Source organism: Aeromonas sp. FDAARGOS 1415, from assembly GCF_019048365.1.
GTDB lineage: Bacteria > Pseudomonadota > Gammaproteobacteria > Enterobacterales > Aeromonadaceae > Aeromonas > Aeromonas taiwanensis.
Genome location: NZ_CP077363.1, coordinates 57,672 through 113,441, shown reverse-complemented (window position 1 = coordinate 113,441; position 55,770 = coordinate 57,672). Strand labels below are relative to the sequence as shown.

Annotated in this window: 48 protein-coding genes, 4 tRNA genes and 1 other annotated feature (2 of these 53 running past the window's edge); of the genes, 24 read left to right on the top strand and 28 right to left on the bottom strand. The window is 63.4% G+C overall.

Going from position 1 to position 55,770, the window contains the following annotated elements:
• Positions 1-1,417: the 5' portion of a response regulator gene (locus I6L45_RS00530; protein WP_216983145.1), read on the bottom strand. 2,021 nt of this gene lie to the left of the window's left edge; the window shows 1,417 of its 3,438 coding nt (coding positions 1-1,417); it begins with the start codon at positions 1,415-1,417; the stop codon falls past the left edge of the window.
• 249 nt (positions 1,418-1,666) lie between these two features.
• Here I6L45_RS00530 and I6L45_RS00525 point away from each other — a divergent pair.
• Both I6L45_RS00525 and I6L45_RS00520 read left to right on the top strand, forming a co-directional pair.
• Positions 1,667-1,742 (top strand) — tRNA-Gly (locus tag I6L45_RS00525).
• Positions 1,743-1,798: 56 nt separating this feature from the next.
• A tRNA-Cys gene (locus I6L45_RS00520) sits at positions 1,799-1,872 on the top strand.
• Between the two features lie 66 nt (positions 1,873-1,938).
• On the opposite strand, the gene I6L45_RS00515 is transcribed toward I6L45_RS00520, so the two are convergent.
• Positions 1,939-2,226, bottom strand: a complete 288-nt coding sequence (locus I6L45_RS00515; protein ID WP_216983144.1) for a hypothetical protein — start codon at positions 2,224-2,226, stop codon at positions 1,939-1,941.
• A 211-nt stretch (positions 2,227-2,437) separates the two neighbouring features.
• On the opposite strand from I6L45_RS00515, the gene I6L45_RS00510 reads away from it, so the two are divergent.
• Positions 2,438-2,638 carry a YbfA family protein gene (locus I6L45_RS00510; RefSeq protein ID WP_043758971.1) on the top strand — a complete coding sequence of 67 codons (201 nt, stop codon included), beginning with the start codon at positions 2,438-2,440 and terminating at the stop codon, positions 2,636-2,638.
• A 107-nt stretch (positions 2,639-2,745) separates the two neighbouring features.
• Here I6L45_RS00510 and I6L45_RS00505 read toward each other — a convergent pair whose 3' ends face one another.
• The 4 genes from I6L45_RS00505 to I6L45_RS00490 form a co-directional block, all read right to left on the bottom strand.
• A complete protein-coding gene (locus I6L45_RS00505; protein ID WP_216983143.1) occupies positions 2,746-5,958 on the bottom strand; it encodes a transporter substrate-binding domain-containing protein in 3,213 nt (1,070 codons plus the stop codon).
• A 162-nt stretch (positions 5,959-6,120) separates the two neighbouring features.
• A complete protein-coding gene (locus tag I6L45_RS00500; protein ID WP_216983142.1) occupies positions 6,121-6,888 on the bottom strand; it encodes a class III extradiol ring-cleavage dioxygenase in 768 nt (255 codons plus the stop codon).
• 225 nt (positions 6,889-7,113) lie between these two features.
• Positions 7,114-7,584, bottom strand: coding sequence for an FKBP-type peptidyl-prolyl cis-trans isomerase (locus tag I6L45_RS00495; protein WP_216983141.1), 471 nt, complete (start codon positions 7,582-7,584; stop codon positions 7,114-7,116).
• A 138-nt stretch (positions 7,585-7,722) separates the two neighbouring features.
• On the bottom strand, positions 7,723-8,877 hold the full coding sequence (locus I6L45_RS00490; RefSeq protein ID WP_216983140.1) for a Na/Pi symporter: 1,155 nt from the start codon (positions 8,875-8,877) through the stop codon (positions 7,723-7,725).
• A gap of 282 nt (positions 8,878-9,159) precedes the next feature.
• Here I6L45_RS00490 and I6L45_RS00485 point away from each other — a divergent pair, with 282 nt between their 5' ends.
• Together I6L45_RS00485 and I6L45_RS00480 are read left to right on the top strand one after the other, a co-directional pair.
• On the top strand, positions 9,160-9,471 hold the full coding sequence (locus I6L45_RS00485; RefSeq protein WP_216983139.1) for a hypothetical protein: 312 nt from the start codon (positions 9,160-9,162) through the stop codon (positions 9,469-9,471).
• A gap of 231 nt (positions 9,472-9,702) precedes the next feature.
• Positions 9,703-10,167 (top strand): hypothetical protein, encoded by a 465-nt coding sequence (locus tag I6L45_RS00480; RefSeq protein WP_134695846.1) that lies wholly within the window; start codon positions 9,703-9,705, stop codon positions 10,165-10,167.
• Positions 10,168-10,258: 91 nt separating this feature from the next.
• On the opposite strand, the gene I6L45_RS00475 is transcribed toward I6L45_RS00480, so the two are convergent.
• From I6L45_RS00475 to I6L45_RS00455, 5 genes are all read right to left on the bottom strand, one after another.
• Entirely contained in the window at positions 10,259-11,602 is a 1,344-nt protein-coding gene (locus I6L45_RS00475; protein ID WP_216983138.1) for an APC family permease, read from the bottom strand.
• Entirely contained in the window at positions 11,602-11,754 is a 153-nt protein-coding gene (locus tag I6L45_RS00470) for a hypothetical protein (protein WP_167332219.1), read from the bottom strand. The genes I6L45_RS00475 and I6L45_RS00470 overlap by 1 nt, the downstream gene beginning before the upstream one ends.
• A gap of 329 nt (positions 11,755-12,083) precedes the next feature.
• Positions 12,084-13,427, bottom strand: a complete 1,344-nt coding sequence (locus I6L45_RS00465; protein WP_043758983.1) for an APC family permease — start codon at positions 13,425-13,427, stop codon at positions 12,084-12,086.
• A gap of 372 nt (positions 13,428-13,799) precedes the next feature.
• Positions 13,800-15,089, bottom strand: coding sequence for a 4-aminobutyrate--2-oxoglutarate transaminase (gabT, locus tag I6L45_RS00460; protein WP_043758985.1), 1,290 nt, complete (start codon positions 15,087-15,089; stop codon positions 13,800-13,802).
• Positions 15,090-15,300: 211 nt separating this feature from the next.
• Complete coding sequence (locus I6L45_RS00455) at positions 15,301-16,764, bottom strand: NAD-dependent succinate-semialdehyde dehydrogenase (RefSeq protein ID WP_216983137.1); 1,464 nt, start codon at positions 16,762-16,764, stop codon at positions 15,301-15,303.
• Positions 16,765-17,069: 305 nt separating this feature from the next.
• Here I6L45_RS00455 and puuR point away from each other — a divergent pair, with 305 nt between their 5' ends.
• Both puuR and I6L45_RS00445 read left to right on the top strand, forming a co-directional pair.
• Positions 17,070-17,678: an HTH-type transcriptional regulator PuuR gene (gene puuR, locus I6L45_RS00450; RefSeq protein ID WP_216983136.1), complete on the top strand. Its 609-nt coding sequence runs from the start codon at positions 17,070-17,072 to the stop codon at positions 17,676-17,678.
• Between the two features lie 55 nt (positions 17,679-17,733).
• Entirely contained in the window at positions 17,734-19,011 is a 1,278-nt protein-coding gene (locus tag I6L45_RS00445) for an FAD-binding oxidoreductase (protein WP_043758989.1), read from the top strand.
• Positions 19,012-19,158: 147 nt separating this feature from the next.
• Here I6L45_RS00445 and I6L45_RS00440 read toward each other — a convergent pair whose 3' ends face one another.
• Entirely contained in the window at positions 19,159-20,940 is a 1,782-nt protein-coding gene (locus I6L45_RS00440) for a gamma-glutamyltransferase family protein (protein WP_216983135.1), read from the bottom strand.
• A gap of 113 nt (positions 20,941-21,053) precedes the next feature.
• Between I6L45_RS00440 and I6L45_RS00435 the strand changes: the two genes are divergently transcribed.
• A complete protein-coding gene (locus I6L45_RS00435) occupies positions 21,054-21,671 on the top strand; it encodes a GDSL-type esterase/lipase family protein (protein WP_216983134.1) in 618 nt (205 codons plus the stop codon).
• Between the two features lie 67 nt (positions 21,672-21,738).
• Here I6L45_RS00435 and rdgC read toward each other — a convergent pair whose 3' ends face one another.
• Positions 21,739-22,650: a recombination-associated protein RdgC gene (rdgC, locus tag I6L45_RS00430; RefSeq protein ID WP_216983133.1), complete on the bottom strand. Its 912-nt coding sequence runs from the start codon at positions 22,648-22,650 to the stop codon at positions 21,739-21,741.
• Between the two features lie 179 nt (positions 22,651-22,829).
• Here rdgC and I6L45_RS00425 point away from each other — a divergent pair, with 179 nt between their 5' ends.
• From I6L45_RS00425 to I6L45_RS00415, 3 genes are all read left to right on the top strand, one after another.
• Positions 22,830-23,258, top strand: coding sequence for a GNAT family N-acetyltransferase (locus I6L45_RS00425; RefSeq protein ID WP_134695839.1), 429 nt, complete (start codon positions 22,830-22,832; stop codon positions 23,256-23,258).
• A gap of 107 nt (positions 23,259-23,365) precedes the next feature.
• On the top strand, positions 23,366-24,592 hold the full coding sequence (locus tag I6L45_RS00420) for an exonuclease SbcCD subunit D C-terminal domain-containing protein (RefSeq protein ID WP_216983132.1): 1,227 nt from the start codon (positions 23,366-23,368) through the stop codon (positions 24,590-24,592).
• Between the two features lie 82 nt (positions 24,593-24,674).
• Entirely contained in the window at positions 24,675-28,427 is a 3,753-nt protein-coding gene (locus I6L45_RS00415) for an AAA family ATPase (protein WP_216983131.1), read from the top strand.
• 219 nt (positions 28,428-28,646) lie between these two features.
• Here the strand turns inward: I6L45_RS00415 and crr are convergent, their stop codons facing one another.
• From crr to cysK, 4 genes are all read right to left on the bottom strand, one after another.
• Positions 28,647-29,156: a PTS glucose transporter subunit IIA gene (gene crr / locus I6L45_RS00410; RefSeq protein WP_010673569.1), complete on the bottom strand. Its 510-nt coding sequence runs from the start codon at positions 29,154-29,156 to the stop codon at positions 28,647-28,649.
• A gap of 43 nt (positions 29,157-29,199) precedes the next feature.
• On the bottom strand, positions 29,200-30,927 hold the full coding sequence (gene ptsI, locus I6L45_RS00405; protein WP_043758998.1) for a phosphoenolpyruvate-protein phosphotransferase PtsI: 1,728 nt from the start codon (positions 30,925-30,927) through the stop codon (positions 29,200-29,202).
• Between the two features lie 44 nt (positions 30,928-30,971).
• Entirely contained in the window at positions 30,972-31,229 is a 258-nt protein-coding gene (locus I6L45_RS00400; RefSeq protein WP_005303128.1) for an HPr family phosphocarrier protein, read from the bottom strand.
• A gap of 443 nt (positions 31,230-31,672) precedes the next feature.
• Positions 31,673-32,641, bottom strand: coding sequence for a cysteine synthase A (gene cysK, locus I6L45_RS00395; protein ID WP_043759000.1), 969 nt, complete (start codon positions 32,639-32,641; stop codon positions 31,673-31,675).
• Positions 32,642-32,804: 163 nt separating this feature from the next.
• Between cysK and I6L45_RS00390 the strand changes: the two genes are divergently transcribed.
• The 3 genes from I6L45_RS00390 to I6L45_RS00380 are packed head-to-tail and all read left to right on the top strand — an operon-like array spanning position 32,805 to position 35,988.
• Positions 32,805-33,647 carry a MoxR family ATPase gene (locus I6L45_RS00390; protein ID WP_216983130.1) on the top strand — a complete coding sequence of 281 codons (843 nt, stop codon included), beginning with the start codon at positions 32,805-32,807 and terminating at the stop codon, positions 33,645-33,647.
• On the top strand, positions 33,648-34,811 hold the full coding sequence (locus I6L45_RS00385; RefSeq protein WP_216983129.1) for a VWA domain-containing protein: 1,164 nt from the start codon (positions 33,648-33,650) through the stop codon (positions 34,809-34,811).
• A gap of 55 nt (positions 34,812-34,866) precedes the next feature.
• Positions 34,867-35,988, top strand: a complete 1,122-nt coding sequence (locus I6L45_RS00380; RefSeq protein WP_216983128.1) for a beta-ketoacyl-ACP synthase III — start codon at positions 34,867-34,869, stop codon at positions 35,986-35,988.
• A 62-nt stretch (positions 35,989-36,050) separates the two neighbouring features.
• Here the strand turns inward: I6L45_RS00380 and tsaA are convergent, their stop codons facing one another.
• Positions 36,051-36,758 carry a tRNA (N6-threonylcarbamoyladenosine(37)-N6)-methyltransferase TrmO gene (gene tsaA, locus I6L45_RS00375; RefSeq protein WP_216983127.1) on the bottom strand — a complete coding sequence of 236 codons (708 nt, stop codon included), beginning with the start codon at positions 36,756-36,758 and terminating at the stop codon, positions 36,051-36,053.
• A 208-nt stretch (positions 36,759-36,966) separates the two neighbouring features.
• Between tsaA and I6L45_RS00370 the strand changes: the two genes are divergently transcribed.
• Complete coding sequence (locus I6L45_RS00370) at positions 36,967-37,947, top strand: NAD-dependent epimerase/dehydratase family protein (RefSeq protein WP_043759005.1); 981 nt, start codon at positions 36,967-36,969, stop codon at positions 37,945-37,947.
• Between the two features lie 72 nt (positions 37,948-38,019).
• On the opposite strand, the gene I6L45_RS00365 is transcribed toward I6L45_RS00370, so the two are convergent.
• The 5 genes from I6L45_RS00365 to cydD form a co-directional block, all read right to left on the bottom strand.
• Positions 38,020-38,406: a DUF488 domain-containing protein gene (locus tag I6L45_RS00365; protein WP_043759007.1), complete on the bottom strand. Its 387-nt coding sequence runs from the start codon at positions 38,404-38,406 to the stop codon at positions 38,020-38,022.
• Positions 38,407-38,416: 10 nt separating this feature from the next.
• A complete protein-coding gene (gene rcsF / locus I6L45_RS00360; RefSeq protein WP_043759008.1) occupies positions 38,417-38,788 on the bottom strand; it encodes an Rcs stress response system protein RcsF in 372 nt (123 codons plus the stop codon).
• 201 nt (positions 38,789-38,989) lie between these two features.
• Positions 38,990-39,142, bottom strand: coding sequence for a hypothetical protein (locus I6L45_RS00355; protein WP_216983126.1), 153 nt, complete (start codon positions 39,140-39,142; stop codon positions 38,990-38,992).
• A 53-nt stretch (positions 39,143-39,195) separates the two neighbouring features.
• A complete protein-coding gene (cydC, locus tag I6L45_RS00350) occupies positions 39,196-40,941 on the bottom strand; it encodes a cysteine/glutathione ABC transporter ATP-binding protein/permease CydC (RefSeq protein WP_216983125.1) in 1,746 nt (581 codons plus the stop codon).
• A complete protein-coding gene (gene cydD, locus I6L45_RS00345) occupies positions 40,934-42,715 on the bottom strand; it encodes a cysteine/glutathione ABC transporter permease/ATP-binding protein CydD (protein ID WP_216983124.1) in 1,782 nt (593 codons plus the stop codon). The genes cydC and cydD overlap by 8 nt, the downstream gene beginning before the upstream one ends.
• Positions 42,716-42,916: 201 nt before the next feature.
• Here cydD and I6L45_RS00340 point away from each other — a divergent pair.
• Positions 42,917-42,990: transfer RNA gene (locus I6L45_RS00340), tRNA-Gly, on the top strand.
• A 91-nt stretch (positions 42,991-43,081) separates the two neighbouring features.
• A tRNA-Gly gene (locus I6L45_RS00335) sits at positions 43,082-43,156 on the top strand.
• Between the two features lie 126 nt (positions 43,157-43,282).
• Here I6L45_RS00335 and arcA read toward each other — a convergent pair.
• Positions 43,283-44,002, bottom strand: a complete 720-nt coding sequence (gene arcA / locus I6L45_RS00330) for a two-component system response regulator ArcA (protein ID WP_010673581.1) — start codon at positions 44,000-44,002, stop codon at positions 43,283-43,285.
• Positions 44,003-44,387: 385 nt separating this feature from the next.
• Between arcA and I6L45_RS00325 the strand changes: the two genes are divergently transcribed.
• Positions 44,388-44,783, top strand: a complete 396-nt coding sequence (locus tag I6L45_RS00325) for a DUF3293 domain-containing protein (protein ID WP_216983123.1) — start codon at positions 44,388-44,390, stop codon at positions 44,781-44,783.
• 118 nt (positions 44,784-44,901) lie between these two features.
• On the top strand, positions 44,902-45,381 hold the full coding sequence (locus I6L45_RS00320) for a putative 4-hydroxy-4-methyl-2-oxoglutarate aldolase (protein WP_216983122.1): 480 nt from the start codon (positions 44,902-44,904) through the stop codon (positions 45,379-45,381).
• Positions 45,382-45,385: 4 nt separating this feature from the next.
• Here I6L45_RS00320 and I6L45_RS00315 read toward each other — a convergent pair whose 3' ends face one another.
• Positions 45,386-45,862, bottom strand: coding sequence for a hypothetical protein (locus I6L45_RS00315; protein ID WP_043759016.1), 477 nt, complete (start codon positions 45,860-45,862; stop codon positions 45,386-45,388).
• Positions 45,863-46,028: 166 nt separating this feature from the next.
• Here I6L45_RS00315 and I6L45_RS00310 point away from each other — a divergent pair, with 166 nt between their 5' ends.
• The gene (locus tag I6L45_RS00310; RefSeq protein WP_216983121.1) at positions 46,029-46,418 is read left to right on the top strand and encodes an META domain-containing protein; all 390 of its coding nucleotides are present in this window, start codon (positions 46,029-46,031) and stop codon (positions 46,416-46,418) included.
• A 105-nt stretch (positions 46,419-46,523) separates the two neighbouring features.
• On the opposite strand, the gene aceK is transcribed toward I6L45_RS00310, so the two are convergent.
• Entirely contained in the window at positions 46,524-48,251 is a 1,728-nt protein-coding gene (aceK, locus tag I6L45_RS00305; protein WP_216983120.1) for a bifunctional isocitrate dehydrogenase kinase/phosphatase, read from the bottom strand.
• A gap of 195 nt (positions 48,252-48,446) precedes the next feature.
• Here aceK and I6L45_RS00300 point away from each other — a divergent pair, with 195 nt between their 5' ends.
• From I6L45_RS00300 to thrC, 4 genes are all read left to right on the top strand, one after another.
• Positions 48,447-49,154: a tRNA/rRNA methyltransferase gene (locus tag I6L45_RS00300; RefSeq protein WP_216983119.1), complete on the top strand. Its 708-nt coding sequence runs from the start codon at positions 48,447-48,449 to the stop codon at positions 49,152-49,154.
• A gap of 68 nt (positions 49,155-49,222) precedes the next feature.
• Positions 49,223-49,357 (top strand) — a sequence feature (Thr leader region).
• A gap of 48 nt (positions 49,358-49,405) precedes the next feature.
• Positions 49,406-51,865 carry a bifunctional aspartate kinase/homoserine dehydrogenase I gene (gene thrA, locus I6L45_RS00295; protein ID WP_043759023.1) on the top strand — a complete coding sequence of 820 codons (2,460 nt, stop codon included), beginning with the start codon at positions 49,406-49,408 and terminating at the stop codon, positions 51,863-51,865.
• 2 nt (positions 51,866-51,867) lie between these two features.
• On the top strand, positions 51,868-52,860 hold the full coding sequence (gene thrB, locus I6L45_RS00290; protein WP_254204356.1) for a homoserine kinase: 993 nt from the start codon (positions 51,868-51,870) through the stop codon (positions 52,858-52,860).
• A complete protein-coding gene (thrC, locus tag I6L45_RS00285; protein ID WP_216983118.1) occupies positions 52,857-54,131 on the top strand; it encodes a threonine synthase in 1,275 nt (424 codons plus the stop codon). Before thrB ends, thrC begins: the two co-directional genes overlap by 4 nt.
• 201 nt (positions 54,132-54,332) lie before the next feature.
• Here thrC and I6L45_RS20155 read toward each other — a convergent pair whose 3' ends face one another.
• Together I6L45_RS20155 and I6L45_RS00275 are read right to left on the bottom strand one after the other, a co-directional pair.
• Positions 54,333-54,599, bottom strand: coding sequence for a YkgJ family cysteine cluster protein (locus I6L45_RS20155; RefSeq protein WP_216983117.1), 267 nt, complete (start codon positions 54,597-54,599; stop codon positions 54,333-54,335).
• Positions 54,596-55,770 carry the 3' portion of a hypothetical protein gene (locus tag I6L45_RS00275; RefSeq protein ID WP_216983116.1) on the bottom strand. It continues 397 nt past the right edge of the window, so 1,175 of the gene's 1,572 nt are visible here — the last part of the coding sequence; its start codon lies beyond the right edge, outside the window; its stop codon occupies positions 54,596-54,598. The genes I6L45_RS20155 and I6L45_RS00275 overlap by 4 nt, the downstream gene beginning before the upstream one ends.

The window sequence follows — 55,770 nt, the reverse complement described above, 5'->3', positions numbered from 1 at the left end:
GCTTGTCCGCCTGCTGCAGGCTGAGGTTCTGCTTGTGGGTCAGCTTGACCTGCTGCTGCAGCTCCTGGGTCTGGCGCTCGATGAGCTCGATCTTCTCCTTCACCGAGCGCTGCATGTGGCGAAATGCCTGGGCCAGCCGATCGATGTCGTCGTCCGTGCGATCGATGGCGATGGGGTGATCCAGGGCGCCGTCGGCCACCTGCTCCGCGGCGGCGGTGAGGGATCGCAGCGGCGCCGTGATGGAGTGGGAGAGCCAGCGGGAGAAGAGGGTCAGCAGCAGTAGGGAGGCCGCACCCAGCAGGACCACCAGGGCTTCGAGCTGGCGAATGGGGGCATAGGCTTCCCGGGTGGAGATCTCGGCGATGAAGGCCCATTCGGTATCGAACACCTTCACCTGGGTGTAGGCGGCCAGTACCTCGTCCTCGTGGTAGGAGAGAAACTGCCCGACCCCCTGCTCGCCGGAGAGGGCCTTGATGATGAGCGGCGTCTGCAGCGGCCGGAAGTCCGGGGTGAAGCTGTTCTCCACGCTGAAGCCGGGGGCGAGGGAGGCGTTGGCGCGCATCCGCTTGTCCGGGCCGATGAGGATGGTCTCGCCGGTCTCCCCGAGCCCCTCCCGCTCCGCCATGATCTGGTTGAGCTTGTCCGGCAGCAGCTCGAAGATGACCACGCCGCGCACGTAGTCGTATTGCATCACGGGGGCGGCCAGGTAGGCGACGACCTGGCCGGTCAGCTCGTTGCGGCCAAAATCGGTGAACTCGAAGATCTGCTGCGGCTTCTGGCCACCGTCGAGGCGGCGCTTGATCTTGGCGAAGGTGTTGCCAAGCCCGCTGGACTGGTAGGGGCCGGAGAGCAGGTTGGTGGCGAAGTTGGCGTGTTTGGTGACCGAATAGACCACGTCGCCGTTGAGGTCGACCAGGAAGATGTCGCTGTAGTTGGACTTGCGCACCATGTCGGCGTAGCCGCGGTGAAAACGCTGGTGGACACGGCCATACATCTCGTCCGCGAGGATGAGAGCACTGATGGAGGGCTCGATGTTGACCTGGCTGTCCGGTTGCTGCAGCTTGTCCCAGGAGCCGGGTACATAGCGGGCCTGGGCGCGGGCACGTGCCTCCTGCGGCGTGGTGCCGAGCTTCTCGAAGGCACCGGTGAAGCCGTAGAAACGGCCGATACTGTTGCCGGCAAAATCCTGCTGGGAGAAGTTGATGATCTGCTCTTTGAGGTTGCCGAAGTAATCTTCTAGCTGGCTCTTCTTGATATTGCGCACGGAGACCAGGTGGTTGGATGTCTGGGTGGTGAGATCCTTGCCGTGGCTATAGAGGAAAAACAGGGTGACGACCAGGAAGGGCACCAGGCCCAACATGAAGAAAGCCAGCATCAGCTGCGGTCGGAGCCCACGAGGCCTGAAGATCCATTTCATCGCGTGATTTTCAATTGAGAATCCGGTTACTAAGCGCGATGAGTTTCTGACTAAAGGCTAACTATTTCAATGGCTTTATCTGAAATTCGCTCGTCGGGTCACAGGGAATGGGGGGATTTTCGACCAAGACGTCTAAAGCCTGAGCAAACAGTTTTGAAAAGCGAACAAAGTCATAAAAAAGGGTTGTGCCCGGGCTCGGGGTACGTATAATGCGCCTCGTTGTCAGGCAACTGGCACGCAAGCAGTAATGCGGGAATAGCTCAGTTGGTAGAGCACGACCTTGCCAAGGTCGGGGTCGCGAGTTCGAGTCTCGTTTCCCGCTCCAATTCTCCATGGCACCAACCATGGACATCACTCTCAAGGCTCAGGCCTTGTCAGCATGGCGCGTTAGCAAAGCGGTTATGCAGCGGATTGCAAATCCGTTTAGTCCGGTTCGACTCCGGAACGTGCCTCCATCTTCTCCCTGTTTTGTCATTCGTCATCGACGATAACTCAATCGGTTTTTCCCTGTATCGCCACTGTCATTGCGACCCGGTGAGCTGTCCGCATCCCTGTCGTTGCCACTCCTTGCGCAGATAGTGCTCCATGTCGGTCAGCGCCTCCCCCCGGAACTGAAACGCCAGCTCACCGCCGTGTTCGGCCAGGGCGGTCATCCGCTGGGTCAGCAGTGCGCACTGCCACAGGCTGGGGGAAGGCGTGCCATGATAGGCGATGTCGATGGCGTCCTCGCGATTGAGCTGCCACTCCTGCCATTGTGACCAGGCGAGCAGCCCCAGTACGCTCAGGATCGCCACATCCGCGAGTTTCATCCTGTTCCCCCTGTCTGTGCTTCCTCCGTTAACTCTGGTCCAGCCGCCGCATTTTGCTACGCTTGTTGTTTTTTGGTTAAAAAATGTAACCCATTTTCATTTTCTGGCTTTAAGACCGTTTTTTTCCAAAAAAATGGCCTCATGGGTGTAGTAATCCTACAATTTGTGGCGTAATCTTTGCTCGGTGGTCTTACCAGTGAGGCGTCATATCATGTTTCATCCCTTCTCCCTGACTCAGATAATCCTTCGCCGCATCTTCGTGCTGATGGCGGGTCTGCTCGCCTTCCCGGTGATGCTGTTTCGCAGCGATCGCGCCCGTTTCTACAGCTACCTGCACCGTATCTGGAACAAGACCAGCACCAAGCCGGTGTGGCTCAAGATGAGCGAGCGAGGGGAGCGGATCTTCTACTGAGGACGCGCCAGCCAATAAAAAAGACAGCCACGGGCTGTCTTTTTTATTGGGCGCTTGCCGGGCTGATAGCCAGCGCCAATGCGCCCTGGCTATCAGCCGGTGGCCAGTCAGGGCCGATGAGCCAGGGTGGCTAGTGCCGCCCGCAGGCGGGCGAGGCCGATGGGCTTGAACAGGCAGTCGTTCATGCCGGCGGCCAGGCAGAGCTCCCGCTCACGGGGCTGGGCGTGAGCGGTGAACCCCCAGACGGGCAGCTCATGGCCACGGGCACGCAGGTTGCGCGTCAGCTCGAAGCCATCCATGACCGGCATCTGGCAGTCGGTGATGACGAGATCGAAGGGATGACTGGTGAGGGCGCGCAGGGCCTCCAGCCCGTTGGCGCGCACGCTGACGTCGTGCCCCAGGTGCTTGAGCTGCTGGCGCAGCAGGGTCTGGTTGGCGTGGTTGTCATCCACCACCAGGATGCGCAGCCGGGCCGGTGGCGTCAGGGAAGTCGGAATCGCTGCCCTGGCAGGCAGCGGGGCGTGCTCCGCCAGTGTCAGGGGCAGGCTGATCGCGAGCCGGGTGCCTTCGCCGACCCGGCTGTGGACGTTTATCTCTCCCCCCATCAGCTGGCACAGGATGCGGGCGATGTTGAGGCCCAGGCCACTACCCGGGATGTGGCCCTGGGTGTGTGCGCGGTAGAAGGGGGTGAACAGCCGGGGCAGCTTGTCTGGCGCAATGCCGGCCCCGGTGTCGGCGATGATGAGGTGCAGCACGGGCTCGGCCGGTGCACCGGCCAGGGTGGCCGCGATGCTCACCTGGCCCTGCTCGGTGAACTTGATGGCGTTGCCGATCAGGTTGAAGAGGATCTGGCGCAGGCGAAGGGGGTCGATCATCACCCTCGGCAGGGGCGGTTCGGGCAACCTCACGTCATAGGCCAGCCCCTTCTGCCCGGCCATGCCCGCGAATACCCGGGTCACCGACTGCAGCAGCGGCGTGAGCTCGCATGGCACCGGCGTCAGGGTCATCTGGCCCGCCTCTATGCTGGCGATGTCGAGGCTGTCTCCGAGCAGATCCAGCAGGCCGTTGGCGGAGTCTGCGGCGATGCGCAGCCACTCGCCGCTGCGGCGGCTGAGGGCGGGATCCTCGGTGGCGAGCTCCAGCATGCCGAGAATGGCGTTCATGGGGGTGCGGATCTCGTGGCTCAGGGTGGCGAGGAAGTCGCTCTTGGCGCGGCTGGCGCTGTCGGCCTGGAGCTTGGCCTGGCGCAGCGCCTCCTCCAGTCGCTTGCGGTCCGTGATGTCTATCCAGCCATCGATCACCCCGCTGATGACCCCGTCGCCATCGAAGTAGGGCACCATCCAGTGATAGATGTCGGTCTGCTCCCCCTGCCGGTTGAAGAGGCGATCGGCAAAGACGGGCTGCCCCTCCCGCAACACCTCGGCAAAGTCTTGTTCGAGTCTGGCGATGCTGCGGGCATCGAGCACCCCCTCCAGCCCCCGGGCGAAGGGCTGGCCCATGACGGCGTCCGGCTCTGCGCCGAGCTGGGTCAGGTACTTGCTGTTGCACAGCAGCACCTTGCCGCTCTTGTCCCGCACGACGATGGGGTGGGGCAGGCTCTCCCCAAGCGCCCGGATAAAGCGGACATGGGCCTCCAGCTGCTGGCGGGAGGCCTGCTCGGTGTGGGCGAGGCGGTTGAGCATGCGGTTGCGGTAGAGCAGCGCCAGCGCCAGGGAGAGCAGCACGACAAACACCAGGTAGAAAACGTGGGCGTGGCGCTCCATGAAGCCGGGCACCGGCAGTTTGCGGTTGCGCCACTCGTAGCGCAGCATGGCCAGCTCGTTGGGGGGAATGGCGAGCAGAGTCTTGTCGAGGATCCCCATCAGCATGTCGTGCTCCGGCAGGCTGGCAAATCCCATCCGGATCGGCTCGTCATCGGCGGGGCCGGCGATGCGCAGCCGGGCCCGGGGATCGTTCTCCAGCGCGTGACGGGCGAAGTAGAGCGGCACGATGGCGGCGTCCAGTCGCCCCCAATCGAGCGCATCCATCGCCTGGGCGGCACTCTCCACCAGAGTGATCTTGCTGCCAGTGAGCCTCTCTGCGAGCGGGGTGTGGCGCGTCATCGCCACCGTCCTGCCCGCCAGGGTCTGGAGGGAGTCGATGGCGTGCTCCTCCTGGCGAGTGAGGATCACATAGATGTTGTCGGTGGCGTAGGGAATGGAGGTGAGCAGTCCGTAGCGCTCGGCCACCTGCTGGGAGATGGCACCAATGAGATCGATGGTGCCTGACCGCAGGGCTTCTGCCAGTTGGCGTTCGGAGTCTGCGCTCACGAACTCGAAGGTGAGGCCGGTGCGTGTGCTCACCTTGGCCAGCATGTCGACCGTCATGCCGACCAGCTGGCCGTCGTGATCCAGGGCACCATAGGGGTAGAGATTGTCCATCAGCCACACCTTGACGGGGGGGGCCTGGCGCATCCAGGCCCGCTCGGCGGCGTCATAGATCTCGCCATTCCTGTCGTTCATGTCGCGAATGGGCCCGTTCCACTGGGTGAAGATGGCATTGCGGATCCCGATGTCGATCCCCTCCAGACTCTTGTCGACCAGGGCTGACAGCACAGGCTCGCCGGCCTGCATCGCGAAGCGAAAATCTGCCGGCGCGAGCTCGGGCGGGGCCTCCCCACGCTGGCGCAGGTAGTCGAAGCGCTCGCTGTTGAGGAAGTGCATGGCATGGGCGTCCCCCAGCAAGATGTCCTGACGGCCGAAGAAGACGGCGTCGAAGGCTTCCATGTTGGAGGGGTAGGTCTCCAGGGTGAGGGTGGGGTAGTAGCGCTTGAAGCGTGCCGTGTCGATCTGCCCCTGGACTGCCGCGACGCGCTGACCCGGCGCGAACAGGGGCCCCTGACGGGCTTTGGGAGCCGAGAAGACGAGAGGCGAGCTGAAATAGGGGACGCTCAGCCGGATACCGGCAGCATCGGTGTCCGCCAGCGTGAGGTTGCCAACGCTGGCAAGGTGGATCTCCCCGCGGCGCAGGGCATCGAGCAGGCTTTCCTTGTCGGGGAAGGCGCGCAGCGCCAGGGGTTTTTGCAGGGTTCTGGCCAGCACGTCGAGATAGTCGGCGGTGAGCCCCTCCACACGCTGCCGGGCGAGGATCATGCTGAACGGGCGATAGTCGTGGCGCAGGATGCCGACCCGCAGTTGGGGGGTCTGTCGCAGCCACGCCTGCTCGGCCTGGGTCCAGCGGGGCGGGAGGCTCTCGGGGGCGTGACGGCTATGGAGGGTCAGGGCCAGGGCCGGTTGCAGGCACAGCAGGCAGAGCAGGATCAGTGTTCGAAAGAGGTTCATCATGCCATCCGACGTGACAGCCATCCTTGCCAGGTCTTGTTCAAAGGCGGCCATTCTACCGGAAAACGACTATAACGAGTCCCTTATTTGGCGTGTATTCCCATAAAAGAGGCCCGGAGGGCGGATTGACCGCCGTCCGGGCGCCGTGGCCGTGCCACCCGCTCAACCGAACCGGTAGGCCCCCATGTAGAGGCTGCCGTAGTCCCAGCTGTCGTGCAGTTTTTCCGGCCTGTCCTGCCCTGCCGCTCCCAGCGCCACGAACAGCGGTCGCAGGTGATCGTCGTGGGGGTGGGATTCCACTGCCCCGGGGGCCCGGGCGCGGTAATCTTCCAGCGCCCCCTTGTCCCCCTCGCTCATGGCCTGTTCCATCCAGCGGGCGAACTGGCTCGCCCACTGGGGAACCGGGGCGCCGTCCGGTCCGAGCGCGCGCAGGTTGTGGGTCATGGCGCCGGAGGCGAGGATGCCGATCCCCTGTTCGCGCAGGCCCCGCAGGGCCTCCCCCAGCCGCCACAGCTGATCCGGGCTGAAGCTGGCCGGCAGGGAGAGCTGCACCAGGGGGATCTCGCTGTGAGGATCCATCAGGGAAAGGGGGGACCAGACGCCGTGGTCCAGCTCACGGCGCACCGGGGTGGCCGGCATGCCGGTCAGCAGCAGCTGATCGCTCACCGCTTCCTGCAGCCACTGGGGGCTGCTGGCAGGCCAGCGGATATGGTAGAGCGGCTCGGGGAAGCCATAGAAGTCGTACATCAGGGCCGGGCTGGGTTCGACGTTGATCTGCAGCTCGCTGCGGCTGAACCAGTGGGCGGAGAACACCACCAGCCCCTTGATGCCCTCGAGGCGCAGGCGCTTGAGAAACTGGGTGGCTGGCTGGTCGCGCAAGACCAGATCCGGGGCGCCGTGAGAGATGAACCAGACGGGGGCGATAGCCATGACGAGACTCCCTATGCAGTGTGCAGGTACGCGCGGCGTACCAAAGACCGGGGTCAGGGCGAGGTGCCGCTGACGATGAGGTCATTATCTGCTCACGCCATGAGGTTAACAATCCATGCTGATGTGTAATCACTGTTCACTATAGGTAGATAGTGATGGGGAGGAGGGCGGCAACGAGAGGGCCGGCGCAGTGGCCGGCCCTGGGGAAAAGGAGAGGGCGGGGTCTTACTGAATGCCCAGCAGCTCCACGTCGAAGATAAGGACGGAGCCCGGCGGGATCTTGCCGGCGGCGCGATCGCCATAGGCCAGGTTGGCGGGGATGTAGAAGCGGGTCTTCTCTCCTTCCACCATCAGCTGTACCCCTTCGGTCCAGCCCGGGATCACCTGGTTGAGGCCAAACTCGATGGGCTCGCCACGGGCGATGGAGCTGTCGAACACGGTGCCGTCCAGCAGCTTGCCTTCATAGTGCACCTTTACCTTGCTGGTGGCGGTGGGGTGAACCGTGCCGTTGCCCTTGGTGAGCACCTCGTACTGCAGGCCGGAGGCGGTGGTGGTCACCAGCGGATTGTCTTTATTGCCGGCGAGGAACTGGGCGCCGATGCGCACGTTTTCCGCGGCCAGCTTCTTGTTGTTGCTGCTGGTGAAGAAGTAGTAGGCGACACCGGCGACCAGCAGCGCGATCAGAATGAATTTCATCGAATTTCCCTTGTGAGAGCGAGAACGGCATCTTATCCCAGCCGGGGCGTCAGGGCGAGCCGGGGCGGGCAGGATGTGACCGGACTGGCAAATGAACAGGGGGAGGACAGATCCTCCCCCTCATGGTGGCAGTGGGCGTTACTTGGCGGCCACCATCATCAGGGCGGGCAGGGCGAAGAAGAGCCCGGCCACGTACCCCAGGGCAAGCAGCTTGTTCTCGCTGCCGACCCGGGCCAGGGTCTCGGCGGCCTTGATGGGCAGCTCGCGCAGGAAGGGCAGGCCATAGATGAGCGTCACGGCGAACAGGTTGAACAGCACGTGGACGAAGGCGATGGTCAGCGCCAGCTGGGCACCGGCGCCGCTGATGGCGGTGGCGGCCAGCAGAGCGGTGATGGTGGTGCCGATGTTGGCCCCCAGGGTGAAGGGGTAGAGCTGACGGGTGCTGAACAGGCCGCTCCCCGCCAGCGGGATCATCAGGCTGGTGGTGGTGGAGGAGGACTGCACCATGACGGTGACCAGAGTGCCGGAGGCGATGCCGGTCAGGGGGCCGTGGCCCAGAGCCTTGTGCAGCAGCTCCTTGGCGCGGCCTACCATGACCCGCTGCAGCACCTTGCCGAGGGTGGTGACACAGCCGAGGATCAGCAGGATGCCGATGACGATGGTGGCAATGGCGGGCCCCTTGCCCGGCAGGAAGGCGACGGCGCTGTCGATGATGTTCATGGCCGGCTCGATGAGGGGTTTCATGAAGTCCATCCCCTTCATCGACATGTCGGCGGAGCCCAGCAGCAAGCCGGACAGCCACTCGGCGCTCTTTTGCAGCAGGCCGAACATCAGCTCCAGAGGGAGGAAGATGAAGACTGCCAGCAGGTTGAAGAAGTCGTGTACCGTGGCCGCGGCGAAGGCGCGGCGAAACTCGCCCCGATCCCGGATATGGCCGAGGGAGACGATGGTGTTGGTGATGGTGGTGCCGAGGTTGGCGCCCATCACCATGGGGATGGCCATGCCCATGGGCAGGCCGCCAGCCACCAGGCCGACGATCACCGAGGTGACGGTGCTGGAGGATTGCACCAGGGCGGTGGCGAGGATCCCGAGCAGCAAGGCCACGAAGGGGTTGTTTGCGAAGGCGAAGATCTGGGCCGCACCCTCGGCGCCGCCGGAGAAGCCCTTGAAGCCGTGGGAGACGGCGCCAACGGCGACCAGGATCAGGTAGATCAGCGTGATCACCGCCAGCCAGTTGAACAGTGGGCCGGTACGGCGGGGCTGCAGTGGTGCGGAAGATGCGGTGCTGTGCATGTGGCCTCTTGGGACGTGCTGCGTTGAATTGGACGGGCGCATTACAGCAGCGCTCTATGACAGAAATATGACAAAGTGACACTTTTATGATGGTTTGATGACGGCAGGGGGATGGGCGGATCGATCGCCACCGCCTCCTTGCTGCCACCAAATGGGTCAGGAACTGTCGGATTCGCCCCCTGTGTGGAGGGTACAAGGGCGTCGTTCGAAATCGTGCTTGTACTTGGCCGTCAGGGTTATATGCTGACGATTGTCCTTTCAACCAAAGAGAGTGGTGCTGTCATGCGAGCATGGATACTGTGTCTTTCCCTCGGATTGTTGTCTGCCGGCGTCCAGGCCGAGTGCAATCTCGAGAAGGCGGCCAAGAACGAGGCCCTCAATGCAACCCTGGGGGTCAAGGGACGCTGTGATACCGACAAGCTGGTGGATCAGAAGACCAAGGATGCCAAGAAAGAAGTGAAAGAGGTGAAGAAGAACACCACCAAAGCGATCGATGACAAGACCGATGGCCTCAAGGACGCCGGCAAGGATGTGAAGAAGGTGATGAAGGATCCGGTCAAGTCGGCGGCCACCGCCGTGGTCACCAAGGGCTGAGCCGGGTGTCGGCCATTCCGGGCCGAGGCGGCACGCCGTGCGACGCAAGAAAGGGAGCCAATGGCTCCCTTTCTGTTGGGCAGCCGGCGGCTGGGCCAGAGGTCGCGCTAGAAATTGACGGAGCAAACGGGAAAAGAGGAGCCAAAAGGACATAAAGGTGCTATCCGGTGCCAGGGTTCGACCCGGGAGAGTAGACTGCGGCGCCATGTCATTAGCAATGGTGAGTCTGTCATGAAGCATGTCGTCATGAAACCCTGGTCCCTTCTCCTCCTCCCCCTGGCCTTCTGCGCCCTCCCGGCCCAGGCCAACCTCCTCTCTTCCGGTTGCAGCGCCAAGGACGTAGCCATCGGCTCGGCCGTCAACAGCGCGACCGGGGTCAACAGCCGCTGTTCGGCGGCCAGCACCAAGCAGCGGGTCGAGCATGCCGTCGACAACCCGGGGGACTACGCCAAGCGCAAGGCCGCCCAGGCCACCGGGGTGGACGACGCCTATCGCAAGGCGAAGAACACCAGGCAGCGGGTGGAGGATGCGGTCGACAACCCGGGGGACTACGCCAAGCGCAAGGCGGCCCAGGCCACCGGGGTGGACGATGCCTATCGCAAGGCGAAGAACACCAGGCAGCGGGTGGAAAACGTCGTGGACGATCCGGCCCAGGCGGCGGGCAGAGCCGTGCTGCGCCACAGCGGCGCATACTGAGCCGCCGGACCGACGAATGCGCCGCAAGAGGGCGTGGATGTAAAAAGGGGAGCCCATGGGCTCCCCTTTTGCTTGGCGTATCGTTGGCCGCTTACTGGCCGTCGGTCGCTTCCTCGTACTGACGGAAGGGAATGCGCAGCACCGCGATGCGCAGGAAGAGGTAGGCCACCCCGATCCCCGCCCAGATGAGGCCGAGCTCCAGGGAGCTTTGCTCCAGGTTGATCCACAAGGCGCCTATGGTGGCGGCCCCCAGCAGCGGCAGCACCAGATAGAGCAGGTGATCTTTCAGGCTCTTGTTGCGCTTCTCGCGGACCCAGAACTGGCCGATGACCGACAGGTTGACGAAGGTGAAGGCCACCAGGGCGCCGAAGTTCACCAGAGCCAGGGCCATGTCCAGATCGAACGACACCGCGGAGAGCGCCAGGGCGCCCACCAGCAGCACGTTGATGGCCGGGGTGCGCCAGGTCGGGTGGATGTAGCCGAACACCCGCTCGGGGATCATGCGATCGCGCCCCATCACGTAGAGGATGCGGGAAACGCCGGCGTGGGCGGCCATGCCGGAGGCGAGCACCGCCACCGTGGTGCACACCAGCACGATGCTCTGGAACAGGGTGCCGCCCACGTAGAGGGCGATCTCCGGCAGCACGGCGTCAGGCTCCTTGAAGCGGGCCAGATCCGGGAAGTAGAGCTGCAGGCTGTAGGAGACGGTCACGAAGATGATGCCGCCGATGAGGGCAGTCAGCACGATCGCCTTGGGGATCACCTTGCCGGCGTTCGGGGTCTCTTCCGAGAGGGAGCTCAGCCCGTCGAAGCCCAGGAAGGAGAAGCAGAGGATGGTGGCGCCAGTAAACAGCGGCAGCATGCTGGCGGACTCCACGTGGAACGGACGGCTGCTTATCAGGGTGCCGGCACCCTCACCCTGGCTCAGACCCCAGGCGATGAGGCCGAGGAAGGTGATGATGATGGCGATCTGGATGAAGACGATGGCGCCGTTGAAGTTTGCCACCAGCTTGATGCCGCGCAGGTTCAGGAAGGTCATCACGGTGACCAGGCCGAAGATGAAGATCCAGGGATCGACGTTCGGGAACATGGCGGTCAGGTAGATCTTGGCCAGCAGGATGTTGATCATCGGCATGAACATGTAGTCGAGCAGGGAAGACCAGCCGACCATGAAACCGACGTAGGGGTTGAACACCTTCTGGGCGTAGGTATAGGCAGAACCCGCGGAGGGGAAGCGGCGCACCAGGTGGCCGTAGCTGAAGGCGGTCAGCAGGATGCCGCCCAGCGCCAGCAGATAGGCAGTGGCCACGCGGCCGTCAGTGATGTCGCCGACGATGGCAAAGGTATCGAACACCGCCATGGGGGTGAGGTACGCCAGACCCATCACCACCACCTGGAACAGGGTGAGCGTCTTGAGCAGCTTGGCACCGGCCATCACGCTTTCTCCTCTGCACAGGCCACGGGGGCGAGATCGGACGGGATCAGGGAAGCGCGCAGGCCTCGCTGGACACAGGGGGCGCCGGTCTGGGTGACAGACGGATGGCGCACGCCGGCGGGGACCGGCAGGAAAGCAGTGAAATGCCCCATGTTTTTCCTCACAACGTCGGGAGATTGTTTGGCAATCTCGGTATCAATTCCGGCACAAGGTCCGGCCTCTTGGTGGATGGTGGTGTGCCCCTTAAAAAGCAAAGAACCGATGTCGCAACAACATCGGCTCTCAAAGGGCGCCGTATTGTGCCCTCAGGGGGGGGAGGAGACAAGCGAAAAAGGCCGTCAGAAGGGATTTTGTTTCCAGTGCAAGCAGTCACTTCGCAGCCAGATCCTGGGAAAAATGACAAGATACTCACCAGAGGGGCGGATGGACTGGCGGGCGGAAAAAGGCTGGAGCCCGCATGGGGCGGGCTCCAGGGGAGGGATCAGGAGGCGTCGCTCTCGGGGCGGCCGAGCCGGACCCGGAAGACGGTCAGGCGCAGCAGCAGGTAGAGGGCGCCGAGCGCCGCCCAGACCAGCCCCAGCTCGAAGGAGGCGGGTTCCAGATTGAGCCATAGCACGCCGATGCAGGCGGCTCCGCACAGGGGCAGCAGCAGGAACAGCAGGTGATCCTTGAGGGTCTTGTTGTGGCCGAGCTTCACGTAGAAGTGGGCAATCACCGCCAGGTTGACGAAGGTGAAGGCCACCAGGGCGCCGAAGTTGATCAGGGCCAGGGCGATCTCCAGGTCAAACGACACGGCGGAGAGGGCCAGGGTACCCACCAGCAGCACGTTGAGCGCCGGAGTCTGCCACTTGGGATGGACGTAGGAGAAGAAGCGGGCAGGCAGGGCGCGATCCCGCCCCATCACGTAGAGCAGACGCGACACGCCGGCGTGGGAGGCCAGGCCGGAGGCCAGCACCGCCACCGTGGTGCACACCAGTACCACCGCCTGGAACAGGGTGCCTCCCACATAGAGGGCGATTTCGGGCAGGACCGCATCCGGCTGCTGGAAGCGGGAGATGTCCGGGAAGAACAGCTGCAGGAAGTAGGAGGTAGTGACGAACAGCACGCCGCCGATCAGCGCGGTCAGCACGATGGCGCGGGGGATCACGCGATCCGCGTCCGGGGTCTCTTCCGACAGGGTGCTGATGGCATCAAAACCCAGGAACGACAGGCACAGGATGGAGGCGCCGGTCAGCAGGGGGTTGATGTGCATCTGCTCGGAGAAGAAGGGACGGCTGCTGGCCACGGTTCCCATGCCCTCACCGTTGTAGACGCCCCAGGCGATAAGCCCGATGAAGACGGCGATGATGCTGAACTGCATCATGACGATCAGGCTGTTGAAGTTCGCCACCAGCTTGATGCCGCGCAGGTTCAGTGCCGTCATCACGGCGGCCAGGGCGAAGATGTAGGTCCAGGGCTCCACGTTCGGGAACAGGGCCTCCATGTAGATCTTGGCCAGCAGCATGTTGATCATCGGCATGAACATGTAGTCGAGCAGGGAGACCCAGCCCACCATGAAGCCGACATAGGGGTGGAACACCTTCTGGGCATAGGTGTAGGCGGAACCCGCCGAGGGGAACTTGCGTACCAGATGGCCGTAGCTCATGGCGGTGAACAGCATGCCGATGAGGGCGAACAGGTAGGCGGTGGGCACATGGCCTTCGGTGATCTCGGTGACGATGCCGAAGGTGTCGAACACCGCCATGGGGGTGAGGTAGGCCAGCCCCATGATGACCACGTGCCAGAGTTTCAGGCTTTTCTTCAGAGCGGTGGGTTGCGCAGTCATTATGGGTTCCCCTCGAAACGGACCGACGGGATCAGGCTGACGGAGATGTCATGCTGTGCAGAGGGGGCGCCATGCCCTTGTTCGGCTGGATGGCGCTGACCGGCGAGGGCCGGCAGTAAAGCGGTGATATGCCCCATGGTGTTCCTCACTAAGAAGCGGGTGTCGTGAGATGGCTGTCCATCTCGCTATCATTTCCGGTCGGTTCCGGCCTCGTTATGGATTTGTTTGGCGCAAAAAAAGAACCGGGCTCCGATGAGCGGGCGGTCCTTGAATACGGCGGCGCATTGTGCATTCGTGTTGCCCCCTTGACAAGCATATCAAGGGAGCAAAAACGCATTTTTTTGCACAAATAAGCGAACGCTTTCTTCCGTATCAGGCCAGGGATGCCAACAGGGATTGCTCGAGCAGATCGAGCCCCTCGTCGACGATGGCCGCCGGTGCGGTCAGGGGGGCGAGGAAACGGATGACGTTCCCGCGCACACCGCAGGCCAGCAGGACCAGGCCCCGCTTGCCCGCCTCGGCTACCAGCCGCTTGGTGAGGTCCGGATCCGGCCTGGTGGCATCCCGCTCCTTGACCAGCTCCATGGCCACCATGGCACCCGGGCCACGGATGTTGCCGATGCAGTCAAACCGCTCGGCCAGCTGGAGCAGACGGGTCTTGATCTGCTCGCCCTGGGCCTGGGCTTTCTGGTTCAGACGCTCCTCCTCGATCACCTCCAGCACTGCCAGGGCAGCGGCGCAGGCGATGGGGGACCCGGCATAGGTGCCACCGAGGCCACCCGGCTTGGCCGAGTTCATGATGTCGGCCTTGCCGACCACGGCGGAGAGGGGGAAGCCGCCGGCCAGGCTCTTGGCGAGGGTCATGATGTCCGGTTCGACACCGCTGTATTCGGTGGCGAAGGTCTTGCCGGTGCGACAGAAACCGGTCTGGATCTCGTCACAGATGAGCAGGATGCCGTGCTGATCGCAGATCTGGCGCAGGCGCTGCAGGAAGCTCGGGGAAGCGGCATAGAAGCCACCCTCGCCCTGCACCGGCTCGATGATGATGGCGGCGACCCGGGCGGGTTCGATGTCGGCGCTGAAGCAGAGATCCAGCGCGGCCAGGGCGTCCGCCTCGCTCACTCCCAGGTAATCGGCGGGGAAGGGAAGGTGATAGACCTCGCCCGGGAAGGGGCCGAAGCCGGTCTTGTAGGGAACCACCTTGCCGGTGAGCGCCATGCCCATCATGGTGCGGCCGTGGAAGCCTCCCTTGAAGGCGATGGTGCCGCTACGGCCGGTGTGGGCACGGGCGATCTTGATGGCGTTTTCCACCGCCTCGGCGCCGGTAGAAAGGAACAGGGTGCGCTTCGGCGTGGGGCCGGGCACCAGGTCGTTCAGTTTCTCCGCCAGCTCGATGTAGCCGGAGTAGGGGGTGACCTGGAAGCAGGTGTGGCTGAACTTCTCCAGCTGGGCGCGCACCGCCGCCACCACTTTCGGATGGTTGTGGCCGGTGTTGAGCACGGCGATGCCGGAGGCGAAATCGATGTAGCGGTTGCCCTCCACGTCCCACAGCTCGGCGTTCTGCGCCCGATCGATGAAGACCGGCAACAGGGTGCCGACGCCCTGGACTACGGCCGCTTCACGGCGGGCCTGCCAGCTCTGGTTGTTGCTTGAATGACTCATTTTTCCTCCCTGAAGGGCATGTGCCCCGATATTCCTGTGCCATCTGGCTATCAATTGCATCCGCTGCCTGCCATGGGCAGGGCGGCATGTCCGGTGGGGGGCGCAGTCGGCGTGCTGTCGGGTCTGATGACCTCTGACGGTGGCCGGTGCGCCCCCCTTGCTGTCGATAAAACGAAGGGGTGGTCAGGTGCTCCTGACTGCCCCGCGTGCCTTAGCGAATGCCGCCAAAGCAGAGGTATTTGGTCTCCAGATACTCCTCCAGCCCTTCAGCCGCCCCTTCGCGGCCCAGGCCCGACTCCTTGATGCCGCCAAAGGGCGCCAGCTCGGTTGAGATGATCCCCTCGTTGATACCCACCATGCCGTACTCGAGCTGCTCCGCCACGCGCCACACCCTGGCCACGTCGCGGCCATAGAAGTAGGCGGCCAGGCCATAGGGGGTGTCGTTGGCCAGCGCGATGGCCTCGGCCTCGGTCTCGAAGCGCACCAGGGGGGCGACGGGTCCGAAGATCTCCTCGTCCAGGATGGGGTTGCCCTGCTCGACCCCGGTCAGGATGGTGGGGTGATAGAAGAGGGGGCCGGCGGGGTGGGGGCTGCCGCCCACCAGCACCCGGGCACCGGCTGCCTCGGCCTGCTTGACCAGGCTGGCCACCTTGTCGGCGGCGGCCGGGTTGATGAGGGGGCCTATCTGGGTGCCTTCCCCCATGCCATCCCCGACCTTGAAACCACGCACCGCGGCCGCCAGCTTGTCGGCGAAGGCGTCATAGACACTCGATTGCACCAGGATGCGGTTGGCGCAGACACAGGTCTGGCCGGCATTGCGGTACTTGGAGGCGAGTGCCCCGGCCACGGCTGCGTCCAGATCCGCATCGTCAAAGACGATGAAGGGGGCGTTGCCGCCGAGCTCCAGGGAGAGGCGCTTCATGGTGTCGGCGCACTGGCGCATCAGGAGCTTGCCGATGCGGGTCGAACCGGTGAAGGAGAGCTTGCGCACCGTCTTGTTGTTGCACAGCTCGTCGCCCACCGCGCTCGCCTGGTGAGAGGTGATGATGTTGATGACCCCGGCAGGGATGCCCGCCTGCTCCGCGAGGGCCGCCAGTGCCAGGGCGCTGAGGGGCGTCTCGGCGGCTGGCTTGATGACGATGGTGCAACCGGCGGCCAGCGCCGGGCCCGCCTTGCGGGTGATCATGGCGATGGGGAAGTTCCAGGGGGTGATGGCGGCCACGACCCCCACCGGCTGCTTGATGGTGGCCAGGCGCCGATCACCGGAGAAGCCGGGAATGGTGCGGCCATAGGCACGCTTGCCCTCCTCACTGAACCACTGGATGAAGCTGGCGCCATAGGCCACCTCTCCCTTGGCTTCGGCCAGCGGCTTGCCCTGCTCGCAGGTCATGATGCGGGCCAGCTCCTCCTGATTGGCCATGATGAGCTCGAACCAGGCGTAGAGCTTGCTGCTGCGCCCCTTGGCGGTGAGGGCCGCCCAGGCGGGCTGCGCCTGGTGGGCCGCCGCGATGGCGGCGCGGGTGTCTTCCCCGTCCATGTCCGGTACCTGGGTGATGACCTGGCCGGTCGCCGGGTTCAGAACCTCGAACCGGTGTCCGCCACGGGCCTCGCACCAGCGGCCATCGACATAGGCAAGGGATTTGATCAAGGAGAGAGCAGGTTGTGATGCTGACATGGGAAGCCTCGATTGTGGGTCAGGGCGGTTCACTCGTCCGGTGGACACGCCGTATAGAATAATAAGCACATGACGACCATAAATTGAGCCGAAATGTTTTTCAAGTGTTAAATATATTTGAGTGTACGGGGGCTGGCATGCTAGAAATGAGGCTAATTGAGCGATTGTTGCGTTTTATGTCGTCTCGGGTGTGCAAAATAATGAACGGATGGGGTTGTGCAGGATAGTGAACAGGGCATCGGCGTTGATGCACTATTTTAACCAACCGTCACCAGGTATTCGAATGGCAATTAAGGAGATGGACGATGCAGCAACCCCATGGAGAGGTCCAGTGGCGGACCATGACGGATAACCCCTTGGCTGACAAAGAGATGGACAAGAGCATGGGGGAGCGTCTCGCCCAGATCCGCCGGGGCCTCGGGCTCTCCCAGCGCCGGGCGGCCGAGCTGAGCGGCCTGACCCACGGCGCCATCTGCATGATAGAGCAGAACAAGGTGAGCCCCTCGGTGGCTTCCCTGCAGAAGCTGCTGAGTGTCTACGCGCTGCCGCTGTCGCGCTTCTTCGCCGAGGAGCAGCAGACGCCGAGCGTGGTGATCAAGGCGGATCAGCTCATCGAGCTGGGCAGTCAGGGGGTCTCCATGAAGCTGGTGCACAACGGCAACAACCGTCGCCAGCTCGGCTTCATGCTGGAGACCTATGCCCCGGGCACGGACACCGGGGGCCAGGTCAAACACCTGGGGGAGGAGGTCGGCACCGTGCTGGAAGGGTCGGTGCTGCTGACCCTGGCCGGCCAGACCTACGCGCTCAGCGCCGGGGACAGCTATGTGATAGACACAGGCGAACCCCACAGTTTCAGCAATCCGTCGGGGGAGGTCTGTCGCATCGTCAGCGCCCACACCCCGGCCAACTTCTAGTGTCGTTCTGGAAAAAGTGTCGTTTTGGAAAAGAACCGGTAAGGAAACAGGGATCATGACCGAACATGTAAAGAGTTACTACGCAGCCAGTGCCAACCAGCACGCCCCCTATCCCATGCTCACCGAGCAGCTTGAGTGCGACGTCTGCGTCATCGGGGCGGGTTACACCGGCCTCTCCAGCGCCCTTCACCTGGTGGAGAAGGGCTACAAGGTGGTGGTACTGGAGGCGGCTCGCATCGGCTTTGGCGCCAGCGGCCGCAACGGCGGCCAGATCGTCAACTCCTACAGCCGCGACATCGACACCATAGAAGCGAACTGCCCGCCGGAACAGGCCAGGCTGCTCGGTTCCATGTTGTTTGAAGGGGGCCAGATCATTCGCGATCGCATCAAGCGCTACAACATCCAGTGCGATCTGCAGGAGGGGGGCGTGTTTGCCGCCGAGACCGAGAAGCAGCTGCACGAGCTCAAGGCGCAGCAGGAGCGCTGGCAGAAGTGGGGCAACGACAAGCTGGAGCTGCTCGATGCCGACGGGGTGCGCGAGGTGGTGGCGAGCGATCGCTACGTCGGCGCCCTGCTCGACAAGAGCGGCGGCCACATCCACCCCCTGAACCTGGCGCTGGGGGAGGCGGAGGCGATTCGCATGCAGGGGGGACTCATCTTCGAGCAATCCGCCGTGACCAGCATTACACCGGGCCAGAGCCCGCTGGTGAAGACCGCCAAGGGCGCGGTCAAGGCGCGCTACGTGGTGGTGGCCGGCAACGCCTACCTCGGCAACCTGGTGCCCGAGCTTGCCGGCAAGAGCATGCCCTGCGGCACCCAGGTGATCGCCACCGAGGTGCTGGGGGAGGAGCGGGCCCGCTCGCTGTTGCCGCAAAACTACTGCGTGGAGGATTGCAACTACCTGCTGGACTACTACCGCACCACAGGGGATCACCGCCTGCTCTACGGTGGTGGCGTGGTCTATGGCGCGCGGGATCCTGCCGACATCGAGCGGCTGATCATCCCCAAGATGCTGAAGACCTTCCCCCAGCTCGCCGACGTCAAGGTGGAGTACACCTGGACCGGCAACTTCCTGCTGACCCTGTCGCGCCTGCCGCAGTTTGGCCGCATCGGCCACAACATCTACTACATGCAGGGTTACAGCGGCCACGGCGTCACCTGTACCCATCTGGCGGGCAAGCTGCTCTCCGAGGTGCTGAGCGGCCAGGCGGAGCGTTTCGATGCCTTTGCGAAGCTGCCTCACTACCCCTTCCCGGGTGGCCGGTTGTTCCGCATCCCCTTCACCGCCGCCGGGGCCGCCTGGTATACCCTGCGCGATCGCCTCGGGGTGTGACCGGGAGCGTGCAGCAAGAAACGACAAGGCCACCCTGAGGTGGCCTTGGTTTTTTGGGCGTGGTGAAAGCGCTGGGCTCTCGCTTGCCGGTAGCCTTGCCCGAACAAGGGCAGCTGGCCTTGCCGGCAAAGGGCGAGTCAACAGGGGCTAGTCGCCCCTGGCCACCCCCTCGCGTCTCGGATCCGCGGCCCCCAGCCAGCCGCCGGCATTGCGCTGCACCCCCTGCAGCCCCGAGGTCTGCTCATTGAGCAGGATCTCGTGTCCCCTGGCTTTCAGCCCCTGGACCACGGCGTCGGGCGTGCGCCCCTGCTCCAGCTCGGTGGGGCCGTTGCGGCTGCCAAAGTTCGGCAGGTCGATGGCCTGCTGCAAAGTCAGTCCCCAGTCCTGGGTACCGAGCAGCGCCTTGCCCACATAGTTGATGATGGCGGAGCCCCCCGGGGAACCCAGGCTCATCTCGAGCTCGCCGCTCTGCTTGTCAAACACCAGCAGGGGGGACATGGAGGAGCGAGGGCGCTTGCCGGGCTCGACCCGGTTGGCCACCGGCAGGCCGGCCGCGTCCACCGAGGTGAAGGAGAAGTCGGTGAGCTGGTTGTTCAGCAGGTAGCCGTTGACCATCAGTCGCGAGCCGAAGCCATCCTCGATGGAGCTGGTCATGGAGACCGCCATGCCGCTGCCATCTACGATGGAGATGTGGCTGGTGGAGGGGAGTTCCGGGGTGGCGTCACGGCCCATGGCCAGCGCCTGGGGCGGGGTACCTGGCTTGGCGACCCCCATGGAGCGGTTGCCGATGAGGCGACCCCGCTCGGCCAGATAACCCTTGTCCAGCATGCCCTGCACCGGCACGGAGACGACGTCGCCGTCGGCCACGTACTGGTTGCGATCCGCGAAGGCGAGGCGCGCCGCCTCGCTGTAGAGGTGGATGGCGTCGCTGGAGGCGGCGAGCCTGCCGTCCGGCCCCTGTACGGGCTTGAGCGCCGCCATGTCGCGGCTCTCCAGCATGCCGAAGATCTGGCCGAGGGCCAGGGTGCCGGAGGAAGGGGTCGGGAAGCCGCACACCTCGCTCTGGCGATAGTCAAAGCAGAGCCCGTCCCGCAGCTTGGCGCGGTAGCTGGCGAGATCGGCCGCCGCCAGCACCCCCGGGTTGGTGGGGTGGCTGCGCACCTTGGCCACCATGGCATCCGCCAGCGGCCCGCGATAGAAGGCGTCCGGCCCCTGGCTTGCCAGGGTGCGCAGCACCCTGGCCAGGGCCGGGTTGGTTTGCTTGGTACCCGCCGTCTTGGGCGTGCCGTCCGCCTGGTAGAAGTAGGCGCGGGCCTCCGGGTCCTTGGCGAGATAGGGTTCCTTGGCGAGCAGGGTGGCGAGGCGGGGGCTTATCACAAACCCTTGCTCTGCGAGGGTGATGGCGGGTTCGAACAAGCTAGCCCAGGGCAGCTTGCCATACCGCTCGTGGGCCAGGGCCAGGGCGCGCACCGTGCCGGGGGCGCCAACCGAGCGGCCCCCCACCACGCCATCGTAGAAGGCCATGGGCTTGCCATCCTGCATGAACAGCTGATCCGTGGCAGCCAGAGGCGCCGTCTCCCGGCCATCCACCGCGGCCACCCGCTTGCCGTCCCACACCAGCATGAGGGAGCCGCCACCGATACCGGAGGATTGCGGCTCCACCAGGGTCAGCACCAGCTGGACGGCGATGGCCGCATCCACGGCGCTGCCCCCCGCCTTGACGATCTGGTAGCCCGCGTCCACCGCCAGCGGATTGGCCGCGGCCACCATGAAGTGGCGACCCTGCCAGCCTGGCTTGTCAGTCCAGCCGCTGGCCGCTTCGGGGGCGGTCAGGGTCTGGGGTGGGGGCACATAGTGGAAGCCATTCTGGGGGGCGCAGCCGGCGAGCAGGCCGAGGGCGACCAGCAGGCCGAGAGGTTTGAGGGACATGACAAACTCCTTGTCGGTTTCTTGTTCACTTGTCGGAATGTGTCACACTTGGAGCCTGATGAAAAGATTGTCTTTAATACTCATATGGTTACAAATCTGTCAGGAAGCACACCATGAGACTCGAAACGCTGGAAGGAAGGGGCGGCATCCTGGTGCTGCTCTGTCTGCTGCTGGCCGCCTGCGGGGAGCCGGCGCTCAGGCCCCTGGGGACGGGGGAGACCATACTGGCCTTCGGGGACAGCCTGACCGAAGGGCGAGGCGCGAGCACGGCCCAGAGCTACCCCGGCGTGCTGGCGAGTCTGACCGGTCATCCCGTCATCAATGGCGGGGTGTCGGGGGAGCTGAGCCAGGCCGGCAGGGCCCGCCTGCCGGGGTTGCTGGCGGAGCACAGGCCCGCCCTGGTCATCCTGCTGGAGGGGGGCAACGATATCTTGCGCGGTAGCGGGGAGGCGGCCCTCAAGGCCAACCTCGCCGCCATGATAGAGGAGGTGCAGGGCAGCGGCGCCCAGCTGGTGCTGGTGGGTGTGCCCCGAAAATCCCTGTTTGCCGAGGGCGCTCCCCTCTACGAGGAGCTGGCGGAGCAGTACGGCCTGGTGCTGGACAACGACAGCATCGGCGACCTGCTGCGACGCCCCGAGCTCAAGTCCGACGCCGTGCACCTCAATGCGCCGGGGTATCGCACCCTGGCCGAGCGCCTGCACCGGCTGTTGCAGGAGCGGGGGGCACTCTGAGCCGGGGCATAAAAAAAACCGCCATCCGGCGGTTTTTTTACGATGATTTCTGTCGCCAGCCGGCGGACTAGATGGACTGCTCTTCCCCACCCAGGGCGGCAAACAGGGCCGGGATGAACTGGGAGAGTTCGGCGGTGACCAGGGCGAAGTCGGCGTCCAGACGGGCGGCGGGATCCTCGCTGGTGACGTCGTCGTTCTGCTCGCGCAGCTCTTCGCTGAACTTCAGGCGCTTGATGGAGAGATCGTCCCCCAGCACGAAGCTCAGGGTCTCGCCCCAGTTGAGGGCCAGCTTGGTCACCAGCTTGTCGTTGGCCAGGTGATTCTTGATCTCCTCGCTCATCAGATCCTGCTGCTTGCAGCGGATGATGCCACCGTGCTCCATGGCGCTGCGCAGCTCGGCCTCGTCCTCCAGGGTGAAGGCGGCGGGCAGGTTGCCCTCGTTGAGCCATTCGGTCATGGTGATCTCGGGCGGGTTCTTCAGGGCCACCGGCACCACCGGCAGGGAGCCGATGGACTTGCGCAAGAGCGCCAGCAGATCGTCCGCCTTCTTGGCGGAGCCCGCATCCACCACCATCAGGTTGTCGGCCGGATTGATCCAGGCGAAGGTCTGGCTGGTACGGCTGAAGGCGCGCGGCAGCAGGGTGTGCATGATCTCCTCTTTCAGCGCTTCCTTCTCTTTCTTCTTGAGGGCGCGCCCCTGCTCGAACTCGATCGCCTCTACCTTCTCCGCCAGCATCTCCTTGACCACGGTGCCGGGCAGCATCTTCTCCTCCTTGCGGGCGCAGACGAGGATGTGGCCGGAGGCGCTGTGGGTCAGGGTGGAGCCGAATTTGCCAAGGGGCTTGACCCACCCGAACCGGGAGATGTCCTGGCTGCCGCAGGGGGTGAAGGCACAGGCCTCCAGCTGGGTTTCCAGCTGCTCGACGGTCAGGTCAAAGGGGCGGGTAAAGCGATAAATCTGCAGGTTTTTAAACCACATGGCGTCCTCGGTCTCTAGATTGTCCGGCGGGCATTGTACTAGAGAGGCGCTTTGTGATCAGCCAATCATTCTCGCTAAATAAAGGGCGATCGACTTCACATGGCCTCACGTTGACCGCCCGTCTCCCTGCCGAACTCCCCTAGACTGCGAGTGTTCGAATTGTTAACAAGGATGCGACTATGTTGAGACAGAGCCGGCCGGAAGACATGGAAGAGATCGTCGAGATCTGGCTGCTGGCATCCTTGCAGGCCCACGATTTCGTCGACGCTTCCTGCTGGTGGCAGGCTCAGGAGGAGCTGAGAACCCGCTATCTCGATCACGCCCGCATCTGGGTGTTCGAGGAGCGCGGCGATCTGCTCGGCTTCATGGCGCTGGTGGATGACTACCTCGCCGCCCTCTTCGTGCGCCCCGACAGGCAGGGGCGCGGAGTGGGACACGCCCTGCTGCAGCAGGCCAAGTCCCGGGGGCGGGCGCTCCATACACGGGTCTTCGTGGAAAACGAGCCGGCGGTGCGCTTCTATCGCCGTCACGGCTTTCTGATCGGGGAGGAAGTGGCGGATCCCCTGACCCAACACCTCCAGTACGAGATGCACTACCAGCCCGTCTGACTCTGGCGGTCACCTCCCTTTTGCTTGAAAAGCGAGGGGCATATCCTCATCTTGTCTGTATCGGGCGGCGCAGCTGCCCCCCCTCTTTCATTTCGAGCCGCTTTTTCATGAAGATCCTGCACACAGCCGACTGGCACCTTGGCCACCAACTCCATGGCCACGACCGCCGCTTCGAACACGACGCCTTCCTCGACTGGCTGGCCGACACCATCAAGAGCCGTGACATCGACGCCCTGCTGGTGGCGGGCGATCTGTTCGACACCGCCAACCCCCCCGCCAGCGCCTGGCAGCAGCTCTACCGCTTCCTGGCACGTCTGCGCGCCGAGCACCCGGCACTGGAGATGGTGCTGATCGGCGGCAACCACGACTCCCCCTCCAAGCTGGATGCCCCCCACGAGCTGCTGCGCGCCTTCGACCTGCATCTGGTGGGCAGCATCAGCCGGGACGACGAGGGGCGCCTCGAGACCGAGCGTCTGCTGGTGCCGCTGCGAGGCAAAAACGGCGAGGTGGCCGCCTGGTGCGCTGCCGTGCCGTTTCTGCGCAGCAGCGATCTGCGTCCGGAAGGGCTGAGCGAGGGGCAGGACAGGCTCATCGAAGGGGTACGCCAGGTCTATGAGGCGGTGCTGACGGAGGGGCGGGCGCGCTGCAAGCCGGATCAGGCCCTCATCGCCATGGGTCACGCCTATCTGGCGGCGGGCCAGCTCTCCGAGCTCTCCGAGCGGCGGGTGCTCGGCGGCAACCAGCACGCCCTGCCCGCCGAGCTGTTTGCCGCCGCCGATTACACGGCGCTGGGTCACCTGCACCTGGCCCAGAGCCCGGCCGAGGGAGTGCACTACAGCGGCTCACCGCTGCCGCTCTCGCTGGCCGAGGCGAACTACAACCATCAGGTGCTGGAGGTGACGTTTGAGGGGGGCAAGCCAGCTAGGCTGGAGCGGATCCCGGTGCCCCGCGCGGTACAGATGATCCGGCTGCCCCAGAGCGGCCTCGACGAGGCGCTCCAGGCCATCGAGGCGCTGGCGCTGCCCGATTGCCCGCAGCAGGCCCAGCCCTTCCTCGAGGTGCGGCTGCTGCTGCCCAAACCCGAGGCCCGCATCCGCGAGCGCGTGCTGGCCGCCATCGGCGACAAGCCGGTGCGCCTGGCCCGCATCACGACCAGTTATCAGGGCTCGGGGCAGGGGCTGGCGGACGGCGTCGGCCAGCGCCGGCTCGATGAACTCTCCCCCACAGAAGTGTTCCGCCTTTGCTATCAGCGTCAGTTTGACGGAGAGCCGGAGGCCGAGCTGGTGGCGTCGTTTGAAGAGATCCTGGAGCAGGTGAAGGAGGCCAATGCATGAAAATCTTGACCCCATCCGATGAGAATCTGGGCAGCGCCAACCTGCCAGCACAGAAAGCGGCACGGATGAAGGAGTGCAACTCATGAAAATCTTGTCGCTGTCAGGGGAGAATCTGGCCAGCCTGACCGGCCCCTTTACCATCGATTTTGCCGGTGGCGCCCTGGGGGCCGCCGGCCTGTTTGCCATCACCGGCAACACGGGGGCCGGCAAGAGCACCCTGCTCGATGCCATCTGTCTGGCGCTCTATGACGAGATGCCGCGCTTTATCGCCAATCGCAAGAACGTGGCCGAAGTGGGCCGCATGGATGACGAGGAGAAGCTCAAGGCCAACGACGTGCGCGGCATCCTCAGCCGCGGCCACGCCAGCGGTTTTGCCGAGGTGCAGTTTCGCGGCTGCGACGGCCGGGTCTGGCTGGCCCGCTGGGCGGTGCGCCGGGCCCGCAACCGCGCCGAGGGGCGCTTTCAGGCCCAGGAGCGCAGCCTGACCGACGTGGCGTCGGGTCAGGTGTTCAGTGGCAGCAAGCGGGAGCTGCAGGAGCGTATCGACGAGCTGGTGGGGCTCTCCTGGGAGCAGTTCCGCCGCGCCGTCATCCTGCCGCAGGGGGAGTTTGCCGCCTTCCTCAAATCGAGCGCCGACGAGCGTTCGGCCCTGCTCGAACGGATGACCGGCACCGAGCTCTACTCCGCCATTTCCATTCAAACCCATGAACGGGCGCGGGAGGAGCTGCAGAAACTGGCCTCCATCAGCCAGCGGCTCGGCGATGTGACACTGATGGACGAGGCGACCCGCGAGCAGTGGGTGAGCCAGCAGGTCAGCCTCGCCACCAGCCTCAAGCACGAGCAGCAACAGCAGCAGCTGATGCAGGACTTGCGCGACCTCAACAGCCGCATCGCCGCCCAGCAGCAGGCCTGTGAGGAGGGGGAGGCGGCCTTGGCCACGGCCGAGGCGGCCCACGGTGCGGCCGCCCCGGAGCGCGAGGAGTTCGCCCGCGCCGAACAGGCCCAGGTGGCTCGCGCCGATCACGACGAGCTGGCTCGCCTCACCCTGGAGGTGCAGCAGCAGGAGAAACTGCTGGCCGAGCTTGGTCCCGAGCTTGGCAAGCTGGAAGAGCAGACCCAGCAGGGCGCCCTCACCGAGCAGCAGCTGCTGGCGGAGAAGATCGCCGCCGAGCGTGAGTGGGGCGCCCTGCAGCCCGAGCTCAAGCGGGCGCAGGAGCTCGATACCCGCATTCGGGAAAAACAGCAGCAACTGCAGAAGATCCAGCAGGAGGGGAAGCAGGAGCGAGAGGTGCAGTTCACCCTGGAGCAGGGCTGGCACCAGCAGCGCCAGCAGGTGGAACAGCTCAAGGCCCGGCACCAGCAGTGGGGGGCATGGCTTGAAGAGCACAAGGCGCTGGCGCCGGTGGCCCGCCAATGGCAACCCCTGCTCATCGCCATGCAGGATTGGGCCGAGGATGCCGACAAACTGCAACAGCTGCTCACCCTGCGCGAGCACAAGCTGCGCGCCCTCAGGCAGTTGCAGCACCAGCTGGAGCAGGGGCAGCAGGAGCGCGACTACTGGCAGCGCGAGCAGACCCGGTTGCAGCAACAGCAGCACGAGCTGCAGGAGCAGCAGTGGGAGGGACGCCTGGCCAGGGCGCAGGAGCAGTGGCAGCAGCACACCGAACAGCTGGGCCAGCTGCGTCAGCTGCTGGAGCTGGCGGACTATGGCCGTAATCACGGCGAGCAGCATGGTCGCCTGCAGCAGGAGATCGCCCAGCTGGAGCAGGCGCTCGGCAAGCTGGCCATCCTCGGCGACGAGCTGGCGCCGGCCCGTGAGCGGCTCGCCCTGCAACGGGACGAGGCACGCCACGCGCTGGAGCAGTCCCGTGCCATTGCCAGCTTCGAGCAGCATCGCCACATCCTGCGCGACGGTGAACCCTGCCCGCTGTGCGGCGCCGAGGAGCACCCCTATCGCCAGAGCCAGCCGCAGGTGGCGGGCATTCTGGGGCAGCTGGCGGAGCGCGTCCGCGGCCTCGAGCTCGAGTGGGAGCGGCTCAATCACCAATATATTCAGTGCGAGAGCGAGCGCCAGGAGCTGGGACGCCAGCTGGCGGTGCGCCAGCAACATCTGCCTGAGCTGGAAACTCGCGCCGAGCAGCTGACCCAGCGCTGGCAGCAGCTCGGGGGCGATACCCTGCTCGGTCATCCGTTGCCGCTAGGTCAGAGCCCAATTGAGTGGAACGAGTTGATGAATACCCTGCTGGGCCGTGGCCAGAGCCTGGAGCAGGGGCTGGCCCGTAGCCAGCAGCAACTGCGCGAGGCCCAGCAGGGCCAGCAGCAGTTGCAGGCCGTGCGCCAGCAGCTGAGCCAGCTGGCCAGCCAGCACCAGCAGTTCGAGCAGCAGTGGCAGGAGGCCGACCGCCAGCGCATCGCTCTGGAGGGGGAGGTGAAGGCGATGGGCGAGCAGGAGACGACCCTGCGCCAGCGCCTCGAGCAGGGGGGCAATCGGCTCGACGAGCAGATGGGGGGCCAGCCCTGGCGCCAGTGGCTGGGCAGCCAGCAGTGGCTCGAGTGGCAGCGGGCCTGCGAGGCCTGGCTGCACGGCCAGAGCGAGTGGGAGCGACTGGCCGGCGAGATTGCCAGCCTCACCCCGGCCCTGAGTGCCCAGGAGGCGCGCCTGCAGACCCAGCGCGAGCTGCTGCACAAGCTCGAGCGCGACTACAAGGAGCATGAGCAGCAACGGCAGGGGCTGGTCACCAGCCGCGCCACTTGCCTGGGGGGCGAGGAGATTGCCCTGGTCGAGAGCCGCTGGCAGCAGCGGCTGCAGCAACTGGCGAGCGAACTGGAGGCTATGCAGGGGGCGGCCCGCGCCCTGCGCGAGCGCCAGACCGAGCTCAAGGCCCGTCTCAACCATCTGGAGCAGGAGAAGCAGGTGAGCAGCCGGCGGCGGCGGGAGGTGCTGGGGCGCTGGGCTGCCCACGCCAGCAGCCTCGGCATTGCCGAATATGACCTGCGCCGCCTGCTGGCCATGAGCCCGGATGAGCTCAAGGCGCGGCGCGCCGCCTTGCAAGCGCTGGAGGATGCCCGCGCCGAGGCGAGTACCCGTTTGACCGAGCGGCAGCGGGCGCTGGCGCTGGAGGAGAGCAAGCGGGATCGTTATCGCGAGCATCACCCCGAGCTGGCCGCGTTGGCGCCAGAGGAGCTCGACAGCCGACTGACGGCGCTGGAGGCGCACTGCCGCGCCCTCGACGAGCAGCTGTTCCAGTGCAAGAGCACGCTGGCCCAGGCAGAGGCGGCTGCCCTCAAGGCGGGTACTTTGCAGGAGGAGCTAGCCGCCCAGCAGGCGGTGGCGGATCACTGGCAGCGACTCTCCGATCTCATCGGCTCGGCCAGCGGTGCCAAGCTGCGAACCTTCGCCCAAAGCCTGACCCTGGAGCGGTTGCTGCTGGAGGCCAACGCCCAGCTTGCCGAGCTCTCCCCCCGCTATCGGCTGGAGCGGGTGCCCGGCACCGATCTGGCACTGCAGGTGGTGGATCTCGACATGGGGGACGAGGTGCGCTCGGTGGACTCCCTCTCCGGCGGCGAGAGCTTCCTGGTGTCGCTGGCGCTGGCGCTGGCCCTCTCCAGTCTGTCGTCGCGCCAGACCCAGGTCGAATCGCTCTTTATCGACGAGGGCTTCGGCACCCTGGATCCCGACAGCCTGGATCTGGCGCTCTCAAGCCTGGACTCCCTGCAGGCGGCCGGCCGCCAGATCGGGGTCATCTCCCACGTGCAGACCCTGGTGGAGCGGATCGGTGTGCAGATAAGGGTGGAGGCCCTCGGCGGCGGCGAAAGCCGGGTGGTGTTGCCCTGAGCCTGGGTCTGTCAGGCTCAAGATCCTAAAAAGCCAGTCCGGGATTCCGGACTGGCTTTTTCAATGGGGGGATGAATGAGGATCCCTTTCCCACCGGCATAGGGCCTGTATGAGGGGCCGTATCCCTTATCCAACGCCGGGGTTTACGACAGTCAGGCATAAAAAAACCGAAGCACCAGGCTTCGGTTTTTTGCGATCACTGGCACCAGGCCAGGGGCATCATTTCTTGATGCGGATCACCGGGGTTTCGCCCACGGTCACGGCACCAGTCATCTTCACCAGCTCTTTGATCTCGTCCATGTTGGAGATGACCACAGGAGTCAGGGTGGACTTCGCTTTCGCTTCCAGCACGGCCAGATCGAACTCGATGATGGTATCACCGCGCTTGACCTGTTGACCTTCCTGAGCGATACGGGTGAAGCCTTCGCCTTTCAGTTCGACGGTGTCGATACCAAAGTGAACGAACAGCTCGATACCAGAGTCGGATTCCAGAGAAAACGCGTGGTTGGTCTCGAAGATCTTGCCGATGGTACCGTCGCACGGAGCAACCATCTTGTTGCCGGCCGGCTTGATGGCGATGCCGTCACCGACGATCTTCTCGGCGAAGACAACGTCAGGCACATCTTCGATGGGCACGATTTCGCCGGACAGCGGGGCAAAAATTTCGATGCCGCCGGTATCAGAACTGTCGTCGGAAACCAGTTTCTTCAGTTTATCAAACAGACCCATAGTAAAAGCTCCTAGAGATGATTGTCGCTGTTTGCAGCCGATCTTAGCAGACTGCCTTCTGCTTAATAAAGTTATCTACACAGGCTTCGATTTCGGCGGCGGTCGCATAGCTCAGGGCCTGGTCTGCCATTGCCTTCACATCTTCGAAGTTGGTGTTGCGGATAAGCTTCTTGATACGCGGTACAGAGATGGCGCTCATGGAGAACTCATCCAGACCCATACCCAGCAGCAGCAGGGTGGCACGTTCGTCACCAGCCAGTTCACCGCACATACCGGTCCACTTGCCATTGTCATGGGAAGCGTCGATCACCATCTTGATCAGGGTCAGGACGGAGGGTGACAGCGGGTTGTACATGGCGGAAATCATCTCGTTACCACGGTCGACGGCCAGGGTGTACTGGGTCAGGTCGTTGGTACCGATACTGAAGAAATCCACTTCCTTGGCAAGATGATGAGCCATGACGGCCGCGGCCGGGGTCTCGATCATGATACCGACTTCGATGGATTCATCAAAGGCTTTGCCTTCGGCACGCAGTTCGGCTTTCAGCGTCTCCACGGTGGCCTTGAGGCTGCGGAACTCTTCGACGGAGATGATCATCGGGAACATGATGCGCAGCTTGCCGAAGGCGGAGGCGCGCAGGATGGCCCGCAGCTGGGCGTTCATGATGTCGGCGCGATCGAAGAAGATACGCACGGCACGCCAGCCCAGGAAGGGGTTCATCTCTTTCGGGAAATTCATGTAGGGCAGTTCTTTGTCGCCGCCGATGTCCATGGTGCGGACGATGATCGGCTGATCCGGCATGGCCTCTGCCACTTCTTTGTAGGCCTTGAACTGCTCGTCTTCGGTCGGCAGCGCGTCACGGTCCATGAACAGGAACTCGGTGCGGTACAGACCCACGCCTTCGGCGCCATTGCGGATGGCACCCTCGGTATCCTTGACGGTACCAATGTTGGCGCACACTTCGACCTGATGACCATCCAGGGTGATGGCAGGCAGGTCTTTCAGCTTGGCCAGCTCGTCCTTCTCGGCCTGGAACTGGGCCTGGAACTTCTTGGCTTCGTTCAGTTGATCGGCGGTCGGGTTGATGATGACCTGGTTGTTGATCGCATCCAGTACCAGCATGTCGCCGTTCTTGACGCGCTCGGTGATGTCGTTGGTGCCCACGACGGCCGGCAGCTCCAGGGAGCGGGCCATGATGGAGGTGTGGGAGGTGCGGCCACCGATGTCGGTGACGAAGCCCAGCACGTATTTCAGGTTGATCTGGGCCGTTTCGGACGGGGTCAGGTCTTTGGCGACCAGGATGACCTCTTCGTCGATGGTGCTCAGGTTGACAACGGCGATGCCCAGTACGTTCTTGACCAGACGGGTACCGATGTCGCGGAAGTCGGTGGCGCGCTCGCGCAAGTAAGGGTCATCCAGCTCGGCCATCATCTTGGCGTACTGTTCGATCACCTCGAAGATGGCTTTGTCGGCGGATGCCTTGTTGTCCTTGATGAAGGATCTGATATCCCCTTCCAGCTCTTCATCTTCGAGCAGCATGATGTGGCCTTCGAAGATGGCCTCTTTTTCTTCACCGAAGGTGCGACCGGCCATCTCTTTGATGGCTTCCAGCTGGGCGGCTGACTTGGTGCGGGCTTCGAGGAAGCGGTTGATCTCGGCATCAATCTGGTCGGCAGAAATCTTGCCCTGATTGATAACGATTTCATCTTCTTTCAGAAGAAGCGCCTTGCCGAATGCGATACCGGGGGACGCAAGAATGCCAGATATCATAATCCTTCCTATTAAAACGACTGTGGGGGAGGAATAAAGCTGGATTACTCCAGCTCGTCCATCAGGGCAACCAGCTTCTCAACGGCTTTCTGAGCGTCCGGGCCGTCGGCCTGGATGGTCACGTTGGTGCCTTTGGTCAGACCCAGGGTCTGCAGTTTGAACAGGCTCTTGGCGCTGGCGGATTTGCCACCGGAGACCACAGTGATCTCGCTTTGGAATTCTTTGGCTTCTTTCACGAACTGAGCTGCAGGACGGGTGTGCAGGCCGTTTTCAGCAGTAATAACAACAGACTTCTCGTACATGGTTTCACCCCATATTATTGATATTGTGTGGAGAGATGGTCGCTAATGAGGCTTCCTGTCTCACCGTGTCAGTATGGATATGTTGTAAAGTAACGAAATCAGACCTGCAATGGTTTAATCCAGGTCAATTTTCTGTGCAGTATTCGGCGTTTTGGCCAGGTCTTTTTTCGTTATCGCGCTACAAGCCGCGTCAGGACTGGCCTGAAATTAATTTATAACGAAAAATAACACTTTGTTACCTTGTGATACCTAGCCGGTAAACACCTCGTGACGCCGCACAGGATATGAGATTTATCACAGAATGTCTGCTTTTTTTGTCATGACGGAGTTTGTTATTTTACCCCAAAAAATAAGGGGCCGACTGACGCTGATGGCTATTGAGTTTAGCGCATAATGAAAACGGCGCTCCGAGGAGCGCCGTCGTTTTGATGTAAGCAGATCAACTACTGTTGCAGCTCTTGCTCGCTGAACACGCCGGCGAAGAGGGCGCTGGAGAGGTAACGCTCGGCGGCGCTCGGCAGGATGACGACGATGGTCTTGCCCTCGAACTCCGGCTGCTCGGCCAGACGGTTGGCGGCAACCACGGCGGCGCCGGAGCTGATCCCGGCCAGGATCCCTTCCTCTTCCATCAGACGGCGGGCCATCTCGATGGCCTCGTCGCTGCTCACCTGCTCGACCCGGTCCAGCAGGCTCAAGTCCAGGTTGCCAGGGATGAAGCCGGCACCGATGCCCTGGATCTTGTGCGGACCCGGTTTGATCTCTTCCCCTGCCAGCTTCTGGCTGATGACGGGGGACTCGCTGGGTTCGACCGCCACGGAGACGATGGCCTTGCCCTTGGTCTGTTTGATGTAGCGGGAGACCCCGGTGATGGTGCCGCCGGTGCCGACGCCAGCCACGAAGACATCGATATCACCATCGGTGGCCTCCCAGATCTCGGGGCCTGTGGTCTTCTCGTGGATTTCCGGGTTGGCCGGGTTTTCAAACTGCTGCAGCAGCACGTATTTGCCGGGCTCGGATTCGAGGATCTCGTTGGCCTTGGCGATGGCGCCTTTCATGCCGAGGGGGCCTTCGGTCAGCACCAGATTGGCACCCAGGGCCTTGAGCAGCTTGCGGCGCTCCAGGCTCATGGTGGCCGGCATGGTCAGGGTGATGGGATAGCCACGGGCTGCGGCTACGAACGCCAGGGCAATGCCCGTGTTGCCACTGGTAGGCTCGATGATCTCCTTGCCCTTGGTCAGCACGCCGCGTTTCTCGGCATCCCAGATGAGGTTTGAACCGATACGGCATTTGACGCTGAAGCTGGGGTTGCGGCTCTCGATCTTGGCCAGCACGCGGCCCTTGGTAACACGGTTGAGACGAACAAGCGGGGTATTGCCTATGGTCTGGCTGTTGTCCTCAAAAATTTTGCTCATGGTGCTATCCCTGTGTTTGTTAAGGCGATGAAACAAGATTAACCTGTGGTTTCTGAATGAGAAGTGACGAATCGTTATAACAATATGTTATTAGAACATATAGAACTTATTCTCTCTCGCCGAGGGGCCTCCCCGTGCCCGGGCGACCAAAGGAATGGATCTCATGGGATTTGCAGGAAGCGACCGCTATCTCGCATCAACGTCACTGAGTATGGCCGTCAACGCCGCCATCGTGCTGGAGAAGCCGCTGCTCATCAAGGGTGAGCCAGGCACCGGCAAGACGGTGCTGGCCGAGGCAGTGGCCGCCTCGCTCGGTGCTGACCTCATCAGCTGGCACATCAAGTCCACCACCAAGGCCCAGCAGGGACTCTACGAATACGATGCGGTGGCTCGATTGCGGGACTCCCAGCTCGGGGACCCGAGGGTGGGGGAGATAGGCCACTACATCCGCCGCGGCAAGCTGTGGCAGGCCTTCAGCTCAGAGCAGCGGCCTGTGCTCCTCATCGACGAGATCGACAAGGCCGACATCGAGTTTCCCAACGATCTGCTGCTGGAGCTGGATAGGATGGAGTTCGACGTCTACGAGACCGGCGAGCGGGTCAAGGCGCGTCAGCGCCCCGTGGTCATCATCACCTCCAACAACGAGAAGGAGCTGCCGGACGCCTTCCTGCGCCGCTGCTTCTTCCACTACATCCGTTTTCCCGACAAGGCCGAGATGGAGGCCATCGTCCGTCTGCACTACCCGGCCCTCAAGGAGAGCCTGCTCAGCGAGGCGATGGAGCTCTTCTTCGAGCTGCGCGCCGTCGAGGGGCTGCGCAAGAAACCCTCCACCTCCGAGCTGCTGGACTGGATCCGGCTGCTGCTTGCCGATGACATCGCCCCCGAGGCGCTGCGTGCCCGGGAGCCGGGCAAGCTGGTGCCCGCCCTCTACGGCGCCCTGCTCAAGACGGAGCAGGACTTGCACCTCTTCGAGAAGCTCGCCTTCCTGGCGCGCCGCGGCGGCTGAATGCTCATCGACTTCTTCCTCCATCTGCGCCGTCACAAGCTTCCCTGCAGCCTGCGGGAGCTGCTGGACTTGCACGGGGCGCTGGCGGCCAGGTTGGCCAGCGTCGACATGGAGGCGTTCTACCTGCTCGCCCGCTGCGTGCTGGTCAAGGACGAGGGGCACCTGGATCGCTTCGATCGCGCCTTCGCCGAATATTACGAGGGGTTGGATGCCATTCCCCTGCTGCCGGAAAGCCTGCCGGAGGAGTGGCTGCGCCAGGAGTTCGAGCGGCTGCTGAGCGAGGAGGAGAAAGCCCTGCTCAAGTCCCTTGGCGGTCTCGACAAGCTGCTTGAAACCCTCAACCAGCGCTTGCACGAGCAGAAGGGGCGCCACGCCGGTGGCAACAAGTGGGTGGGCATGGGGGGGAGCAGCCCGTTCGGTCACGGCGGTTATCACCCGGAAGGGATCCGCCTGGGGGGAGAGGGCCGGCATGGCCGGGCGACCAAGGTGTGGGAGGCGCGCCATTATCGCAACTTCAGCGACGAGAACGCTTTGGGCCAGCGCGCCATCCAGCTGGCCCTGCGAAAGCTCAGGCGCTGGGTGCGCAAGGGCAGCCCCTCCGAGCTGGATCTCGACGACACCATCCAGAGCTCGGCCCGCCAGGGCTGGCTCGATGTGAAGCTGCGGCCCGAGCGCCACAACGGCGTCAAGCTGCTGGTCTTCTTCGATGTGGGCGGCTCCATGGATGCCCACGTGGCCGAGGTGCAGCGGCTCTTCTCGGCCCTGCGCCACGAGTTCAAGCACCTGGTGTTCTTCTACTTCCACAACTGCCTCTACGACTTCGTCTGGCAGGACAATGCCCGGCGCACCGAGGAGCGCTTCGACACCCTGCGGCTGCTGCGCACCTATGGCAGCGACTACAGGGTGATTTTCGTGGGGGACGCCAAGATGGGCCCCTATGAAATCACCTGGCCGGGGGGCAGTGTGGAGTACTGGAACGAGGAGCCGGGGCAGGTGTGGCTCGAGCGTTTGCAGCACCACTTCCCCAGGATGGTCTGGATCAACCCTCTGCCCAGGCAGGAGTGGCTCTGGCACCCCTCCATCAAGTTGATGAATGAATTGGTTGGCGGGCGCATGCACCCGCTGACGCTGGCTGGTCTCTCCGCTGCGATCGACCAGCTGTGACCCTCTGAACCCTAAAAAACAGACAAGCCGGGACTGCACCCGGCCAGGAGCAAAGATGACCTCTATCGTAATCAGTGGCTCGGGCCTCTATACCCCGCCCCATGCCGTCAGCAACGAAGAGCTGGTGGCCGCCTTCAACCAGTACGTGGATCTTTACAACGAGGAGAACGCCTCCGCTATCGACGCGGGCCAGCTCTCTCCCAAGCAGCACTCGAGCTGCGAGTTCATCGAGAAGGCCTCCGGCATCAAGAGCCGCTATCTGGTGAGCCGCGAGGGAGTGCTGGATCCCGACATCATGCAGCCCCTGCTGGCGGAGCGTCCGGATGAGCAGCCCTCCATCATGGTGGAGATGGCGGTGGCGGCCGCCGAGCAGGCGTTGATCGCCGCCGGTCGCGAGCCGGGGGAGATCGATCTGGTGATAGTGGCGGCCTCCAACATGCCGCGCCCCTACCCGGCGCTGGCCATCGAGCTGCAGTACTATCTGGGGGCGGGCGGCATGGCGTTCGACATGAACGTGGCCTGCTCCTCCGCCACCTTCGGCATCAAGACGGCGGCGGATCTGCTGGCGGCGGGCTCGGCCCGGCTGGCGCTGGTGGTGAACCCGGAGATCTGCTCGGGGCATCTCAACTTTAGAGATAGAGACAGCCACTTTATCTTCGGCGACGCCTGCACCGCCGTGCTGCTGGAGCGGGAATCCGACTGCAAGGTGGCCAACCCCTGGCAGCTGGTGGCGAGCAAGCTGGTGACCCAGTACTCCAACAACATCCGCAACAACTTCGGCTTCCTGAACCGCTTCAGTCCGCGCACCCGCTACGGGGACGACAAGCTGTTCCGCCAGCAGGGGCGCAAGGTGTTCAAGGAGGTGCTGCCCCTGGTGTGCGATCAGATTGCCGCCCAGCTCGACGAGCAGGGGTGGGCGGCGGACGACTTGAGCCGGCTCTGGCTCCATCAGGCCAACCTCACCATGAACCAGTTCATCGGACGCAAGCTGCTGGGCCACGATGCCAGCCAGCAGGAGGCGCCGGTGATCCTGGACCGCTACGGTAACACCAGCTCGGCGGGTTCGGTCATCGCCTTCCACCTGTTCAACCAGGACTTGCCGAGCGGGGCCCGCGGCGTGCTCTGCTCGTTCGGGGCTGGCTACTCCATCGGCAGCCTGCTGCTGCAACGTCGCTGAGGGCAATCGTCAGGCAGAAAAAAAACCACCCGTGCGGGTGGTTTTTTGTCTGTGCGGGGTGTTCAGTTCGCAGGCTCGATGGCGAGCACCTCGCACGACGGCTCGCTGATGCGAAAGCGCACGTTCACGTCGAACAGCCTGACCCCGTACTCCTTGTCGTCCGGTTTGCCCTTCTTGTAGGCGGGGCGCGGGTCCTGGGCCAGCACCTCGCTCACCAGCTGGCGCAGCTCGGGGTGGGCCTGGAGCCAGGGGGCGAGCTGCTGCTCGGCCTGGGGGCTGAAGCTCACCGACAGCGGCGCTGTGGGGGCGTCCGGGGCGAAGCCACCACGGGCGTGAGGCAGGCTGTCGGCATAGGGAATGTAGGGCTTGATGTCGACGACGGGGGTGCCATCGAGCAAGTCCACCGCCCCCAGCTCCAGCCAGAGCTTGCCCCGTGCCCGGCCGACGCCGTGCAGCTCGACCACGGAGAGGCCGAGGGGGTTCGGGCGGAAGGTGGAGCGGGTGGCAAAGACCCCGACCCGCTCGTTGCCGCCGAGGCGCGGCGGGCGCACGGTCGGATGCCAGCCCTGGGCCATGGTCTGGTGAAACACGAAGCTGATCCAGAGATGGGAGAACTGCTCGATGCCGCGCAGCACGTCCGGCTGATCGTAGGGGGGAAGCAGCTCGAGGCGGGCGCGGGCCGAGGTGACCAGGCCGGGCTGGCGGGGGATGGCGAACTTCTCCTTGTAGGGAGAGCGGATGATCCCGAGGGTATCGATGTCGAACTTCATGGCGGGTCCTGGCTGAAAACCCCGGCAATGTAGCACAGGCGGGCCGAAAACGCAGGCACCCTGGCGGCCGGGGCGTTGCCGCCACCCTGTGATCCGGGTCGCAGACCCGGGGGCGCGGGGCTGTGCCCGGGCGTGAACTTGCGTAGGGTGGTGCGCAAAGGAGACGCCGGACGTGGCCAGGGCGCCACGCCGCACAGGAGAGACAGGGATGAAATTGCTGATTATCGGCGGCACCGGCTTCCTGGGCCGCCACCTCACCTCGCTGGCCCTGGACTGGGGCCACGAGGTGACGCTGTTCAATCGCGGCCACCGCCAGCACCCGGACTGGCGCGAGCTGACCCGGTTGCAGGGGGACAGGGATCTCGATCTGACGCCCCTGCAGGCGGACGGGCTGCATTGGGATCTCGCCATCGACACCTGCTGCTATCGCCCCGAGCAGGCCGAAAGGCTCTCAGATGCCCTGCTGGGACGCTGCGAGCGGCTCATCTTCATCTCCACCATCAGCGTCTATCGTGACTTCGCCCGGCCCGAGATGGATGAGTCTGCGCCGCTGCACGAGATGGGGGATCCGCTTCCGACCGACTATGGCCCGCTCAAGGTGTGGTGCGAGGCGGCCTATCGCGAACGCTGGGGCGAGCGGCTCTGCATCCTGCGCCCCGGCGTGCTCTGCGGCCCCTTCGACCCCACCGGGCGCCTGGCCTGGTGGGTGAGGCGGGTGCAGCAGGGCGGGCCCTGGCTGCTGCCGGGGGAGGGGCAGGACAGGCTGCAATACCTGGATGTGCGCGACTGCGCAGAATTTGTGTTGCGGGCCGCCGAGCAGCGGCTGGAGGGTTGCTTCAATCTGCTCAAGCCCGGCATCGCGCTGGCGGACTGGGTGGAGCGCCTCGCCGCCCGGCTGGTGCCGGCGACGGCACTGCAGCCCCAGTGGCGGCCCTGGGCCGCCCTGATAAAGGCGGGGGTCGAGCCCTGGCAGAGCTACCCGACCCTGTTGCCCAGCACGCAGGCGGAGTATGCGGGTTATGGCACCATCAGCGCCGAGGCCGCCATCGTCCACGGCCTGAACTTCCGCCCCCTGGAGGAGACGGTGGCCGATCTGGTGGAGTGGCTCGCGAGCAACCCGCAGGGGCCGCTGGCGGGCATGAGCCGGGCTGAGGAGGAGGCGCTGCGCCGGCGGCTGGGGGAGGCCTGAATAAGGGGGTACAGGGCAATAAAAAAGAGAGGGCACCCCGGTGCCCTCTCTGCTTTCATTTTGCCTCAGGCGTCAGCGCAGGAGCGCGCCGCACTCGGTCAGCAGAGCCCTCAGCACGCTGCGATGGCAGCGGGACTCCTGCTCGCAGTAACAGCCGACCGACAGGTTGGTGGTGTGGGAGAGGGCGGCAAGCAGGGCCAGATCGTGCTTCGCGGCCGGGGTGGCCATCTCGGCCTTGTACTGCTTGCAGAAGGCGGTCCACTGGGCCGGGGTCTCGGCGCTCTGGCCCAGCTTCATGGTCTCGGCGCTGGGGGCCAGGTTGGGGAACCAGACGTCGTACCAATCCTGGCTGGCGAATTCCGCCTTGGGCACGCCGCGGGGCGGGCGGCGCACGGTACCGATACGCAGCCCCTCGTCCGCGAGGCGGGGGCTGCCGAGACGCACTATGGCCACTGCCATGGCGGGCTCCTTACTTCTCTTCGGCCACTTTCAGTGCCTGGCCGTAGCAGATCACCTGCTTCAGGCAGCCCGGCACGTCGCTGAACTCGGCGCATTTGTCGAAGCTGACACCGTTGCCGCCCATGTCCGCCACGCGGCGGCGGGCCAGGGTGCGCGCCTCGCCGGCATTGGGTACCGCCTGATTGGCATCGCTCTGGCAGGATTCCCCCTCGACAGTGCCGAGGTAGAGGTAGTTGAGATCGGCGAGCTCGCTTGGCTCGTAGATGCGGACGCTGCCCGGCTTGAAGTATTCGTCGAAGTTTTCCTTGTCCAGATTGCTGTTGAAGGAGAAGTCGGCGCAACCGGAGGCGATGAGTGGCAGCAATAGAATCAGGCGTTTCATGTCGATGTCTTGTTGAACGGTGAGAGGGGCATTATAGGGGCCAGTCGCTGCCTGCGACCAGCCCCATTTTTGGCCTGGTGGGAAGGGTGTGACAGGGATCAGGCCGGAGCCAGCCACTGGTGCAGGCTGCGGTAGTCGTCGTTGGCAAGCAGGGTCTCTGGATGAGAGAGGGGTGCACCGGCGCCCCTCGTGTGACTGCTGTCAGGCAGGAGCCAGCCGTTGGGGCAGGCTGCGGTAGTCGTCGTCGGTGAGCAGGGTCTCTGGATAAGAGAGGGGCGCACTGGCGCCCCTCGGGTGACTGCGATCAGGCCGGAGCCAGTCGCTGGTACAGGCTGCGGTAGTCGTCGTTGGCAAGCAGGGTCTCTGGATAAGAGAGGGGCGCACTGGCGCCCCTCGGGTGACTGCGATCAGGCCGGGGCCAGCCGCTGGTGCAGGCTGCGGTAATAGACGTCGGCGAGCAGCGTCTGATGCGGGGCGCACAGGCGGATCCGCCCCTCTTCCATCAGGGCGACCCTGTCCATCCGCTCCAGTCCCAGCAGACGGTGGGAGATGAGCAGCAGGGTGCGATTTGCCCCCAGGGTCAGCAGCAGATCCATGATCTCCCGCTCGGTCTGGCTGTCGAGCCCTTCGGTCGGCTCGTCCAGCAGCCAGAGCGGCGCGTCGTGCAGCAGGGCGCGGGCGATACCGATACGGCGGCGCTCCCCGCCGGAGAGCGGACGGCCACCATCCCCGAGCCAGGCATCCAACCCGGCCTCGGTCTGATTTTCCTCATGCTCAAGCAGGCTGGCGAGACCCACCTGGGTGAGCACCTCCGTCAGCCGCTCATCGCTGGCGTTGGGGGCGGCCAGCCTGAGGTTGCCGCGCAGGGTATCGGCAAACAGGTGGACCCGCTGGCTGACGACGGAGCAGGAGGCGCGCAGCGCGTCCTCGCCGTACTGGGTCAGGGGTCTGCCGTCCAGCAGGATCTCCCCGGACTGCGCCGTCCACTCCCGGGTCAGCAGCCCCATCAGGGTTGACTTGCCGCAGCCGGTCTGCCCCAACAGCGCGAGCTTCTCGCCCGCGTGCAGTTGCAGGGTGCAACCCTGCAGCACGGGGCCGTCCTGGTCCGGATAGGTGAAATGGACATCCCGCATCTGCAAGGTGCCCGCGCTGGCGGGGGCCTGATCCTCTCCCCACGCTGGCGCCCTGGCCTCCTGCAGGATCTCGTTGAGGCGACGGGCCGAGGTGAGGCTGGTAGATAGATGCTGGAAGGCGCCCGCCAGCGGCAGCAGCGCCTCGAAGCTCGCCAGGGTGGCGAACACCATCAGCGCCGTGATGGGGTCGGGGATACTGCCCCCGACGCCGTGACCGGCCAGCCAGAGCATCAGGGTCAGGGTCCAGCCGCTCAGCAGCTGGACCGAGAACGCGGCCAGACCGCTGACCCTGGCCATGCGGGCCTGGGCCTGGATGAGGGTCCGCTCCGCCTGCTGCAACTCGGCGAGCGCCCCGGGGGCGGCGGCGAACATCTGCAGTTCGGCATGACCATCCAGATAGTCCACCAGGCGGGTGCGCAGGCTGGACTTCTCGGCGATGAGCCGGCGGCCCGGTGCGCGCCCGGCAAAGTAGAAGACCAGGGGCAGGGCCAGCATGCCAAACAGCAGGATGGCGCCCAGGGTCAGGGCGAGGCGGCTGTCGAAGAAGGAGAGGAAGAACACCAGCCCGGCACAGCTCAGCAGCGCCGCTCCTATGGGGGTGATGAGGCGCAGGTAGACGTGGTCCATGGCGTCGATGTCGGCCACCAGGCGGTTGAGCAAGTCCGCCTGCCTAAAGCCGGCCAGGGAGCCGGGGGAGAGGGGGGAGAGCTTCTCCCAGAACCAGACCCGCAGCCGGGTCAGCACCCGGAAGGTGGCATCGTGGCTCACCACCCGCTCGCCCCAGCGGCTGGCGGTGCGCACGATGGAGAAGAAGCGCACCCCGCCCGCCGGGGTCATGTAGTTGAAGGTGTCCCGGGTGGCGACGGCCAGCCCGGCCACCGCGGCGGCGGAGAGGAACCAGCCGGAGAGGGAGAGCAGCCCCATGCCGGCCACCAGGGTGACCAGGGCCAGCAGCAGGCCCAGGGAGAGGCTGAGCCAGTGCTGGCGATAAAGACGCAGGAACGGCAGTAGATCAGTCATCGAGAGAGTCTCCGAAACCTTGTGACTGGTGCTGGGAGAGGAGGTGGGCGAAGGGCCCGCGGGCCTCGCTGAGCCGTGCGAACTGGCCTTGTTCCACCAGCTGGCCACGCTCCAGCACCAGGATGTTGTCCATCTGGCTGAGCTGGTCGAGGCGATGGGTGATCATCAGCAGGGTCTGGCCTAGTGAGGCCTGCTCGAGCGTGCCCATGATGGCGCGTTCCGAGTGGCGATCCAGGCTGGCGGTGGGTTCATCCAGCACCATCATCTGGGTCTCCTTGAGCAGGGTACGGGCCAGGGCGATGCGCTGGGCCTGACCGACGGAGAGGCCGCCGGCCTGATCCCCGACGCGGTAGTCCAGCCCCTTCTCCTTGACGAAGGACCAGGCCTCTGCCCGAGTCAGCACCGCCTCGAGCTCCGCATCGCTCGCGGTGGGCTTGGCCAGCAGCAGATTGTCACGCAAGGAGGCGTGGAAGAGCTGCGGATTCTGGGAGAGCCAGCCCAGTTGCAGGCGCCACTGGCTGATGTCCAGGGTGTGTAGCTCCACGCCGTTGACGCGAAGGGAACCGCGATAGGGGGCAAAGCCAAGCAGGGCGTTGACCAGGGAGCTCTTGCCCGCCCCGCTGATGCCGACCAGGGCGGTGCGCGTGCCAGCTTCCAGGGTGAAATCGAGGGGGCCGACCAGCACCTTGCCCTCGGCGCTCAGCACCTCCAGGGCGCAAGCCTCCACCCGGATGGGACCCTGGGCGTGGAAGGGGGTCGTTCCCGAGGCAGGCTCGCTGACCTCGGCTTCCAGAAACTCCAGCAGCTGTTCGGCGGCGCCGATGGCCTGCGCCTTGGCGTGGTAGTGGGCGCCGAGCTCCCGCAGGGGGGCGTAGAACTCGGGGGCGAGGAAGAGCACGAACAGGCCGGTAAAGAGCGTGACCTTGACGCCATAACTGCCAAAGTTGAGGTGATCTATATAGGAGAACCCGAAATAGACGGCCACCAGGGCCACTGCGATGGCGGCGAAGAACTCCAGCACGGCGGTGCTCAGGAACGCTAGGCGCAGCACCTCCATGGTGCGCTCGCGAAAATCTTCCGAGGCGTCGCGGATGGCGTCACCCTCCGCCCGGGTGCGCATGAAGAGTTGCAGGGTACGCAACCCCTTGAGGCGATCGAGGAAGTGGCCGGAGAGGCGCGCCAGCGACTGGAAATTGCGGCGGTTCGCATCGGCGGCCCCCACCCCCACCAGGATCATGAAGAGCGGGATCAGGGGGGCGGTGCCGAGCAGGATCAGGCCCGCCGCCCAGTTGACCGGGAAGACGGAGACCAGGATCACCAGAGGAATGAAGACGGCTATGGCCATCTGGGGTAGATAGCGAGAGAAGAAATCCTGCATCTCTTCGATCTGCTCGAGCAGCAGGCTGGCCCAGCTGCCGGCAGGGCGGCGCTGGATATAGGCGGGGCCGAGGCGGGCGAGGCGGGTGAGCACCAGCTCGCGAATGGCCTGACGCACCGCGCTGCCTGCCTTGAAGCTGGCCACCTCGCGTCCATAGGCCAGTGCGGCCTTGGTCAGGGTCACCAGCAGCAGGCTGACGAACAGGGGGGCGGATTGCTCAGGGCTCGAACCCTCGATGATGAAACCGTGGAGAAGGGTCGCCAGCAGCCAGGCTTGCATCACCATCAGGACGCCCTGACCCAGCCCGAGGGCGATGGAAAAACCGATCCAGCGTCGGCCATGGCCCGACTGCTTGCGCAACCAGCCATAGAGATGTTTCTGCCTGTTCTTGTCCATTCACCGCCTCCTCAAATGAGTGGCGCAAGACTATCGTCGCCCCCACGGCTTGGCAACCGTGTAAATCCGGCTCTGTGGGCGCATTTGTTTGAAAAAGCAGCTTCATGCTCAATAGTTGGCCGAACAGCTTGATTTATGGCAAAAAATGCGAAGTCGGTGATTGCGCTCGGCGGCAAAATGCATATAGTAGAGGCCACTGACGCGGGTGTAGTTCAATGGTAGAACGGCAGCTTCCCAAGCTGCATACGTGGGTTCGATTCCCATCACCCGCTCCACATTCCAGATGATGGCCAAGCTTGTCATCACCTCCGCCGAATCGCTCTCTGTCATGGGATGACCCATCAGACCAGCAGGTTTAGATGCCTAGCGGGCATCGTATAATGGCTATTACCTCAGCCTTCCAAGCTGATGATGCGGGTTCGATTCCCGCTGCCCGCTCCAGCCTTCATGCAAAAAGCCCACTCCGTCGAGTGGGCTTTTTGTTTTGCATTTTTCACGTTCTGGCGGCGGGGCCACAAACAGAAGAGGCGCCAACAGGCGCCTCTCGCTTCACACTCGGGAGCTGGCTTATTCCTGCTCCAGCTCGCCGCAGAAACGGTAGCCTTCACCGTGGATGGTGGCGATGATCTCGGGGGTGTCGCCCACGCTCTCGAAGTGCTTGCGAATGCGGCGGATGGTGACATCCACGGTACGGTCGTGAGGCTTGAGCTCGCGGCCGGTCATCTTCTTGAGCAGCTCGGCACGGGTCTGGATCTGGCCCGGGTTTTCGCAGAAGTGCAGCATGGCACGGAACTCGGAACGCGGCAGCTTGAACATGTCGCCCGCCGGGCTGACCAGCGCGCGGCTGTTGATGTCCAGCGCCCAGCCATTGAACAGGTAACGCTCCACCAGTTTCTTCTCTTCGCCACCGGCGGCCACGTTCATGGTGCGGCTCAGCAGGTTGCGGGCGCGGATGGTCAGCTCGCGGGGGTTGAACGGCTTGGTGATGTAGTCATCGGCACCGATCTCCAGGCCCAGGATCTTGTCCACCTCGTTGTCACGGCCGGTCAGGAACATCAGGGCGATGTTGTCATCCTCACGCAGTTCGCGCGCCAGCAGCAGACCGTTCTTGCCTGGCAGATTGATGTCCATGATCACCAGGTTGATGGTGTGGCTGGTCAGGGCCTGGTGCATCTCGTCGCCATTGTTGGCTTCCAGCACGATGTAGCCTTCGGCCTCGAAGATGCTCTTGAGTGTATTGCGGGTGACCAGCTCGTCTTCGACGATCAGAATATGTGGTGTTTGCATGAGTATTCCCAGATTCTTATCAGTTAATTATCGAAATTTTAACACTCTTTGGCGTTATCCGACCGGTCCTGAAAATTTATTACGTCATCCTGGGTATGAAAATCAGGTCGAATCATCGCGAATTTGGTAACTATGTTGGCAAGCGTCCCTGTGCCATCCATAGGCTCTCAACAAGTCTGATCGAGAGGTGTCCGGAGAGGTAGTCCATTACAAAAGTTGCTGCATTTTATCAGTTAACAGGCGCATAACAACACTCTTTGCCGTCAGATAGCAACTTTTTAACTCGGGTTTGATATAAGTCAATCCCCGAGTTCGCTGCATCATACTTGGGCTGGCCCGCTTTTTCGCCCTTAATAAATGTAATGGGATGTAACATGTGGTTGACATGACTTTGTGGGAAAACTACAGAAAAGTGTGCTTCATTGCCCCCTCTGCACCGCCGGACTGGCCTGCCTATGCCATCGTCACGGCCTGGAACCCGGCCAGCCGCTGGGTGGGGCCGCGTCGCAATGCCCGCCGCCAGCGGGCCCTGATGCGGCAGGTGGGCGAGCTCCCCGTCCTGCCGGTGTGGGGGAGCGATGAAGACGAGCGTTGGCAGGAGCCCTCCCTGCTGCTGCCACTCTCGCAGGCCGAAGCCGTCCGGCTGGCCGCCCGCTTCGGGCAGAATGCCCTCTACTGGGTGGAGGCCGGTGAGCTCTGGCTGGTGCCCGTTTTGCTAGAAGGGGTACCCTGCCATCTGGGACGGCTGGCGTCCCGCTGGCGGATCCGCCCTTCTGCGTGACGAAGGGGTGAGTAAGAGCTCACCCATCTGGACGGGCTGCCCAGGTCCCGGATTGTCAGACCCTCCCCATGATGAAAGAATGAACGTTCAGATTTCACTCCATGGAAGGATGATGAGCATGCTGGACTTACTGCCCGACCTTTGCGATCAACACGGTGACACCCTGCAGGTGGCCGATCCCCTGTTTCACGACTATGGCGGCAAGGCGCTGTTTCACGGCGAGGCGGTGACCCTCTCCTGTTTCGAGGACAACAGCCTGGTGCGGGAGCTGGTGAACCGGCCCGGCCAGGGCAAGGTGATGGTCATCGACGGGGGAGGCTCCCTGCGCCGGGCACTGCTTGGTGATCAACTGGCCATCAAGGCGGTGGAGCAGGGGTGGGAGGGGATCCTCATCAACGGCGCGGTGCGGGATGTGGGCACTCTGGCCACGCTGGCGCTCGGGGTCAAGGCGCTGGCGCCCTGCCCGGTCAAGACCGAGAAACGGGGGCTAGGTACGCTGGATGCGGTGGTCACTTTTGCCGGCGTGACCATAGCCCCGGGTGACTATGTCTACGCCGACCTCAACGGTGTGCTGGTGAGCGGCGCACGCCTGCTCTGAGGCCTCAGAAGTTGAAGCCCACTCCCAGGGTGAGGAATTGCTCGGTGCTGAAGGCGCTGACGCCGTAGTTGGCGGTGATGGCCAGTTGCGGCGTCACCAGCAGGCTGCTGTTGAGCTCAACCAGGGTGCTGGGCTTGCTCACCTCCAGCTGCTTGAGCTGGCTGCCGATGTTGAGGGAGGGGGAGACGCGATAGCGCACCCCTGAGCTGATATTGAAGCCGGCTCGGTCACTGTCGGTGCCGATGGCGGGCCCCGCCTCCATGTAGAGGCTGATGTCGTCTTCCACCGGATACTGGTAGCCGGTATTGATGAGCCAGATGTCAAAATTGTCGCCCGGGTGGGCCTGATTGCCGAGCAGGATGCCGGAATAGCTCTTCACGTAGAGCGAGTTGTCTGCATCTGTCTGGAGAAAACTCCAGTCGGCGGCCTGGGCCGAGAAGGCGAGGCTGGATGCGAGTGCGATGACGAGAGATCTGGCCATTCGTTTCCCCTCCTTGGGCCCGAACAGGACTACAAGCATGGCACATGCCAGCGGGCTGTAAAGGGAACCCCGATCACAATAAAAGAGTTTTGACGGGGGGCGGAGTCGTGTTACACAGGCCCCTCACTCTGTGTCTTCACGATAATCTCCATCACGAGGTGAACTCATGAACAAGAAACTGATCCTGCTGGCCGCACTGGCCCTGGGAGGCTGCGCCATGACGACGGGGTCCACAATGGCCGAACTGCAGGCATCGACCTGGCAGTTGCAAGGGGCGAGCGGTGACACCTTCACCCTGCAGCTTGCCGGCGACAAGGTCGTGGGCAAGGGCGGCTGCAACCGCTACTTTGGCGGCATTACCCAGCAGGGCGACGGCGTGCTGACGCTCGGTCCCATCGGTGCAACCCGCATGATGTGCATCGGGGATCAGATGAGCAAGGAGATGGACTACCTGAAAGCGCTGGAGAAGGTGGCAGGCTTCCAGGTGAGCGGCGATCAGCTGGTGCTCCAGGATGCCGGCAAGGCGACGCTGCTGACGTTCAACGCCATCAAGTAAGCTGGTGCCGTCAGAGTCTGTCGCAGACCAACGCCCGCACCACAGTGTGACAGGGATGTGCAAAAGGGGCGCCGTGGCGTCCCTTTTTGATCGCGGGGCAGAGGGTCAGCCCCCCCGCTGAAAGCGGAAGCGCTTCTTGCGCCGATAGGGATAGACGTCCTCGAACACCCCCTCCTTGATGTTGCTCTGCAGCCGCTTCCAGTAGTTGGCATCGAACAACTCCTTGTGCAGCTGCATCATGATCTCCCGCACCTGGGGTTTTTGCAGCAGGAAGGTGGCGAACTCCTCGGGGAAGATGTCGTTCGGCGCCACCGAATACCAGGGCTCGGCGCTCCACTCGTCCTCCGGGTAGCGCGGGGGCGGGATCTGGCGGAAGTTGCACTCCGTCATGTAGCAGATCTCGTCGTAGTCGTAGAAGACGACGCGGCCGTGGCGGGTCACCCCGAAGTTCTTGAACAGCATGTCGCCGGGGAAGATATTGGCCGCCGCGAGCTGGCGGATGGCGTTGCCGTACTCCTCCAGGGCGAGCCGGGTCTGCTGCTCGTCCGCCTGATCCAGATAGAGGTTCAGCGGGATCATCTTGCGCTCGGTATAGAGGTGCCTTATCACCAGCTTGTCGGCCGTGATGGTGAGCGCCGAGGGGGCCACCGCCTTGAGTTCGGCCAGGAGCGCCGGCGAAATCCGCTCCAGCGGAAACTCGAAGTTGGTGAACTCCTGGGTATCGGCCATGCGGCCCACCCTGTCGTGCTGTTTCACCAGGCGGTACTTCTCCTTGACCTGCTCGTGGCTCACCTCCTTGGGCGGGGTGAACTCGTCTTTGATCACCTTGAACACCACGTCGTAGGAGGGGAGGGTGAACACGCTCATCACCATCCCCTTGATGCCGGGGGCGATGACGAACTGCTCCCGGCTCTGGGCCAGGTGCTGCTGATAGTGGCGATAGAGCTCGGTCTTGCCGTGCTTCTGGCAGCCGATGGCGTTGTAGATCTCGTAGTCCGGCTTGCGGGGCATGATCTGGCGCAGGAAGGCGACGAAGAGCGCCGGCACCGGAGCATAGACCATGAAGTAGGCGCGGGCGAAGCCGAACACGATGGAGGCCAGCTCCGGCTCGAAGATGACGGTGTCCACATAGATGCTCTGGCCCGTGCTGAGCAGGGGCAGGATGAAGGGCAGCACCTGCCCCTTCACCCGGATGAGCCCCACCAGATAGGCCCCCTTGTTGCGATAGAACACCTCCTTGAGCAGCTCGATGGCGAACGGCTCCTCCTGCAAGATGGCGGGGCCGCTCTCGGCCAGGTGGCGGTGGATGTCGATGATGTCCCGCTGCTTGTCCTCATAGGGCAGGGTGAAGCTGTAATCCCCGAGCAGTTGGCTCAGGGTCTGGGGCAGGTGCGCGAGATCGGTGCGATAGACCCGCAGCAGGGCGCTCAGGTCGGGATGATCGCCGCGGCTCACGAAGGGATGGATGTAGAGGTTCTCGTCGCGGATGTTGCGATGGCGGAAGATCCGGCGATAGACGGAGTTGAAGAAGGACTCCGCTACCTCGAAGTTTTCGCAGCGGGGCAGCAGATCGCTGAAGGCCCCCTTCACCTGCTTGAGCAGGGACTGGGTGGCGTGATGCTCCCCCATCATCTGCTTGATCTGGGCCGTGGTGGCGCCGACGTGGTGATCATAGAGGCGGATGCGCTCGCGCCCGGCGAGCTGCACCCCCAGCCAGTCGCTGTTCTCGAAGCGGCTCTTGCTGCCCTGGGTTATCTCGAGAAAGCGGCTGTAAAACGACTCGAAGCGTTGCAGGATAGTCTCGGCGACGGCCTGCTCCAATGGCTGCTGCATCTCTCTCTTCCTTGTGATCTGGCGGGCCGATGGCATCTGTGCCAGGAGCAAAACGGGTCACTCCCTGGGCCACTATGGCAACATCCAAACATCTGTTCAAGTGGCAATCTTCGGGGATAAACGGTAGATTGCGCCCCTGTTTTGCCGGCGTTTCGCAGCCGTTCGCGGCGTCGGCCCCATCCAGGAGAGAACCCGATGAAACTCTATTTTGTGCTGGTGTCACCCGCCCGCGCCGCCAATGTGGGGGCTGCCGCCCGCGCCATGAAAACCATGGGCTTCGATGCCATGCGGCTGGTAGGGAGCCGGGTACACGAAGAGGAGGAGGCGAGCTGGGTGGCCCACGGGGCGCAGGAGATCCTGGCAGAGGCGTCGGCCTTCGACACCCTGGAAGAGGCGCTGGCCGACATGGATCTGGTGATCGCCACCACGGCCCGCCAGCGCGGCCGCTACCAGCACTACCTCACCCCGGGGGAAATTCGCGAGCAGATCCGCGCCAAGCCCTCCCTTGAGAAGGTGGCCATCGTGTTTGGCTGCGAGGAGTCGGGCCTCTCCAACGAGCAGCTCGCCCAGGTCGATCTCATCAGCTACCTGCCCCTCAAGGTGAGCTACCCGTCCCTGAACCTGGGGCAGGCGATCATGCTGTACGCCTATGAGCTGAGCCCCCTGCTGGATGACCAGCCGGTCGACGGGTCCCGGTCGGTAGCAGAAAATTTTGAGAGCACCGGGCAGGTTCGCGTGCTGAAATCAAAAACAGCAGAATTGCTTAATGATATCGGTGTTTCGCAGGATGAAAAACTGCATCAGTGGGTGATGGACCGAGTGCCCATGCTGCCGCAACGGGATCTGAATATGCTCCATCTGCTCTGCAAAGACCTCGCCCGCAAGTTTGGCAAGGAGGTTTAGGTTGACAGCCCGACGTCCGGCGCGGTATTGCTAAAAGCCAGCTTCGTTCAAGAGTGTTCGTCATGCAGCTATTCACCAACGTCATCACCACCACCATTATTACCGGTACCACCACAGGTGGCACTGGGGCCGGTTGATGCGCTGACGAACAAGCACAGAAATCAGAAAAAGGCCCGTACCCACCCAGTACGGGCCTTTTTTGTTGGGGCAATTTCAGACTGATTTTCAACGGATTACAGGGAGAGAAAGCGATGAGAGTGTTGAAGTTTGGCGGGTCGTCACTGGCCGATGCAGAGCGTTTCTTGCGGGTCGCCGATATCGCGGTGAACACCCACGGGCAGTCCCAGGTGGCCCTGGTGCTGTCGGCACCGGCCAAGGTGACCAACCACCTGGTGGCCCTGGTGGAACAGACCAGCCGTGGCATGGATGCCAGCAGCACCCTGTTCGAGATCAACGGCATCTTCTCCCGCCTGCTGGCGGGCCTGAAGGCCGCCTACCCGGCCCTCGATGACAAGGCGCTGCAAAGCCGCCTCACCGCCGAGCTGGATCAGGTCGAGCGCCTGATGCAGGGGGTTCGTCTGCTGGGGCTCTGCCCGGACAACGTTCAGGCCCGCATCCTGAGCCGGGGGGAGAATCTCTCCATCGCCTTCATGCACGAACTGCTGCGGGTGCGCGGCCTCGAACTGGATCTCATCGTGCCGGAGCAGCTGCTGGTGACCGACGGCGGCTACCTCGAAGCCCACGTGGACATCGAAGCCTCCCGCCTGCGCTTTGCCGCCAAGGGTCTGCGCTCCGACTGTCTCTACCTGATGCCGGGCTTCACCGGTGGCAGCGACAAGGGCGAAACCGTGCTGCTGGGCCGTAACGGCTCCGACTACTCCGCCGCCGTGCTGGCCGCCTGCGTGGATGCCGAGTGCTGCGAGATCTGGACCGACGTGGAAGGCTGCTACAACTGCGACCCGCGCCTGGTGCCGGATGCCTATCTGCTGAAAACCCTCTCCTACAAGGAGGCGATGGAGCTCTCCTATTTCGGCGCCAAGGTGCTGCACCCGAAAACCATCGCCCCCGTGGCCCAGTTCCACATCCCCTGCCTCATCAAGAACAGCTTCAACCCCCAGGGTCCGGGCACCCTCATCGGGGTCGACCAGGGGGAGGACGATCTGAAGGTGAAGGCCATCTCGGATCTCTCCGGCATGTGCATGTTCAACGTCTCCGGCCCCGGCATGAAGGGCATGGTGGGCATGGCGGGTCGCATCTTCTCCGCCGTCTCCCGCGCCGGGGTCAGCATCGTCCTCATCACCCAGTCGTCCTCCGAGTACAGCGTCAGCTTCTGTATCCACAGCTACGACAGCGACAAGACCCGCAAGGTGCTGGAGCGCGAGTTCGAGCTCGAGTTCAAGAACCAGCTGCTGGATCCGCTCGAGATCATGACCGATCTCGCCATCATCTCCCTCATCGGTGATGGCATGCGCACCTCCAAGGGGATGGCGGCCCGCTTCTTCACCTCCCTGGCCCAGGCGTCCATCAACATCGTCGCCATCGCGCAGGGGTCGAGCGAGCGCTCCATCTCTGCCGTGGTGCGCTCCGGCAAGGTGGCGGAAGCCATCAAGGCGTGCCACCAGAACTTCTTCGGCAGCCAGCAGTTCATCGACCTCTTCGTGGTCGGTGTCGGCGGCGTCGGTGCGGCCCTGGTGGATCAGATTGCCCGCCAGCAGCCGGTTCTGGCCGAGCAGGGCACTGGCCTTCGGGTAGTCGGCATCGCCAACAGCCGCCAGATGGCGGTCAACAAGGATGGCCTGAACCTCGCCAACTGGCGTGAACAGCTGGTGGAGGCGCAAGGCAGCTTCAGCCTGGAGGCGGTGAAGAAGCTGGTGGAAGAGAGCCACCTCATCAACCCGGTGATCGTGGATTGCACCTCCAGCGAGGCGGTGGCCGTCCAGTACGCCGACTTCCTGGCGGCCGGCTTCCACGTGGTCACCCCGAACAAGAAGGCCAACACCGGGTCCCTGGATTACTACAAGGCGCTGCGTCGCACCGCCCGCCAGACCCGCCGCAAGTTCCTGTACGAAACCAATGTGGGCGCGGGCCTGCCGGTCATCGAGAACCTGCAGAACCTGATCAAGGCCGGCGACAAGCTGCGCGCCTTCGACGGCATCCTGTCCGGCTCCCTCTCCTTTATCTTCGGCAAGCTGGACGAGGGCATGGCCTTCTCCGAAGCCACCCAGATCGCTCGCGGCAACGGCTTCACCGAGCCGGATCCCCGCGACGATCTGAACGGCATGGACGTGGCCCGCAAGCTGCTGATCCTGGCCCGTGAGGCCGGCATGGCGCTGGAGCTCTCCGACGTGGAAGTGGAGCAGGCGTTGCCGCCGGGCTTCGACGTCAGCGGCGACGTGGAAGCTTTCATGGCCCGTCTGCCCGAGGCCGACGGCTGGTTCCGCGACCAGTTCGCGGCGGCCCAGCGTGAAGGCAAGGTGCTGCGCTACGTCGGCTCCATCGAGGGGGGCAAGTGCAAGGTCGCCATCAAGGCAGTGGGTGGCGACGAGCCGCTGTTCAAGGTGAAAGACGGGGAGAACGCGCTCGCCTTCTTCTCCACCTATTACCAGCCCATCCCCCTGGTGCTGCGCGGCTATGGCGCAGGGACCGAAGTGACCGCCGCCGGCGTCTTTGCCGACGTGCTGCGCACCCAGAACTGGAAGCAGGAGTTATAAGCATGAGTTCAGCGATGAACCCGAATGTGGAAGTGGGCGGCAGCGTGGTGGCCTATGCACCGGCCTCCAGCGCCAACCTGAGCGTGGGCTTTGACGTACTGGGGGCGGCGCTCGCCCCCGTGGATGGCTCCCTGCTGGGGGATCGCGTCCAGGTCAAGGCGGCCGATGTGGCCTTTGCCCTCTCCTCCGTGGGCCGCTACGCCCACAAGTTGCCGGACGATCCGAAAAAGAACATCCTCTACGACTGCTGGGTCGCCTACGGGGAGGCGCTGGAGAAGCGCGGCCTCACACTCCAGCCCCTGGAGATGGTGCTGGAGAAGAACCTGCCGGTAGGCTCGGGCCTCGGCTCCAGCGCCTGCAGCGTGGTGGCGGCGCTGGAGGGCCTGAACGCCTTCCATGGCGCGCCCCTCAATGAACACGACATGCTGCTGCTGATGGGGGAGATGGAGGGCAAGATCTCCGGCTCCGTCCACTACGACAACGTGGCGCCCTGTTATCTCGGCGGCATGCAGCTGGTGCTGGAGGAGGGGGGCGTCATCAGCCAGGGCATTCCGGTCTTTGACGAGTGGTACTGGGTGGTCTGCTACCCGGGTACCGTCGTCTCTACCGCCGCCGCCCGCGCCATCCTGCCGGCCCAGTATCGCCGCCAGGACTGCCTCACCTATGGCCGCCGGCTGGCCGCCTTCGTGCACGCCAGCTACAGCCGCCAGGAAGGGCTGGCCGCCAGCGTATTGAAAGACGTGATCGCCGAGCCCTACCGCGCGGCCCTGATTGAAGGCTTCAACGAGGTGCGGGCCCAGGCGGCCCAGAACGGGGCGCTGGCCACCGGCATCTCGGGGTCCGGTCCCACCGTGTTCGTGGTGATGAAGGATCCGGCCCAGGCCGAACGGATGAAAGAGTGGATGGAAGCGCACTTCGTGCGCAATGAAGATGGATTTGCCCGGGTCTGCAAACTGGACATGGCCGGGGCACGGGTAACAGGAAGCGAGCTATGAATCTTTACAACATCAAGGACAAGAGTGAACAGGTGAGCTTTGCCCAGGCGGTGCGTCAGGGGCTGGGCCGCGAACAGGGGCTGTTCTTCCCAGAGACCCTGGAGCCGCTGGCCGACGTGGATGCCCTGCTGGATCTGCCGCTCGCCGAGCGCTCCGCTCGCATCCTGAGCCACCTGCTGGGTGACGAAGTACCGGCTGCCAAGGTGAGCGAGTTGATCGATGCCGCTTTCACCTTCCCGGCGCCCCTGGTGAAGTTGAAAGACAACACCTATGCCCTGGAGCTGTTCCACGGTCCGACCCTGGCGTTCAAGGACTTCGGCGGCCGCTTTATGGCCCAGTGTTTGGCCGCCTTCCGTACCAACGACAAGATCACCATCCTCACCGCCACCTCCGGCGACACCGGCGCCGCCGTGGCTCACGCCTTCTATGGCCTGGAGGGGATCGAAGTGGTGATCCTCTACCCCAAGGGCAAGATCAGCCCCTTGCAGGAGGCGCTGTTCTGCACCCTGGGCGGCAACATCCGCACCCTCGCCATCGACGGCGACTTCGATGCCTGCCAGGCGCTGGTCAAGGATGCCTTCGACGATGAAGGGCTCAAGACCGCCATCGGCCTGAACTCCGCCAACTCCATCAACATCAGTCGCCTGCTGGCCCAGGTCTGCTACTACTTCGAGGCGGTGGCCCAGCTGCCGAAAGCCGACCGCGCCAAGGCGGTCATCAGCGTGCCGTCCGGCAACTTCGGTAACCTCACCGCGGGGCTCATCGCCAAGGCGCTGGGGCTGCCGGTGAAGCGCTTTATCGCCGCCACCAACGCCAACGACACCGTGCCGCGCTACCTGAAAACCGGCCAGTGGGAGCCGCACCAGACGGTCGCGACCCTGTCGAACGCCATGGATGTGAGTCGCCCCAACAACTGGCCGCGCGTGGAAGAGCTGTGCCGTCGCAAGGGCTGGGCGCTGGAAACCCTGGGCTCAGGCATGCGTGATGACGCCCAGACTCGGGATGCGCTCAAACGCCTGCATCAGCTGGATTACCTGTGCGAGCCCCACGGGGCGATTGCCTGGGATCTGCTGAACGAGCAGCTCGCCGAGGACGAAGTCGGGGTCTTCCTCTGCACCGCCCACCCGGCCAAGTTCAAGGAGTCGGTGGACGAGATCCTGGGGCTGGACGTGCCGCTGCCTGGCCCGCTCGCCAAGCACGCCGCGCTGCCCCTGCTGTCCCACGACCTGCCCGCGGAGTTTGCTCGGTTAAGGGGCTTTCTGCTGGCTTGATATGCCGCGCCGAGGTAACCGATAAAAATAAAAATCCCCCGGTAGCGGGGGATTTTTATTTTCTGAAATGGGTAAAGTCAATCAAGCCCGATGGTCTGAGCAATTGAGCTGGGCAACCATATGGATCACGCCTCGCTCATACGAGAGGGATGGCTAAGGCTGCTTTACCGTGTTCCATGAGCGCGCCCATCTTCATCCACTCTATAATTTCTCCAAAATCAGACATGCTTCACGATTCAGCATAATAAACTCCTGCCAGTTAAAATACTGCTGGTAATTAAGCTGATACTGCTTCTCAATTTGACAAATAAGCGGGCGCGTTTCATAAATTTCGCACAGTTTTTTTTCCATCTGATAGTGTCGACAAATACCGTCACCTCGATCGAGGAACTGCGTTTCACTAGCGCGATCAACATGACGACAGCAGGCTCCGCACTGGTTGCAGGGGAACTTCGGAATGAGCGTCATAACTTGTTTAGCCAGCTACGTACAGAACGAGTATTCCCCGCCTCAAACGGTAGCGTTATATTACGGCGCTCGACCTCGGCTTGTAGCAACAAGCCACGTTTTATTTCGCTATTCACTGCGTTAAGATGTAGTGTAAAGCGTGCCAGCTGTGACGAATCTATTGCGAACTCCAGTGCCGAAAGCTCCAGTAAGTAACGATCGAGTTCGGCATTAACTTGTTGATAATAATCAAGCGCTTTCTGGTACTTATTTTTAAAGGTATCCAGAAAAGCCCAGACTTTTTTCATCAACGCGCTGTGTTCAAGAAAATAGTTCATCACTAGCGTCAGGATACCGGTCGCCAGCGCACCGCAGAAGGCGGCCAATTCCGGGCCAAAGGGAAAAACGAGAATTTTTCCTAATGCTTCGTTTATCACCACACCCGCTGCGACGGCCACCCCGGCAGCCACTAGCTTACTGACCGCCTTTGCCAACTGCCCCGGCGCCAAACCCTCTGGATTAAAGACCATTACTTTGAAGGCCTGCACCAGATTGTTCCACATCTCGCGAATGAGCCTCACCATCATTTTCTTTGTAGTAAAGAAGATATTGAAGAGCGTAGTTGTAATGCTGGACAGCATGCCGCCAATCGCACCGTCCTTAAAGGAGGTCAGGAAGGTGTGAAATTTGGTCTGCACCCTTACCCAAACGGCGCGTAATACTTCAGTGGCATCCTGCAGAAAATCTCCGGCATCAAATGCGTAACGATGCTTCTCAAACATCACAGGAATATGTTCTCGGAATTCAAACCAGGTTTCTGCCAGAATCAGTCCAAGCATCTGCCGCGTTCCCATACGAAATGCGTTGTTCAGCGTAGCGCTGGCGACATTCTTCGCAAACTTGCTGCTGGTGTAATATTCTTGGTTGATAGTGCTGTTGTATTTTTCCCGCGCCTGCTTATCCGCCTCTTTCATACGTTCAAAATCGGCGTTAGCTTTATTTTCCAGCTTGTTTAGTTGCTTCTGTTCTTGCTCGGATAGTGCTGGTTGGCTGCGTAATCTAGCAATTTCCTGCGTCGTGGTAGCATGCTGGTCTTGCAGCGTTTTTAAGAAGGCCTCCATCGTTTTCGCCTTCTTCGCCTTATTGATAGACTCGTTCGTGAAGGTAAGGTTAGATGAGTCATTAGCTAGGT

What these genes read in the sequence shown, in the direction of transcription:
- I6L45_RS00515 (WP_216983144.1), bottom strand. Translation starts at nt 2,226, where the DNA reads ATGAAACTCGCGGATGTGGCGATCCTGAGCGTACTGGGGCTGCTCGCC.
- I6L45_RS00510 (WP_043758971.1), top strand. Translation starts at nt 2,438, where the DNA reads ATGTTTCATCCCTTCTCCCTGACTCAGATAATCCTTCGCCGCATCTTC.
- I6L45_RS00505 (WP_216983143.1), bottom strand. Translation starts at nt 5,958, where the DNA reads ATGAACCTCTTTCGAACACTGATCCTGCTCTGCCTGCTGTGCCTGCAA.
- I6L45_RS00500 (WP_216983142.1), bottom strand. Translation starts at nt 6,888, where the DNA reads ATGGCTATCGCCCCCGTCTGGTTCATCTCTCACGGCGCCCCGGATCTG.
- I6L45_RS00495 (WP_216983141.1), bottom strand. Translation starts at nt 7,584, where the DNA reads ATGAAATTCATTCTGATCGCGCTGCTGGTCGCCGGTGTCGCCTACTAC.
- I6L45_RS00490 (WP_216983140.1), bottom strand. Translation starts at nt 8,877, where the DNA reads ATGCACAGCACCGCATCTTCCGCACCACTGCAGCCCCGCCGTACCGGC.
- I6L45_RS00485 (WP_216983139.1), top strand. Translation starts at nt 9,160, where the DNA reads ATGCGAGCATGGATACTGTGTCTTTCCCTCGGATTGTTGTCTGCCGGC.
- I6L45_RS00480 (WP_134695846.1), top strand. Translation starts at nt 9,703, where the DNA reads ATGAAGCATGTCGTCATGAAACCCTGGTCCCTTCTCCTCCTCCCCCTG.
- I6L45_RS00475 (WP_216983138.1), bottom strand. Translation starts at nt 11,602, where the DNA reads ATGGCCGGTGCCAAGCTGCTCAAGACGCTCACCCTGTTCCAGGTGGTG.
- I6L45_RS00470 (WP_167332219.1), bottom strand. Translation starts at nt 11,754, where the DNA reads ATGGGGCATTTCACTGCTTTCCTGCCGGTCCCCGCCGGCGTGCGCCAT.
- I6L45_RS00465 (WP_043758983.1), bottom strand. Translation starts at nt 13,427, where the DNA reads ATGACTGCGCAACCCACCGCTCTGAAGAAAAGCCTGAAACTCTGGCAC.
- gabT (WP_043758985.1), bottom strand. Translation starts at nt 15,089, where the DNA reads ATGAGTCATTCAAGCAACAACCAGAGCTGGCAGGCCCGCCGTGAAGCG.
- I6L45_RS00455 (WP_216983137.1), bottom strand. Translation starts at nt 16,764, where the DNA reads ATGTCAGCATCACAACCTGCTCTCTCCTTGATCAAATCCCTTGCCTAT.
- puuR (WP_216983136.1), top strand. Translation starts at nt 17,070, where the DNA reads ATGCAGCAACCCCATGGAGAGGTCCAGTGGCGGACCATGACGGATAAC.
- I6L45_RS00445 (WP_043758989.1), top strand. Translation starts at nt 17,734, where the DNA reads ATGACCGAACATGTAAAGAGTTACTACGCAGCCAGTGCCAACCAGCAC.
- I6L45_RS00440 (WP_216983135.1), bottom strand. Translation starts at nt 20,940, where the DNA reads ATGTCCCTCAAACCTCTCGGCCTGCTGGTCGCCCTCGGCCTGCTCGCC.
- I6L45_RS00435 (WP_216983134.1), top strand. Translation starts at nt 21,054, where the DNA reads ATGAGACTCGAAACGCTGGAAGGAAGGGGCGGCATCCTGGTGCTGCTC.
- rdgC (WP_216983133.1), bottom strand. Translation starts at nt 22,650, where the DNA reads ATGTGGTTTAAAAACCTGCAGATTTATCGCTTTACCCGCCCCTTTGAC.
- I6L45_RS00425 (WP_134695839.1), top strand. Translation starts at nt 22,830, where the DNA reads ATGTTGAGACAGAGCCGGCCGGAAGACATGGAAGAGATCGTCGAGATC.
- I6L45_RS00420 (WP_216983132.1), top strand. Translation starts at nt 23,366, where the DNA reads ATGAAGATCCTGCACACAGCCGACTGGCACCTTGGCCACCAACTCCAT.
- I6L45_RS00415 (WP_216983131.1), top strand. Translation starts at nt 24,675, where the DNA reads ATGAAAATCTTGTCGCTGTCAGGGGAGAATCTGGCCAGCCTGACCGGC.
- crr (WP_010673569.1), bottom strand. Translation starts at nt 29,156, where the DNA reads ATGGGTCTGTTTGATAAACTGAAGAAACTGGTTTCCGACGACAGTTCT.
- ptsI (WP_043758998.1), bottom strand. Translation starts at nt 30,927, where the DNA reads ATGATATCTGGCATTCTTGCGTCCCCCGGTATCGCATTCGGCAAGGCG.
- I6L45_RS00400 (WP_005303128.1), bottom strand. Translation starts at nt 31,229, where the DNA reads ATGTACGAGAAGTCTGTTGTTATTACTGCTGAAAACGGCCTGCACACC.
- cysK (WP_043759000.1), bottom strand. Translation starts at nt 32,641, where the DNA reads ATGAGCAAAATTTTTGAGGACAACAGCCAGACCATAGGCAATACCCCG.
- I6L45_RS00390 (WP_216983130.1), top strand. Translation starts at nt 32,805, where the DNA reads ATGGGATTTGCAGGAAGCGACCGCTATCTCGCATCAACGTCACTGAGT.
- I6L45_RS00385 (WP_216983129.1), top strand. Translation starts at nt 33,648, where the DNA reads ATGCTCATCGACTTCTTCCTCCATCTGCGCCGTCACAAGCTTCCCTGC.
- I6L45_RS00380 (WP_216983128.1), top strand. Translation starts at nt 34,867, where the DNA reads ATGACCTCTATCGTAATCAGTGGCTCGGGCCTCTATACCCCGCCCCAT.
- tsaA (WP_216983127.1), bottom strand. Translation starts at nt 36,758, where the DNA reads ATGAAGTTCGACATCGATACCCTCGGGATCATCCGCTCTCCCTACAAG.
- I6L45_RS00370 (WP_043759005.1), top strand. Translation starts at nt 36,967, where the DNA reads ATGAAATTGCTGATTATCGGCGGCACCGGCTTCCTGGGCCGCCACCTC.
- I6L45_RS00365 (WP_043759007.1), bottom strand. Translation starts at nt 38,406, where the DNA reads ATGGCAGTGGCCATAGTGCGTCTCGGCAGCCCCCGCCTCGCGGACGAG.
- rcsF (WP_043759008.1), bottom strand. Translation starts at nt 38,788, where the DNA reads ATGAAACGCCTGATTCTATTGCTGCCACTCATCGCCTCCGGTTGCGCC.
- cydC (WP_216983125.1), bottom strand. Translation starts at nt 40,941, where the DNA reads ATGACTGATCTACTGCCGTTCCTGCGTCTTTATCGCCAGCACTGGCTC.
- cydD (WP_216983124.1), bottom strand. Translation starts at nt 42,715, where the DNA reads ATGGACAAGAACAGGCAGAAACATCTCTATGGCTGGTTGCGCAAGCAG.
- arcA (WP_010673581.1), bottom strand. Translation starts at nt 44,002, where the DNA reads ATGCAAACACCACATATTCTGATCGTCGAAGACGAGCTGGTCACCCGC.
- I6L45_RS00325 (WP_216983123.1), top strand. Translation starts at nt 44,388, where the DNA reads ATGACTTTGTGGGAAAACTACAGAAAAGTGTGCTTCATTGCCCCCTCT.
- I6L45_RS00320 (WP_216983122.1), top strand. Translation starts at nt 44,902, where the DNA reads ATGCTGGACTTACTGCCCGACCTTTGCGATCAACACGGTGACACCCTG.
- I6L45_RS00315 (WP_043759016.1), bottom strand. Translation starts at nt 45,862, where the DNA reads ATGGCCAGATCTCTCGTCATCGCACTCGCATCCAGCCTCGCCTTCTCG.
- I6L45_RS00310 (WP_216983121.1), top strand. Translation starts at nt 46,029, where the DNA reads ATGAACAAGAAACTGATCCTGCTGGCCGCACTGGCCCTGGGAGGCTGC.
- aceK (WP_216983120.1), bottom strand. Translation starts at nt 48,251, where the DNA reads ATGCAGCAGCCATTGGAGCAGGCCGTCGCCGAGACTATCCTGCAACGC.
- I6L45_RS00300 (WP_216983119.1), top strand. Translation starts at nt 48,447, where the DNA reads ATGAAACTCTATTTTGTGCTGGTGTCACCCGCCCGCGCCGCCAATGTG.
- thrA (WP_043759023.1), top strand. Translation starts at nt 49,406, where the DNA reads ATGAGAGTGTTGAAGTTTGGCGGGTCGTCACTGGCCGATGCAGAGCGT.
- thrB (WP_254204356.1), top strand. Translation starts at nt 51,868, where the DNA reads ATGAGTTCAGCGATGAACCCGAATGTGGAAGTGGGCGGCAGCGTGGTG.
- thrC (WP_216983118.1), top strand. Translation starts at nt 52,857, where the DNA reads ATGAATCTTTACAACATCAAGGACAAGAGTGAACAGGTGAGCTTTGCC.
- I6L45_RS20155 (WP_216983117.1), bottom strand. Translation starts at nt 54,599, where the DNA reads ATGACGCTCATTCCGAAGTTCCCCTGCAACCAGTGCGGAGCCTGCTGT.